This is a genomic window from Shewanella sp. MBTL60-007 (assembly GCF_019654915.1).
GTDB lineage: Bacteria > Pseudomonadota > Gammaproteobacteria > Enterobacterales > Shewanellaceae > Shewanella.
Map to the genome: position 1 here is coordinate 1 of NZ_BPET01000030.1, position 57,671 is coordinate 57,671.

The 57,671-nt window shown below is 45.7% G+C and carries 55 protein-coding genes and 1 riboswitch (1 of these 56 running past the window's edge); of the genes, 30 read left to right on the forward strand and 25 right to left on the reverse strand.

Annotation, left to right across the window (positions count from 1 at the left end; all coding sequences use genetic code 11):
- Positions 1–311 precede the first annotated feature (311 nt).
- Positions 312–395: riboswitch (cyclic di-GMP riboswitch) on the forward strand.
- Positions 396–465: 70 nt separating this feature from the next.
- The 7 genes from K5Q92_RS24455 (at position 466) to K5Q92_RS12705 (ending at position 12,050) form a co-directional block, all read left to right on the forward strand.
- A complete protein-coding gene (locus tag K5Q92_RS24455) occupies positions 466–2,649 on the forward strand; it encodes an immunoglobulin-like domain-containing protein (RefSeq protein WP_220769366.1) in 2,184 nt (727 codons plus the stop codon).
- A 223-nt stretch (positions 2,650–2,872) separates the two neighbouring features.
- Positions 2,873–4,033 (forward strand): histidinol-phosphate transaminase, encoded by a 1,161-nt coding sequence (locus K5Q92_RS12680; RefSeq protein ID WP_220769367.1) that lies wholly within the window; start codon positions 2,873–2,875, stop codon positions 4,031–4,033.
- A gap of 212 nt (positions 4,034–4,245) precedes the next feature.
- Positions 4,246–5,343: a cysteine synthase A gene (locus K5Q92_RS12685; protein ID WP_220769368.1), complete on the forward strand. Its 1,098-nt coding sequence runs from the start codon at positions 4,246–4,248 to the stop codon at positions 5,341–5,343.
- Positions 5,344–5,514: 171 nt separating this feature from the next.
- On the forward strand, positions 5,515–6,396 hold the full coding sequence (locus K5Q92_RS12690) for a helix-turn-helix domain-containing protein (protein WP_220769369.1): 882 nt from the start codon (positions 5,515–5,517) through the stop codon (positions 6,394–6,396).
- Positions 6,397–6,782: 386 nt separating this feature from the next.
- Positions 6,783–8,333, forward strand: a complete 1,551-nt coding sequence (locus K5Q92_RS12695; RefSeq protein WP_220769370.1) for an Ig-like domain-containing protein — start codon at positions 6,783–6,785, stop codon at positions 8,331–8,333.
- Between the two features lie 419 nt (positions 8,334–8,752).
- Positions 8,753–9,694 (forward strand): transporter substrate-binding domain-containing protein, encoded by a 942-nt coding sequence (locus tag K5Q92_RS12700; protein WP_259649567.1) that lies wholly within the window; start codon positions 8,753–8,755, stop codon positions 9,692–9,694.
- Entirely contained in the window at positions 9,681–12,050 is a 2,370-nt protein-coding gene (locus tag K5Q92_RS12705; RefSeq protein WP_259649568.1) for a bifunctional diguanylate cyclase/phosphodiesterase, read from the forward strand. The genes K5Q92_RS12700 and K5Q92_RS12705 overlap by 14 nt, the downstream gene beginning before the upstream one ends.
- A gap of 112 nt (positions 12,051–12,162) precedes the next feature.
- On the opposite strand, the gene K5Q92_RS12710 is transcribed toward K5Q92_RS12705, so the two are convergent.
- Positions 12,163–13,548, reverse strand: coding sequence for an aminotransferase class V-fold PLP-dependent enzyme (locus K5Q92_RS12710; RefSeq protein ID WP_220769371.1), 1,386 nt, complete (start codon positions 13,546–13,548; stop codon positions 12,163–12,165).
- 374 nt (positions 13,549–13,922) lie between these two features.
- Here K5Q92_RS12710 and K5Q92_RS12715 point away from each other — a divergent pair, with 374 nt between their 5' ends.
- Positions 13,923–14,417: a peptidylprolyl isomerase gene (locus K5Q92_RS12715; RefSeq protein ID WP_220769372.1), complete on the forward strand. Its 495-nt coding sequence runs from the start codon at positions 13,923–13,925 to the stop codon at positions 14,415–14,417.
- A 61-nt stretch (positions 14,418–14,478) separates the two neighbouring features.
- Here K5Q92_RS12715 and K5Q92_RS12720 read toward each other — a convergent pair whose 3' ends face one another.
- Entirely contained in the window at positions 14,479–15,147 is a 669-nt protein-coding gene (locus K5Q92_RS12720; protein WP_220769373.1) for a YoaK family protein, read from the reverse strand.
- A gap of 350 nt (positions 15,148–15,497) precedes the next feature.
- Positions 15,498–16,619, reverse strand: a complete 1,122-nt coding sequence (locus tag K5Q92_RS12725) for a multidrug effflux MFS transporter (protein WP_220769374.1) — start codon at positions 16,617–16,619, stop codon at positions 15,498–15,500.
- A gap of 117 nt (positions 16,620–16,736) precedes the next feature.
- Here K5Q92_RS12725 and K5Q92_RS12730 point away from each other — a divergent pair, with 117 nt between their 5' ends.
- A complete protein-coding gene (locus K5Q92_RS12730) occupies positions 16,737–17,537 on the forward strand; it encodes a helix-turn-helix transcriptional regulator (RefSeq protein WP_220769375.1) in 801 nt (266 codons plus the stop codon).
- A 14-nt stretch (positions 17,538–17,551) separates the two neighbouring features.
- On the opposite strand, the gene nikR is transcribed toward K5Q92_RS12730, so the two are convergent.
- Entirely contained in the window at positions 17,552–17,962 is a 411-nt protein-coding gene (nikR, locus tag K5Q92_RS12735) for a nickel-responsive transcriptional regulator NikR (RefSeq protein ID WP_220769376.1), read from the reverse strand.
- 185 nt (positions 17,963–18,147) lie between these two features.
- On the opposite strand from nikR, the gene K5Q92_RS12740 reads away from it, so the two are divergent.
- The 8 genes from K5Q92_RS12740 to K5Q92_RS12775 all read left to right on the forward strand — a co-directional run bounded on the left by K5Q92_RS12740 (position 18,148) and on the right by K5Q92_RS12775 (position 24,290).
- Complete coding sequence (locus K5Q92_RS12740) at positions 18,148–19,674, forward strand: ABC transporter substrate-binding protein (protein WP_220769377.1); 1,527 nt, start codon at positions 18,148–18,150, stop codon at positions 19,672–19,674.
- On the forward strand, positions 19,671–20,648 hold the full coding sequence (locus tag K5Q92_RS12745) for an ABC transporter permease (protein WP_220769378.1): 978 nt from the start codon (positions 19,671–19,673) through the stop codon (positions 20,646–20,648). The genes K5Q92_RS12740 and K5Q92_RS12745 overlap by 4 nt, the downstream gene beginning before the upstream one ends.
- Positions 20,641–21,471: an ABC transporter permease gene (locus K5Q92_RS12750; protein WP_220769379.1), complete on the forward strand. Its 831-nt coding sequence runs from the start codon at positions 20,641–20,643 to the stop codon at positions 21,469–21,471. Before K5Q92_RS12745 ends, K5Q92_RS12750 begins: the two co-directional genes overlap by 8 nt.
- A complete protein-coding gene (locus K5Q92_RS12755) occupies positions 21,465–22,172 on the forward strand; it encodes an ATP-binding cassette domain-containing protein (protein WP_220769380.1) in 708 nt (235 codons plus the stop codon). Before K5Q92_RS12750 ends, K5Q92_RS12755 begins: the two co-directional genes overlap by 7 nt.
- Positions 22,156–22,749 carry an ATP-binding cassette domain-containing protein gene (locus tag K5Q92_RS12760; protein WP_220769381.1) on the forward strand — a complete coding sequence of 198 codons (594 nt, stop codon included), beginning with the start codon at positions 22,156–22,158 and terminating at the stop codon, positions 22,747–22,749. The genes K5Q92_RS12755 and K5Q92_RS12760 overlap by 17 nt, the downstream gene beginning before the upstream one ends.
- Positions 22,750–23,018: 269 nt before the next feature.
- Positions 23,019–23,315, forward strand: coding sequence for a DUF134 domain-containing protein (locus K5Q92_RS12765; protein ID WP_220769382.1), 297 nt, complete (start codon positions 23,019–23,021; stop codon positions 23,313–23,315).
- Positions 23,312–23,845 carry a NifB/NifX family molybdenum-iron cluster-binding protein gene (locus K5Q92_RS12770; RefSeq protein WP_220769383.1) on the forward strand — a complete coding sequence of 178 codons (534 nt, stop codon included), beginning with the start codon at positions 23,312–23,314 and terminating at the stop codon, positions 23,843–23,845. The genes K5Q92_RS12765 and K5Q92_RS12770 overlap by 4 nt, the downstream gene beginning before the upstream one ends.
- Positions 23,846–23,966: 121 nt before the next feature.
- A complete protein-coding gene (locus K5Q92_RS12775; protein ID WP_220769384.1) occupies positions 23,967–24,290 on the forward strand; it encodes a hypothetical protein in 324 nt (107 codons plus the stop codon).
- Between the two features lie 97 nt (positions 24,291–24,387).
- On the opposite strand, the gene K5Q92_RS12780 is transcribed toward K5Q92_RS12775, so the two are convergent.
- The 6 genes from K5Q92_RS12780 to K5Q92_RS12805 all read right to left on the reverse strand — a co-directional run bounded on the left by K5Q92_RS12780 (position 24,388) and on the right by K5Q92_RS12805 (position 33,271).
- Positions 24,388–24,597 carry a molybdopterin-binding protein gene (locus K5Q92_RS12780; protein ID WP_012278778.1) on the reverse strand — a complete coding sequence of 70 codons (210 nt, stop codon included), beginning with the start codon at positions 24,595–24,597 and terminating at the stop codon, positions 24,388–24,390.
- 282 nt (positions 24,598–24,879) lie between these two features.
- The gene (rlmC, locus tag K5Q92_RS12785) at positions 24,880–26,016 is read right to left on the reverse strand and encodes a 23S rRNA (uracil(747)-C(5))-methyltransferase RlmC (RefSeq protein WP_220769385.1); all 1,137 of its coding nucleotides are present in this window, start codon (positions 26,014–26,016) and stop codon (positions 24,880–24,882) included.
- 191 nt (positions 26,017–26,207) lie between these two features.
- Positions 26,208–27,377, reverse strand: a complete 1,170-nt coding sequence (locus K5Q92_RS12790; RefSeq protein WP_220769386.1) for an MFS transporter — start codon at positions 27,375–27,377, stop codon at positions 26,208–26,210.
- Positions 27,378–27,773: 396 nt separating this feature from the next.
- Positions 27,774–28,811, reverse strand: a complete 1,038-nt coding sequence (locus K5Q92_RS12795) for a class I SAM-dependent rRNA methyltransferase (RefSeq protein ID WP_220769387.1) — start codon at positions 28,809–28,811, stop codon at positions 27,774–27,776.
- 213 nt (positions 28,812–29,024) lie between these two features.
- Positions 29,025–32,156 carry an efflux RND transporter permease subunit gene (locus K5Q92_RS12800; protein WP_220769388.1) on the reverse strand — a complete coding sequence of 1,044 codons (3,132 nt, stop codon included), beginning with the start codon at positions 32,154–32,156 and terminating at the stop codon, positions 29,025–29,027.
- Positions 32,156–33,271, reverse strand: coding sequence for an efflux RND transporter periplasmic adaptor subunit (locus K5Q92_RS12805; RefSeq protein WP_220769389.1), 1,116 nt, complete (start codon positions 33,269–33,271; stop codon positions 32,156–32,158). Before K5Q92_RS12805 ends, K5Q92_RS12800 begins: the two co-directional genes overlap by 1 nt.
- 237 nt (positions 33,272–33,508) lie before the next feature.
- Here K5Q92_RS12805 and K5Q92_RS12810 point away from each other — a divergent pair, with 237 nt between their 5' ends.
- Positions 33,509–34,090 (forward strand): triacylglycerol lipase, encoded by a 582-nt coding sequence (locus K5Q92_RS12810; RefSeq protein WP_220769390.1) that lies wholly within the window; start codon positions 33,509–33,511, stop codon positions 34,088–34,090.
- Positions 34,091–34,130: 40 nt separating this feature from the next.
- Here the strand turns inward: K5Q92_RS12810 and K5Q92_RS12815 are convergent, their stop codons facing one another.
- Together K5Q92_RS12815 and K5Q92_RS12820 are read right to left on the reverse strand one after the other, a co-directional pair.
- Complete coding sequence (locus tag K5Q92_RS12815) at positions 34,131–35,480, reverse strand: HAMP domain-containing sensor histidine kinase (protein WP_259649569.1); 1,350 nt, start codon at positions 35,478–35,480, stop codon at positions 34,131–34,133.
- Positions 35,474–36,163: a response regulator transcription factor gene (locus tag K5Q92_RS12820; protein WP_220769391.1), complete on the reverse strand. Its 690-nt coding sequence runs from the start codon at positions 36,161–36,163 to the stop codon at positions 35,474–35,476. Before K5Q92_RS12820 ends, K5Q92_RS12815 begins: the two co-directional genes overlap by 7 nt.
- Positions 36,164–36,293: 130 nt before the next feature.
- Here K5Q92_RS12820 and K5Q92_RS12825 point away from each other — a divergent pair, with 130 nt between their 5' ends.
- The 5 genes from K5Q92_RS12825 to K5Q92_RS12845 all read left to right on the forward strand — a co-directional run bounded on the left by K5Q92_RS12825 (position 36,294) and on the right by K5Q92_RS12845 (position 42,465).
- Positions 36,294–37,331 (forward strand): glycosyltransferase family 2 protein, encoded by a 1,038-nt coding sequence (locus tag K5Q92_RS12825; RefSeq protein WP_220769392.1) that lies wholly within the window; start codon positions 36,294–36,296, stop codon positions 37,329–37,331.
- Positions 37,331–38,800: a glycosyltransferase family 39 protein gene (locus K5Q92_RS12830; RefSeq protein WP_220769393.1), complete on the forward strand. Its 1,470-nt coding sequence runs from the start codon at positions 37,331–37,333 to the stop codon at positions 38,798–38,800. Before K5Q92_RS12825 ends, K5Q92_RS12830 begins: the two co-directional genes overlap by 1 nt.
- Positions 38,785–39,237 (forward strand): GtrA family protein, encoded by a 453-nt coding sequence (locus tag K5Q92_RS12835; RefSeq protein WP_220769394.1) that lies wholly within the window; start codon positions 38,785–38,787, stop codon positions 39,235–39,237. The genes K5Q92_RS12830 and K5Q92_RS12835 overlap by 16 nt, the downstream gene beginning before the upstream one ends.
- 102 nt (positions 39,238–39,339) lie before the next feature.
- On the forward strand, positions 39,340–40,887 hold the full coding sequence (locus K5Q92_RS12840; protein WP_308443589.1) for a VCBS repeat-containing protein: 1,548 nt from the start codon (positions 39,340–39,342) through the stop codon (positions 40,885–40,887).
- 210 nt (positions 40,888–41,097) lie between these two features.
- Positions 41,098–42,465, forward strand: a complete 1,368-nt coding sequence (locus K5Q92_RS12845) for a hypothetical protein (RefSeq protein ID WP_220769395.1) — start codon at positions 41,098–41,100, stop codon at positions 42,463–42,465.
- Positions 42,466–42,610: 145 nt separating this feature from the next.
- Here K5Q92_RS12845 and K5Q92_RS12850 read toward each other — a convergent pair whose 3' ends face one another.
- A complete protein-coding gene (locus K5Q92_RS12850; RefSeq protein WP_220769396.1) occupies positions 42,611–42,826 on the reverse strand; it encodes a transposase in 216 nt (71 codons plus the stop codon).
- 455 nt (positions 42,827–43,281) lie between these two features.
- Between K5Q92_RS12850 and K5Q92_RS12855 the strand changes: the two genes are divergently transcribed.
- Together K5Q92_RS12855 and K5Q92_RS12860 are read left to right on the forward strand one after the other, a co-directional pair.
- Complete coding sequence (locus tag K5Q92_RS12855; RefSeq protein WP_220769397.1) at positions 43,282–43,956, forward strand: OmpA family protein; 675 nt, start codon at positions 43,282–43,284, stop codon at positions 43,954–43,956.
- Positions 43,957–44,191: 235 nt separating this feature from the next.
- Positions 44,192–44,995 (forward strand): molybdate ABC transporter substrate-binding protein, encoded by an 804-nt coding sequence (locus K5Q92_RS12860; protein ID WP_220769398.1) that lies wholly within the window; start codon positions 44,192–44,194, stop codon positions 44,993–44,995.
- Positions 44,996–45,064: 69 nt separating this feature from the next.
- Here the strand turns inward: K5Q92_RS12860 and mgtE are convergent, their stop codons facing one another.
- From mgtE to K5Q92_RS12920, 12 genes are all read right to left on the reverse strand, one after another.
- Positions 45,065–46,429: a magnesium transporter gene (gene mgtE, locus K5Q92_RS12865; RefSeq protein WP_220769399.1), complete on the reverse strand. Its 1,365-nt coding sequence runs from the start codon at positions 46,427–46,429 to the stop codon at positions 45,065–45,067.
- A 111-nt stretch (positions 46,430–46,540) separates the two neighbouring features.
- A complete protein-coding gene (locus K5Q92_RS12870; RefSeq protein ID WP_220769400.1) occupies positions 46,541–46,816 on the reverse strand; it encodes an HPr family phosphocarrier protein in 276 nt (91 codons plus the stop codon).
- Complete coding sequence (gene rapZ / locus K5Q92_RS12875) at positions 46,803–47,657, reverse strand: RNase adapter RapZ (RefSeq protein ID WP_220769401.1); 855 nt, start codon at positions 47,655–47,657, stop codon at positions 46,803–46,805. Before rapZ ends, K5Q92_RS12870 begins: the two co-directional genes overlap by 14 nt.
- 207 nt (positions 47,658–47,864) lie before the next feature.
- Complete coding sequence (gene ptsN / locus K5Q92_RS12880) at positions 47,865–48,308, reverse strand: PTS IIA-like nitrogen regulatory protein PtsN (RefSeq protein ID WP_220769402.1); 444 nt, start codon at positions 48,306–48,308, stop codon at positions 47,865–47,867.
- A 2-nt stretch (positions 48,309–48,310) separates the two neighbouring features.
- A complete protein-coding gene (gene hpf / locus K5Q92_RS12885; RefSeq protein WP_220769403.1) occupies positions 48,311–48,598 on the reverse strand; it encodes a ribosome hibernation promoting factor in 288 nt (95 codons plus the stop codon).
- 30 nt (positions 48,599–48,628) lie between these two features.
- Positions 48,629–50,092 (reverse strand): RNA polymerase factor sigma-54, encoded by a 1,464-nt coding sequence (locus K5Q92_RS12890; RefSeq protein WP_220769404.1) that lies wholly within the window; start codon positions 50,090–50,092, stop codon positions 48,629–48,631.
- A gap of 137 nt (positions 50,093–50,229) precedes the next feature.
- A complete protein-coding gene (gene lptB, locus K5Q92_RS12895) occupies positions 50,230–50,961 on the reverse strand; it encodes an LPS export ABC transporter ATP-binding protein (RefSeq protein ID WP_220769405.1) in 732 nt (243 codons plus the stop codon).
- Positions 50,958–51,497 carry a lipopolysaccharide transport periplasmic protein LptA gene (gene lptA, locus K5Q92_RS12900; RefSeq protein ID WP_220769406.1) on the reverse strand — a complete coding sequence of 180 codons (540 nt, stop codon included), beginning with the start codon at positions 51,495–51,497 and terminating at the stop codon, positions 50,958–50,960. The genes lptB and lptA overlap by 4 nt, the downstream gene beginning before the upstream one ends.
- A gap of 72 nt (positions 51,498–51,569) precedes the next feature.
- Positions 51,570–52,127 carry an LPS export ABC transporter periplasmic protein LptC gene (lptC, locus tag K5Q92_RS12905; protein ID WP_220769407.1) on the reverse strand — a complete coding sequence of 186 codons (558 nt, stop codon included), beginning with the start codon at positions 52,125–52,127 and terminating at the stop codon, positions 51,570–51,572.
- The gene (kdsC, locus tag K5Q92_RS12910; protein ID WP_220769408.1) at positions 52,124–52,675 is read right to left on the reverse strand and encodes a 3-deoxy-manno-octulosonate-8-phosphatase KdsC; all 552 of its coding nucleotides are present in this window, start codon (positions 52,673–52,675) and stop codon (positions 52,124–52,126) included. Before kdsC ends, lptC begins: the two co-directional genes overlap by 4 nt.
- 1 nt (position 52,676) lies before the next feature.
- Entirely contained in the window at positions 52,677–53,654 is a 978-nt protein-coding gene (locus K5Q92_RS12915; RefSeq protein WP_220769409.1) for a KpsF/GutQ family sugar-phosphate isomerase, read from the reverse strand.
- Between the two features lie 46 nt (positions 53,655–53,700).
- The gene (locus K5Q92_RS12920) at positions 53,701–54,660 is read right to left on the reverse strand and encodes a calcium/sodium antiporter (RefSeq protein ID WP_220769410.1); all 960 of its coding nucleotides are present in this window, start codon (positions 54,658–54,660) and stop codon (positions 53,701–53,703) included.
- A gap of 176 nt (positions 54,661–54,836) precedes the next feature.
- On the opposite strand from K5Q92_RS12920, the gene mlaF reads away from it, so the two are divergent.
- From mlaF to K5Q92_RS12945, 5 genes are all read left to right on the forward strand, one after another.
- A complete protein-coding gene (gene mlaF, locus K5Q92_RS12925) occupies positions 54,837–55,649 on the forward strand; it encodes a phospholipid ABC transporter ATP-binding protein MlaF (protein WP_220769411.1) in 813 nt (270 codons plus the stop codon).
- Entirely contained in the window at positions 55,636–56,421 is a 786-nt protein-coding gene (gene mlaE / locus K5Q92_RS12930) for a lipid asymmetry maintenance ABC transporter permease subunit MlaE (RefSeq protein WP_220769412.1), read from the forward strand. The genes mlaF and mlaE overlap by 14 nt, the downstream gene beginning before the upstream one ends.
- A 75-nt stretch (positions 56,422–56,496) precedes the next feature.
- Entirely contained in the window at positions 56,497–56,967 is a 471-nt protein-coding gene (mlaD, locus tag K5Q92_RS12935; RefSeq protein ID WP_220769413.1) for an outer membrane lipid asymmetry maintenance protein MlaD, read from the forward strand.
- A 31-nt stretch (positions 56,968–56,998) separates the two neighbouring features.
- Complete coding sequence (locus tag K5Q92_RS12940; RefSeq protein ID WP_220769414.1) at positions 56,999–57,658, forward strand: phospholipid-binding protein MlaC; 660 nt, start codon at positions 56,999–57,001, stop codon at positions 57,656–57,658.
- On the forward strand, positions 57,658–57,671 hold the start of the coding sequence (locus K5Q92_RS12945; RefSeq protein WP_220769415.1) for a lipid asymmetry maintenance protein MlaB. Its footprint extends 280 nt past the window's final position; the window shows 14 of its 294 coding nt (coding positions 1–14); the start codon lies at positions 57,658–57,660; its stop codon lies beyond the right edge, outside the window. Before K5Q92_RS12940 ends, K5Q92_RS12945 begins: the two co-directional genes overlap by 1 nt.

A 57,671-nucleotide genomic window follows, 5' to 3' on the forward strand; every position in this document is an offset into this window, starting at 1 on the left:
TTATTATTCACACCAATAAAATGACATTTTTAATGAAAGTGATGTTTTATTGGCATTGCTCAATGGGGTGGGGTTAATTGCGGTTTATTAAACTCCTTAATCATGTTTTACCGGCTTTTTTCGGGGTGTTAATGTGGTTTTTTGTTTTATTAATTTTATTATTAATCAGAAATTTACCCGTCAAAAAATCGTCTTTTTATGATTATTATATATTTTAATTTCTAATGTGTTGATTGTGTGTATGTTTGCCTCTACAAGATTAGTGCTGCAGATAATAATCTGTGCAATTTTGTAGGTGCACTGGCTGCACTTGATGATAAAGGCAAAGCCTGTGAAAGCGGGTGACGCAAAGCTTCCAGCCTAAAGGCAATGCCTATGGCAGTGGCGCTACCACAAGTGACACAGGCTGCACATTCTGTTCGCCTGTTTGTTACTTTTCGATAGCTAATGAAAAGGGATAAATTGATGAAATTATTAAAACGAAACATGCTCGGCGCAAGCATAGCGTTGGCAATAGGCATGACCTCTGCTTCAGCAGTCGCCAATGGTAACGAGATGGTAAATCCACAAGCAGGTGTGGTTGTGGGTTACTGGCACAATTGGTGTGACGGTACCGGTTATAAGGGAGGAATTGCTCCTTGTGTAACCTTAACCGATGTTGATCCACAATATAATGTAATTGATGTGTCGTTTATGAAAGTCTATGGCGCAGTAGGCAGTATTCCGACGTTTCAGCTTGCCCCAGAAGTTGGATTGTCCGAGGCGCAGTTTATTGAGCAGATCAGTGAGTTGAACAGTCAAGGGCGCTCCGTATTAATTGCATTAGGTGGTGCGGATGCTCATATCGAGTTGAGTAACGGTCAAGAGCAAGCTCTTGCCGATGAAATTATTCGCTTAGTTGAGCAGTATGGTTTTGATGGTTTAGATATCGATTTGGAACAAGCTGCCATTACTGCTGCTGACAACCAAACTGTGATCCCTGCGGCACTGCGTATTGTTAAAGATTATTATCGTGAACAAGGTAAAAACTTTCTGATCACTATGGCGCCTGAGTTTCCATATTTAACGTCAAGTGGTAAATATGTGCCTTATATCACCGCGCTTGAGGGTTATTACGACTGGATTAACCCGCAGTTTTATAACCAAGGTGGAGATGGGATCTATATTGATGGTATAGGTTGGATTGCTCAAAACAACGATAGCCTTAAGCAAGAGTTTATCTACCATATTGCTGATGCGCTAGCGAATGGCAGTAACGGCTTTACTAAGATCCCCCATGACAAATTGGTGTTTGGTCTTCCTACAAATATTGACGCCGCAGCAACTGGCTATGTTAAAGAGCCTCAAAAATTATACTCGGCATTTGAACAGCTAAAAGCGCAAGGTCAGCCACTGCGTGGCGTGATGACTTGGTCTGTTAACTGGGATATGGGGCGAAATGCGGCGGGTCAAGCGTATAACGAATCGTTCATTAAAGCCTATGGTCCATTTATCCATGGCCAAGACATTTTGCCACCTGAGCCTGATAACGGTAAGCCAATTTTTTCTGGCCTTACTAACGCTCGCGTAAAGTTAGGCGATCAGTTTGATGCCTTAGCAGGCGTGAGAGCGAATGACATGGAAGATGGCGACTTAAGCCGTGATATCCAAGTAACAGGTTCAGTTGATACTCATACTTTGGGTTTGTATGCGCTGACTTATCGAGTCGCCGATAGCGATGGCAATTTGACTGAGCAGCTTCGTAGTGTAGAAGTGTATAACACTAGACCTGAAATTAGAGGCGTTACTAATACTACGATAGTACTTGGAACTGCGTTTAACCCTATGTCTGGTGTTAGCGCGATAGATGCAGAAGATGGTGATTTAACATCGCAAATAAGTGTTGAAGGTGAAGTGAATACTAACCTTGTTGGTGAGTACTTGTTGACTTATTCCGTTACGGATAGTGCCGCTGTACGTACTGAGGTTGTACGTAAGGTTAGCGTGAATGAGGTCGGGGCAGAATGTGAAAATACTTGGGATAGCACCCGTGTTTATCGCTATGGCGATATCGTTAATCATGTGGGTAAAATCTGGTTAGCTGGCTGGGAAACTCGAGGTGATGAACCGGGGACGACTGGCAAGTGGGGGGTATGGAGAGCGCAAGGAGATAGCGACTGTGATGGTGGCCTACCTCCAGTGGTTAAGCCAACTCTTGATGTAAGCGGGATCTCACCACGCTATGTGCTTGATCAAGGTAGTGTGACTATCGAATTTAGCGCAAGCGTTAACCAAGCTATGGTGATTGAAGCTAGCTTAGTGCAAGGTAATAGCGTATTTGCAAACACTGAGGTTAATACTGCAAACACTGCAGCATTAACCTTGTCTGCAACTGGTTTAACGGCCGGTAGCTATGAAGTTGTGGTTAATGCAACTGAGCAAGAACTGACTCGTCGCACGAGCGTTAGCTTGGTTGAGGAAGATGGCGAGGGTGGTGACTATCCAGCTTATGCAGCAGGAACCCAATACCAAGCTGGTGATGTAGTGACTAATGCTGGTGGCGTGTATGAGTGTCTACCTTGGCCAAACAGCGGTTGGTGTAGCGGCGCTGCGAGTTACTATGCACCTGGTACAGGTAGTGCTTGGCAAGATGCCTGGTTCGCACGTTAATCGTGAATGCTATGCTTGCATAGCATGAATATCTTAAAGCCTCGTCGATGTGATGGGGCTTTTTTACACAATAAATACACTGCTAATTTATTCTTTATTTATATAGGGTTAGCTTTGTGGGAAAGTGTGATCTTGGCAGCAAATCATGACAGATGGACTAGCGAAAGAGGACAGTTAATAAGAATATCTGCTGCATATATTAATTCAATAATAATAACTAAGTATGCAAGGTTCTTCTTTCAAATTAAGTCGTCGTCAATTCCTATATGCAGGTGCCGCCGCATCAAGCTTGGCCACCTTAGGGTGTAGCTCAACCTCAATCTCTACAGCGACGACCTCGGCAGCATCGACAGGGGTGATTGTTGATGACGCGATACCGTTAAACTTTAATGAAAACCCTCTTGGTCTTGCGCCAAAAGCGCAGCAAGCTGTGGCAGAGGCACTACCTAATGCCTGGCGCTATCCTGATGCCGCGCGCAGTCAATTGATGACGGCGATTGCAGAGAATATATCAGTGGCAGAGTCGCAACTTATCTATGGCAATGGCTCATCAGAAGTCTTAAAGATGGCACTGGATGCGTTGGTGCAAACTAACACTCAATTGGTGATGCCAGATCCAAGTTACGGGGTGATCATCGATTACGCCATGGCGCGTGGTGTCCCCGTCGTGAAGGTAAAGCTAGATGACAATTGGCAAACGAATATTGCCACCATGAAGGCGAAGGTCGCGGCTCACAATGGTCCTTCAATCGTGTACCTGTGTAACCCTAATAACCCGACGGGGTTGCTACTGCCTCAAAGCGAGCTTAATCAGTGGTTAGATAAGGCATCAAGCCAGCTAAGTTTTATCGTCGATGAAGCCTATGTGGAGTATGTGCAGCAAGCTGGGTTTGTGTCTGCGATTGAAAGAATCAAGCAAGGTCAGCAGCATATCGTCGTGTGCAGAACGTTTTCCAAAATCTACGCTCTTGCAGGGCTGCGTGTTGGCTATGGTGTCGCTCATAGTGAGTTAATTAAGCAGATGCAGGCTCAGGCGAGTATCGACAATGCTAATTTAATTGGCTGTGTAGCCGCTAAGGCCAGTCTTGAGAGCCCTAAATGGCTAGAGTTAAGCTTACAATCTAATAGTCAGGCTAAGGCCTTGGTGTATCAACAGTTAACTGAGCTAGGTTTAGATTATCTACCAAGCGAGACCAACTTTATCTTCCATAAGGTGAACGGTGACAGTGAGCTGTATATGCAGCGTATGGCAAAAGCTGGTATTTTGGTCGGTCGTCCATTTAACCATGGCGAAGGTTGGAACCGCCTCTCTATCGGCACCCTCGCGCAAATGCAATATTTCAGCAAGACCCTAGTAAAGTTTCGCGAATTGGGCTGGGTGTAGGTTAGGTTAGGTTACTTTTACTCTGCCAGTATTGAGCCCAGCATTACTGGCAGAGGTTTGATAAAAAACGGCTCTTCTTTAAGAGCTGCCCCTTTGGAGTTAAAGGTCAGTGAGTGATTTAAATTAAGCTATTTGTTTTACATCCAGTGACTTGGCTTAAATCAAATCTGTGCCTAATATTGAATGAGTATCTGCAACAGAGATTGTTATCTATGTCAGTTTCCTCATCCTCCTCAAGTTTTGACCATCAGTTATTTGCCCCCCATGGCATTGCCAGTAATATCACTGAGCTTATCGGCAATACCGATCTACTTAGGATTAACAGCCTGAGTGAGCTAAGCGGTTGTGAGATCTTACTTAAGTGTGAACAGCAAAACCCCGGTGGCTCGATTAAAGATCGTGCCGCCCTGCAGATGGTTCAAGATGCCATTGCGAGTGGCAAGTTAACTCCTGGTATGACAATCGTCGAAGGCACAGCAGGTAACACGGGGATTGGTCTAGCTCTGGTGGCTAAGGCTATGGGGTTCAAGATGTTAGTTGTGATGCCAAGGGGGCAGGCGCGTGAGAAAGAACAGATGGTCTTGCTTTATGATGCCGAGCTTAAGCTGGTGGACGCCTGCCCGTTTGCCAACCCAGATCATTTTTATCATACGGCTAAGCGCCTCGGTGCAGAGAATGAGAATTACTGGTGGGCCGATCAATTTGAAAATACCAGTAACAGCAAGGCCCACTTTAGCCATACAGGGCCAGAGATCTGGCGTCAGACTCAAGGTAAAATCGATGCATTGGTGTCGGTTGCTGGCACTGGTGGCACCATCGCGGGTAACTCCCGCTTTCTATCGACTAAGAATAGACAATTGCAAACTTGGCTGGTGGATCCCGATGGTTCAGGGATTTATAACTACTTAAAAACTGGCGAATATGTTGCTAGTGGAAGTTCCTTTACCGAAGGGATAGGTATTATGCGAAGCGTCGAAAACTTTCGCCAGGCGAAGATCGATAAAGCCATTACCTTGCCCGATGTCGATTTAGTGGCCATCGCACGTCATGTAAGAGAGCATGATGGAATAGTGCTCGGAAGCAGTGCGGCGCTCAACGTTGCTGGCGCCCTTTATGCGGCGGCTAAGATGGGCAGAAGAAAAACCATAGTGACCTTTTATTGCGATCTTCCTGAGCGTTCTTCATCGAAGCTTTATAATGAGCAATTTCTCAGCGAGAAAGGTTTCAGTGGTGAGAGCGAATCAGCTCTAGCCATGTTTACTCGTTATCAAGAGCAGTCGTTATCCGCCGTAGTGGAGGTGCGAGGCTAATCGGATATACTCGTAATCGGTTTAGATTGAGAGCTGAGTTTTATTTTCATTGCCTCTTTATTGATTATTAGCCTATGGCATTAGATAGTTCACTAAAGTAGTTTTTAGCGTTTTACCCTTAAGCGAGCAATGTTTGGCTTTTGCGGATCTTGAACTGTAGGCATAAAGTCGATGAAGAGTGTTCCATGTGTTGAGTTTAGAGCGCCTAACATTCAAAAAGCTGGTGTAGAGATCTTAGATTTAGAGGATTTCTATACCAAGTTATCTAAGTGTAATTTTTGTCCATCAAAGCCTCATCGGATTAATTACTTCTGCTTTATTTATATTACAGAAGGGGAAGGCGGTCACTTTGTGGATTTTAAATATCATCCTTTTAAACGGGGAAGCTTTATTTTTGTCAACAAACACCAAGTGCATGCTTTTGATCTGAAGAGTCGCCCTAAAGGTAAGATGATCAATATTACCGAAGACTTCTTAAATGCTATTTTAACCAATATTCGCATCCCTTTTTTTACTCCTACCCACTTGGTGAGTTCACAGCAGCCACTTTTGAGCCTAAGCTCCGCCTTGGTTGATACTTGTGACAGTTTGCTGCTTGAGATCAATAAGGCTCAGGAAAGGGAAGTGGAATCACAGTTACTCGTGCAGCTGTTGTTTTCGTCACTGTTGGTGGCCTTGGCAGCTGAGCGCAAAACGGACGCTCAGCATCTTAGCGAAACTCAGGCGTTACGTTTTCAACAGTTCTTATTGCTTATTGAGAGTAATGCTGCGCATACCCGTGAGGCGTCAGACTATGCCGAGATGCTGCATATCTCTTATAAATCGTTGAACCAAATGTGTAAGCAAGCCAGTGGTCAAACTGCCAAGCAGTTAATTGATGCCCATGCCATTCTTGAGATAAAGCGTCGGCTAATGATTGGCAGCGCTAAAATTCAAGAAATTGCTTATGAGTTAGGTTTCGATGATGTGACCTATTTCGTGAAGTTTTTTAAGCGTCACACCCAACTGACGCCTTCTCAATTCAAAGACAGTTCAGTCACCCCTGTCCCTTAACTCTTATCCTTACTTAGTTTGGGCATATAGTGAACTTGAAGTGCTAAGCGATAAATAGCTGTTGAGTTCACATTGTCGTTACTAGGTACGAAAAACACCATTTTTGGGATGAAAAATCCATTACGCCAGTGTCGTTAATTGACTATTTTCTGTTTTGTAAAATTTAGATAAAAGAAACTTAAGTTTGTAATCAATTTTGTTCATGTCTTCAATTTGGCATGAGGGCCTTTTGCGACTTTTTGAAATGTAAGGTGTTGGTTTTAAGTTTATTTTTATCTTTATTTTTAGAAGAGTTATTTCTGCTTCCGGAAGCTGTGATGACTTTTGAACAGTGAAAAACATAACAAATTAAATAAAAGTGCAATGATAGTTTTGCAGGGAATATCATGATGAACAATTTAACCGCTTGCTATAAAAGAGTGTTACTCGCGAGTATGGCCACCTTATTGGTCGCCTGTGGCTCTGACAATGATGATGCCGTGACGCCTCCAACAAGTGATAATAATCCGCCAGTTGCCCAACCAACAACGGCAACAGCCATTGTTGGCACTCCGGTAATGGTCGATGCCATTGCTAACGATACCGATCCTGATGGCGATGCGCTAACGCTAACAGTTGTGGAGTTAACCGAAGGTTCAGGCACTGGGGTCATTAAAGACAACCAATTGCTGTTTACTCCAGAACAGCCTGGCACTGTTGTGTTTAGTTACACGGTTGCCGACCCGCAAGGTGCGACTGATGATTCAACCGTGACAATTAAGGTCTCTGCAGCAACTGAGACGGGTCACTTTGTGGGAACACAAACCTGTTTAACCTGCCATACAGATAAAGCGACCTTCTTAGAAACAGGCCATAACTTTAAGCTAAGCAAGATTGAAAACGGTGAGGCACCACAGTTCCCGTTCTCATCGTTAGAGGGTTCGGTCGAGTTGCTGTATGGCGCAGACAATAGCGCAGGCACGCCGAATAGTTGGGATGAAGTGAGCTATGTGATCGGTGGTTATTACCGCACCGCCATGTATCTTGATAGTAATGGTTATATTCTGTCGGGGACTGGAGTGCGTGCGATATTACCTGAAAATGGTGAGGACTTTACCATCGACCATATCTCTGGTTATGCGCCTGGTGGTGAGCCTGATTCACATCCATTTGATTGTGGCCACTGCCATACAACGGGTTGGAAAGATTACACTCCAGACTCGCCTTTGAACCCAAATCACCAAGATGGTCTTGAAGGTATCGAAGGTACATTTGAGATGACGGGGATTCAGTGTGAAGCCTGTCATGGCGCTGGAAGTAAGCATATTCAGAGCCAGTCGGCTGATGATATTGACCGCATTGCAAAGGGCCGTTATACCTCTGACTTACTGCAAGCGGATATGGCTTTTGGCAAAGCGATTACCTGTGCTGAGTGCCACAGTAAAAAGACCAATCGTAAGTTCCCAACCTTTATCAGCGAGCACAACCAAGACTTTGGCGGAGACAGCATCGGTGGCAGAACTATCCCTTATGATATTGGTGGTCGAGTGGCGGGGGATGCGCTCTTAGGAATGGATGCAAATACGGGCGAGATCACGGGTAAGAAGCATGATATGGCCTGTCATACCTGTCATAACCCACATCAATCTAAGATCAACGATGATCAACCTGGTCATGAAAATGCCATGGTCAAGCAGTGCGTCGATTGTCACTATGATAAGCCGTTCACGCCAGAGCTAGAGGTTCACAGCTTTGTCGCTAAGTGTGAGACTTGCCATATGCCAAAGGATAAGCATTTCTTTAGAATTAACTTAGACTACCCAGCTTCTAGTCCTGAAAACTTCTCTAAAGATGGCAAATATGTTCAGCCTTGGAATACCTCTAAAGACAGTTGCTCAGGCTGTCATAAAGTAGATTATGACGAACGTGCCGCTCTAATTAAAAAGATGCATCAGTAATTTAGTCATTAAACAAGAAAGCCCCGTTAAGGGGCTTTCTTGTTTTCATTCCTAGCCTCTCGATTCCGATAGGGGCTTACCTTCATGTTTGCACAGTCTCCAATATCTTCAATGAGCATTCAGCAGATTGAGCTTTTTGTGTTTACCATTGGATTCTCAGGGGGAGCCATCCATTTAGGTGTAACCAGCATCGTAATAAGTTTGCATCTCTTGTTGCTGACAGGTTGTGGATTTGTGTTGTATGCGATTGTTTTATCTTATCTATTCTCTTTTTCACCAGCTATTTAGTGATATTCAATCATGATTTTTAAAAGTGTAGCTTGTGTCGTAGATTTTACATCGACTAACGGTATACTCCACGCTCTAAAACCCTGCCTAAACGGCTCTAAAGTCGTGAGATTTTTTTGATGAGGTTGTAAGTGAAATTAAAGTTCGCTTCTATTTTGAGCAAAGGCCCACTGGTGGTGCTTTTCTTTTTCTGGGTGTTCGCATCTCAAGTCATGGCAAGGGATTTAGCCGAGGTAAAAGCTGAAGGGGTGTTGCGCCACCTAGGAGTACCCTATGCAAACTTCGTTTCTCAGTACTCAGAAGGCAATAAGGTCACTCATAGCGGTCTCGATATTGAGCTAATGCAAGACTTCGCTCGTCACCTCGGAGTTGAATATCAGTTTATTCCCGCCACATGGACAACCGTTTTTGGCATGCTGACCGGGCGTAATGGCCAGTTCATTAATAATAGAGTCGTTTATGGCGAACCTGAGCCGATAATCGGCGATGTGATTGCTAATGGTTTTACGGTTTTAGATTGGCGTGAGGAGATTGTAGCTTTCTCCGATGATTACTTTCCCTCTGCGGTTTGGCTAGTTGCGCGCACTGAATCGGAGCTGAACCCAATTAACCCCAGTGGTTCTGAATTGGATGATGTTTTAACCGTGAAGGAGATGCTGAGCCAGCGCGATATTATCGCTATGAAGCAATCTTGTCTCGATCCCGATCTGTATGAGCTGTACGAAACCCAAGCCAATGTTATTTTACCCGCTAAGCAGTTGCAGTTGAACGAAATGGTGCCATTTCTACTTAGTGTTGAAGCCGAAGCAACATTACTAGATGTTGCTGATTCACTGATAGCGATAGATAAATGGCCAAATGAGATTAAGATTATTGGTCCCATCTCCGAAGAGCAGAGAATGGCGGTTGGTTTTCGCAAAGATTCGCCACAGCTTCGACAAGCCTTCAACCAGTATTTGAAACAGATCCGCGCAGACGGCAGCTATAACGAGTTAGTGAAGAAGCATTACCCTACAGTATTTCATTACTATCAAGACTATTTTGATAAAGCGGCATTAGATGCCAAAAAGTAACATGAAACAGTTCAAATGGTTTAACAGCAAAACCGCTATCATCATTGCCGGTATCTTACTGAGTGCCTATTTAATTCTTATTTTGACTGTCACCAATTTGGGCCAGAGTCGATTAAAAGAGTCACAAAATAGTGCGCTTAATCTAAGAGTTAGTAATTACACTGAAAACTTAAGTTTTTTCATCAGTGCCAGTGAAAAGAATATTACTAACCTGAGCATGAAACGGGACGTTAGTACCTATTTCTCTAATTTAGCCGCTGGTATGTCGTTGCAGTATGGCTTAGGTTCTAGCCTATTTAACCTAACTCGAACCATAGATAACTTTACTCAGTCGAATAAGATGGATGGTCAGCTTATTTACTCTCGGGTGATGATAGTGGGGGTAGGCCAAAGTGTCATTGTCGATACTCAGCCAGATAGTGCTTTTGATATCAACCAACTACCTTTTAAGGAGATGGAGACCCTTAGTCATAAGATCTTGGTCGTTTCTGGTGAGGATGGGCCTGAAATTCATTTGCTGCAGACTATTTATCATCAGAATAAGCCCGTAGCGATTTTAGTGGCGAGCCTAAATACAGATCTGCTGATCCGTATGTTGTCGACACAAGAACACCACGATAGCGGCAGTTGCTTAACCTTAGTGACGCCAGTTGGAGACATTGTTGTGTGGAACTCACTCAACGGTTGTGTCTCAGACCGCGAACTTGGCACCACGAGCTACTATAGTGAAACCTCAAGGATCATCTACTTTGAGAAGCAGGTTGTTTCGACACCTTTTTTCTTAGAGAGTTGGTTTGAGCCTGTCAGTGAGCAAGATATTTTTACATCGGCTTGGTTTATTGCCGCAATCTCCCTTTTGGCACTGCCAGTATTTATGGGGTTGATCTACTTGATGCGGATCAATAATGCTAACCTAGTGCTGCAAACCCAAGTTGAGCTATCTTCTGAGCAACAGCAGAAGTTGGCAATGCAAAACACCCAACTCCATGAAGAGATCACTAAGCGTAAGGCGTCGGAAAGCAAGCTTGCTTATCAAGCGACCCATGATGAATTGACCAATCTGGCTAATCGTACCCATGGTATGGCTCGTTTGCAGGAAGCGATTCGTGCGGCGCATGCGACACAGACACAAATTCTGTTGTTGTTTATCGATTTAGACAACTTTAAGCAAGTTAATGATACAGAAGGACACCACGCAGGGGATCTGTTATTAAAGCAAACTAGCGAGCGCCTGCTTAGGTCTGTACGGAGTACAGATATCGTGGCACGTTTAGGTGGTGATGAGTTCTTGGTTATCGTGCCCGATATTCAACACCAAGACTCAGCCAAGCTGGTCGCTAGTAGTATTCTATCTGTGTTTGAAAAACCGTTTCATATTGAACAACAAGAGTTTTTTGTTTCGACCAGTATTGGTATGTCTATTTATCCTAAAGATGGCAACAATGCTGCGACGCTGCTAAAGCGTGCCGATACCGCACTATATAGCGTCAAGGATATGGGCCGAAATGGATTTAGTTTTTATGATGAGAGTATGAACCTTGATGTGCAGCGAAACTTTGCTCTCAATGTTCGTTTGCATCAGGCCATTCAGCAAGGTGATATCGAGATCTACTATCAACCGATACTGGATTTGAACAGTCGTAAAATTGTCGCAGCCGAAGCCTTAATGCGCTGGACAGATAGTGAGCTTGGTTTTGTCTCGCCTGAGGACTTTATTCCGCTTGCGGAGAAAAATGGCCTTATCCATCGACTCGGTGACATAGTATTGCTTGAGGCGTGCACCCAGGCTGCAGCATGGCAGGCAATTAGTCCTATTAAGATTGCAATTAACTTCTCTAGTGTTCAGTTTAGATATTGCGAGCAGTTGCAGTCGCGTATCGTTGATATATTGCTACAGACTGGTCTGCCTGCGAGTCAGCTGGATATGGAGGTGACCGAGAGCTTGTTGATAGAGCAAGATAACGCCCTGATGAAGATGCTTTCTTATCTTAAGCAGCTAGGTATTGGTTTATCTATCGATGATTTCGGCACTGGTTATTCGGCGCTCAGTTACTTACAGAAGTTTTCATTTACTAAGCTAAAAATTGATCGGGCATTTATTAATAATATGACTACCTGTTCATCGGATGCATCCTTGGTATCGGCGATATTGGCGATGGCGAAGTCGTTACAGCTTAAAGTGGTTGCCGAGGGGATCGAAACTGAGCAGCAAGCGACTTTTTTACAGCAGCGTAGTTGTGAGTATGGTCAAGGCTACCTCTTTAGTCGCCCAGTCCCAGCGGCTGAGTTTACTCGTCTGCTATTGCGGCAGCAGCATAATATTGGCTTGGTTGAAAGAGTAGAGCGGGCCGGCTAAGTCATGGGCGATAGGTATCGCTCCTCTCCTTGTAGGCTCAATTTTGTGATAAAAAAAACGGCCCGATTTGTTATTTTTAACAATAACAAACGGGCCGTTTTCTATATATGGGTTATCTCATTTCGCGATGCAGTTGCTTCATCGCCTTAACCAAGCCTTTAACGTCATCGTTATCGTGGAAAAGGTGAGTCGAAATACGCAGAGAGTAGGTCTTAACTGTGTCATATGGATCTAAATTAAAAGAGGTGGTTCTAACGATATAGCCATACTCTTCGTGTAAACGGTCACGGAACTCGGTGAGTAGTTCACCATCATTTAGATCATCGAATGGGTTGAAGGAGGTTAGGCCACTCGATAGCTCGCGAATATTAGGGGCGAAGATCATCGCATCTGGGAACTTCTTGGCAAGCTCCTTCTTACAAAGGGCGCTTAAGTCTAGAATGCGCTCTTCAATTGCATCACGTCCAATCTGATCCCAAAGCGCACAACAATCAGCTAATGCACGCTTAGCTGGGTAGTTATCTTGACCAATCGATTGTAATCTCGCTTGCACTGCTGTAGCTGTTGATGAGCTATTGATAAACCATAGTGGTGTTTCGCGATCGCTCCAGAACTCGAATAGACGGTTAGCGTTGTCACGTACATAAAGGAAGCCTGTAGCACCTGGGCCACATTGCCACTTATGGCCAGCTCCTGAGTAGAAGTCACAGTCGATATCATGGAAATCAAGGTTGAACATACCTGGTGTATGTGCGCCATCAACCATAGTGACGATACCATTTGGAATAGCGACCTCTTGGCAGATGCGCTTAGCAGGCAAGGTGGTGCCAGTGGTGAAAGTCACGTGCGAGAAAACCATCAAACGTACGCGGTTGCCATATAGGTTGACTGCATCATTAAAGACTTGCACGAAGTCATCTGCACTTACTTCACTGTTTGGCGTATATACAGGTAGCGCCAACTCGATCACTTCGGCGCCATAGCGCTGTGCGACATGCTTTAGTGGTGTTGTAACACCTGGGTGCTCATGGTTAGTGGTTAAGATAACATCGCCATATTCAAACTGCAGGCCGTTGATAATGGTACATAAACCATCGGTAGTATTACGGCTTAGCACGAGTTCATGCTCATCGGCACCAAAGCTTGGTGCGATCTGCTTAGCATAATTTATGGTTGGAACATTGCTATTCCAAGGGTTGATCGAGATCTGCTCGTTGGTGCGGTTATAGTCTTTTAATACGCGTTTTGGCATGGTGCCAGAGGTACCGATGTTCATGTAAGTGGTGCGCTTATTTAGAATAAATTCATTACGGACTTTATTCCAAAAACCATGCTCAGACCCATGACCATGGAAAGGTTCAATATGATTATCACTGCTCGCGTGTGCAGTGGCTGGGAGTAAGCTTGTTCCGACTGCTGCAAGGGCAACGCCTGTTGTCGTTTTTAAAAAACCTCGACGTCCTGCGTTGGCTAAGCTTGCTTCAGAGATTTTGGTCATGGGGTTTTCCTTGTTATATTTTCTAATAAAAATAAATGCTTATATATTTTGTTTATCTTTATTGCTTGTTAGTGTTTAAGGCGTGTTGTTTATGGGGGATTATATAGGCTTAGACTGGTTAAAGATGTGATTTTACCCACACTTGCTGTTAGCGTTTAGTGATAAAAACCCTTATTTATCAATGGTAAAGTCATTATTTTGACGCTTTGTGTTGCATTTTTGTTGTTTTGGTTTTTTATTGGGCAAAAGTTACTCTTTTATGTTTTTACTCCCAAAGAAGCTGGAAATATATTTTTAAACACAACTCATTTTTGCCCACAACTAAGAGTAAAATAGTGAGCAGGCGCATAAGCGCATAATGAGAGAGTGAGACCATGATTATTTTTACCACCAACTTAGGTGATATCGAGATAGAGTTGGATTTGGAAAAGGCGCCTGTTAGCGCTAAGAACTTTATCAAGTACTGCCAAGAAGGCTTTTATGAAGGCACGATTTTTCACCGAGTCATAAAAGGCTTTATGATCCAAGGTGGTGGTTTTACTGTCGAGATGGAAGAGAAGCCGACTCGAGCTGCAATTGTCAATGAGGCTAACCGTGGCCTTAAGAATGTTCGTGGCAGCATTGCTATGGCGCGTACCGATGCACCGCATTCGGCAACAGGGCAGTTCTTTATTAACTTGGCCGATAATAGCTTTTTAGATCATACCGCAACGACCAACGCTGGTTGGGGTTACGCCGTATTCGGTCAAGTGACTAAAGGTATGGACGTGGTGACAAAGATAGGCCGTGCTAAAACGACTTCTAAAGGTGACCATGATGATGTGCCAAGAGAGGCGATTATCATTGAGAAAGTGACCATCAATCAGTAATCGATTGTGTACTCTGAGATAATAAAAAGCGCCTTAAGGCGCTTTTTTATTATCAGTTTATTTAGCGTTTCACTGCCGTCTGGATCTTATAGATACGGTAGCTTATCGCCAGCGCAATACAGATGGCGGCGGGGGCCAGCAGGGCAAAGAATTGCAGCTTAGCAAAAAGGTAAGCCCCCAGTGCGCCGCCAGAGATAAAGCCCGCGATGATCAAGATAAACAGTATGGCTTTACGCTTATCAAATTTCTCGCCTTTAAACACGCCGCCTAGCATGATGCCGAGGTCGGTGAAAATTCCCGTAACATGAGTGGTACGTACAATCGCTCCGCTATAGGTGGTTGCCAGTGCGTTTTGTAGGCCGCAAGCCGCCGATGCCATGTAGTGACCGTAATAGGTGCCATCTTGCAGTAGATAGATAGCAAACAGCAGAAAGCCCGCCTCGATAAGTAGCAAGGTGTCGTAATGACGTCCCAGTTTGACACTGCTGCCGGAGAGAAATGCGCCCGAAAGTGCCGCGCCTAGCATAAAGCTGACTAAGATCCCTAGTAGATGGAACAAGACTGTGGGCGATGAGCTTAATAGCTGAGTGCCGACCAAGGTTGCCGTGCCAGATAAGTGGGAGACCGATTGGTGCTCGAAACCCAGCAGGCCGATGGCATTCACGCTACCCGCGGTAAAAGCCAGAATAAACGCGCCATACTCAACCCATTTAGGAAGTCTAGAAATCACGGTATTGCCTTAGTTGCCCTCCAATCAACCGCGCAATTTGAGAGCAGTAAAGTAGGTGGACTATTGAGTCTTGAAATTAGGGAAATGTGGACGTTAAATCCGCAAGACGTACGCTTTTGGACTAAGGTTCATATTTTGCCAATTATCAACATACTAAACTGCAGTATAGATCGCAAAAGTACTGTGAATGCTAGGCAAAACAGAGGTTGTTCGTATTAGAAACAGCATGAGCTCCCCAGTTTATACTGATGGAGCCTAAGACTGGTTTTGTGAGCGGTTGGCAATGCTGCTATTGAGTCTAAAGCGTCAAGCATCACTAAGAAAATTAGTGATGCTTGATCTTTGCTAGCTTAACTTTTTTTAAGGCTTAACAGCACACTGGTTAGTGCGCAACAAAGTAGAACTTGCGCTAAGTTGTGATTTAATGCCGCTAGAGATAATCCTCCACCTAATATCAGGTAATAGATCAAACCAAATAATGCGCCAGCAGTGCCCGCCGCATCTTTATAATTGACCAATGCCTGACTGAGAATATTGGGGATGGCGATACCAAAGCCGATGACGACAAGCATCATTGGCAGCAAAAATAACAGATTAGATTGGCTCAGGTACACGCCGATAGCGCCAATTAGAGCGGCAATACAAGCCAATGAGAGTAATGCCTCCCCTTGCCAACCTTTGCTGATTAAATGCTTATTTGTGGCACTACCTATTAGCACTCCAATGGCGAGTACAATACCGCTTGCTCCAAACTGGTTCTGGTTTAGGCCAAGCTGAGTAAACATAAATGGTGCCAGCGAGTAATAGCCAAAAAGCATCAGGTTAAAGCTGGCAACCAAGATAGCGTTACGCCATATCATAGTGTCTTTTCCCATCTTTATCGCGAGTACTCTCAAGGAGGTGGGCTTACCTCTTTTACTTTGGGTTTCCGGTAGTCGCCAAACACATAACAACAGTAGAGTAATAGCCAGTAATCCTAGGGCTAGAAATACACCACTATGGCCCGATAGACTGGCAAGCAAGCCACCTAAGATAAGACCTAGCGCTGGGCTAATCCCAATTCCCATGCCCATAATTGAAAATACCTTGCCAAGCTCAGGCCCTTGAAAGCAATCGCGTAGCATCGTTTGGGTCACAATTGAGCCTACTGCAGCGCCAAATGCACTCAAGCTTCGCGCCAGTAGTAGATATTCAAACTCTTGGCTGTTGATAGCGATAATTGAGCCCACGGCGTAGCTCATCAAACCCAGTAACATACTGGGCTTACGGCCAATAATATCGGCTAAACGTCCCCAAATGATGACCCCTAGAGCAAATGCAATAAAGTAGATCGATAGCGTTTGTGAGGCTGCCTGCTGACTGACATTAAAGGCGGTCGCAATATCGGGTAGTACTGGGCTGTAGATGGTCTCGACGATTTGTGGAAACATCATCAAGCTGGTGATTAACCAGATCTCGGGTCTTTTATTCATGGTAATTCCGTAATGTTTAATGCTGTAGCTAAATTGCGGGAAGGAGTATAGCGACCCGAGAAAAGGTCGATTACAATAATAAAGACTAAAAACATCTGAAATCGGACAAGGTGAGCTATGGCTATTATCGATCATAACCAGCGCTTTAATGCTGATAAGATCACTGCCGCTGTCGTCGGGATCGCTGCCGATGTGGGGCAGCATGATTCGGGGATGCACCAACATAAAAAAGCACAGCTTTTGTATGCGCCGCGGGGATGTATGTCGATAACCTTATGCCAATCGGAGGGGGACAAACGTCAATGTGTACTGCCGCCCACTAAGGCCGCGTGGATCCCTGCTGGCGTAGAGCACTGCGCCAAGATGCGAAATGTGGTGGCATACCGTTCAATCTATTTTGATATTGAGGCTTTTCCCGAGCTGCCTCACTCAGTGAAGTTACTTGGGGTTAACCCGCTACTTGCTGCCTTGATTGAGCGAATGGCAATGTGGCCATGGGATATGCCGAGTCAGCAGCAGGCGGCGCTTATAGCCCTATTTTCCGAGGAGCTTAATTCGGCGGAAGAGCTCAAGCTATCGCTTCCTATACCTATAGATAAACGCTTACAAGGCTGGCTTAATCTGCTGCAGATTGGGCAGCGTCAAGCTGAGCAACTTAAGCTGATGGCGGCTGAGATTGGTGCCAGTGAGAAGACGATTTCGCGGATTTTTACTAAAGAAACGGGAATGAGCTATCAAGCTTGGCGGCAGCAGTGGCGATTGCAGGCCGCAATAGAGCGTTTAGCCGAGGGGAGTAGCGTATCTAGGGTGGCATTTTCATTGGGCTTTGCGAGCGACAGTGCCTTTATTAGCTTTTTTAAGCAGCATCTTGGTAATACGCCAAGTCAGTACTTTAGGGCGGGTTCAGCAGCACTGTAGGCAGTTGCGCTAGGTTAAACCACACCTGCGCGACTCAAACGTGCCACCTTAACCCCTTTTAATGCGGCGATTCGATTCACAATGGCATTAAGCTCAGCCGCTTGTCCCTTGATGATAATCGTCTCTAGGCAGTTGTGATGATCCACATGCACATGTGTGCTACACATTACATGCACTAAATGGTTATGTTGGATATCGATTAGTTTCTCACTCAGGCCCCGTTGGTGGTGATCAAAAATCAGTGTCAGTACCCCAACGACATCCTCCTTACTCTCGTTCCATTGCTTATCGACGAGACGATCGCGAAACAGGTCGCGAATGTATTCGGAGCGAGACTGGTAGCCTCGCTGCAATAGGTCTTGTTCTATCTCATCAAACTGAGATTGTGGCATCGAAACAGTGAAGCGAATGGTGTCGTTAGACATAGCTAAATTCCTAAAAACTTAATTACTTTGAGTATCTTATAGATGTAAACAAGATGCACCCTTATAAAAGTGATCTAGGTCAATGATGCAGTATTTAGTCTTTGGAATAAGCTGTTTTACTGAACAATTGGGTGTAGTGTTACGATTCGAAAAATAGTATTACTCAATGGATTGTGGATGTTATTGTGAAGCCGTTAATTCTATTAGTTCTCTCTCTTTTGCCCTTTGCTAGTCTCGCAAACACAGACAGGGTGTTAACCCTTGCCTTGGGAGCCGAGCCGGAAACGGGGTTTGATCCTATCTATGGCTGGGGGAAGTACAATCGTCCGCTATTTCAATCGACCCTGATTAAACGCGATAATGCCCTTGAACTGGTGAGTGATCTCGCCCTGCAGTGGCGCCTTAGCGAGGATCGCTTGAGCTGGCTAGTGGATTTACGCGATGGGGTGAAGTTTAGTGATGGCAGCGCGTTAACTGCAGCGGATGTGAAGTTTAGCTTCGATACCGCGAAGAACAGCGCCTCGCTACATGACTTAACCAATTTGGAGCGGGTTGAGATCTTAGATGACCACAGCTTACGATTCTATCTTAAGCAGGCCGATATCACCTTTATCGATAACCTAGTCAACCTCGCTATCGTGCCTAAGGCTAGTTATAACGCAGCCTACGGCCTCAATCCTATCGGTTCAGGTCCACTGGCCTTCGTGCGTTGGGATCGAAATCAGCAGCTTATCATGCAGCCCAATCCATACTATTACGGCCAAAAACCGGCTTTTTCTAAGATAGTAGTGACCTTTAGCGATGAAGATAGTCGCTATGCAAGACTGCGTTCTGGCCAGTTAGATCTTGCTGCTATCGCGCCTCGTTACGCCAAGATATTACCGCCGGGCTACAAGCTATGGAGCATAGATAGCGTGGATAACCGCGGTATCGCCTGGCCCATGGTTCCTGTTCAAGGTAGCGGCATAGGTAATGATGTCACTTCGGATTCTGTCATTCGCCAAGCTATTGATATGGCAGTTGAACGCCAGATTTTAGTACAGCAGTTATTAGACGGTTTCGCGACTCCAGCCTATTCGATAGCCGATGGCTTACCTTGGGGGCCTCAGCAGATCTCGTCAAATAAGCCCGATCTTGATGCCGCCAAGCGTTTACTCGAACAAAATGGCTGGCAGCTTAAAGCTGGGCTACGCCATAAGGGGGACACTGTGGCTAGCATGACGCTCTATTATTTAGCGGGTGATACGGTTCGCCAACAGCTGGCATTGGCCGTCGCGCAGATGGTTAAGCCATTAGGCATAGAGATTAAGCCCGTAGGCAAAAGCTGGGAGGCGATCTATCTGCAGATGCATAGTCAGCCAGTGCTGCTAGGCTTTGGTAGTCATAGTGCCACGGAAGTGAGGGCGGTTTATCACAGTGCCAGTCGTGGCAAAGGTTATTTCAATTCCGGCTACTATAGCAACCCGCAGGTCGATAAGGCGCTAGACAATGCGCAGGCCGCGGCATCATGGTCTGAGTCATTGCCATTCTGGCAGCAGGCGCAAACCTTGATCGCGGCAGATCGCCCCTGGACTTGGTTAGTTAACTTACAGCATCTCTATGCGGCTAATGAATGCTTAGATCTTAGTGAACCAGGCATAGAGGCTCATGGGCATGGTTGGCCTCTTGCAAACAATATTGAGCAGTGGCGTTGGCAGTGTCCTGATCGATGAAAAAGCTATCGCATTCGGTATTACAGGTTAGCCTAAGACTGGTGCTACTGCTGATCTTAGTTATTGTGTTCGCCTATCTACTGCTTAGTTGGTCGCCACTGGATCCGATCAATGCCTATCTTGGTGGCAATGTTTTTGCGGTCTCAGAGGCTCAAAAGTCCCTACTAGAGAGTCAGTTGGCGCTGGATCAAGGTGTTGGTCAGCGTTTGCTGCACTGGCTTGGTGGCTTGATGCAGGGGGACTTAGGCTACTCTAGTCTCTATCAACAACCTGTATCGAAGGTGATTGCCGAGCGCTTGCCGATCTCGCTGCTACTGATTGCGCTTAGCTGGATCTGCTCGTTAGTTTTCGGTTACCTGCTGGGACTAACTGCGGCTGTTTATCGTGGCGGTTGGTTAGATCGCATCATTCAAAAGTTCGCTTGGCTAATGGTCTGCATGCCATCGTTCTGGCTGGCTATGCTGTTAATTAGCCTGTTCTCTATCGCGCTAAGCCTAACACCGGTGTGCTGTGCGGCACCGATAGGCATGACGTTTACCGAGCAGTCGTTAGCTAGCATGTTGCAACACCTGTTACTGCCGGTTGTGACACTAACGGCGGTGAGTATGGCACCGATCATGCTGCATACCCGCGAGAAGGTGATTGATGTATTGCTGTCAGATTATGTGCAGTACTCATTAGCCCATGGTGATGGCCTATCTAAAGTGGTGCTGTTTCATGTGATCCGTAATAGCCTGTTGCCGGCGATTATTCTGCAATTTGCCACCGTTGCCGAGCTGTTTGGCGGCTCGCTGATCGCTGAAAGCGTGTTTAGCTTTCCTGGGGTTGGGGCGAGCATCGTTAAGGCCGGTTTGGCCAGTGATATGGGGTTGCTGATGGGCTGTACCCTTATCTCGGCGCTACTCGTCTTTGGTGGTAACTTGATAGCCAGCTTGCTGTCGCGCCGCTTCATGCTCGAGGCGAAAGATGCATAGCACATTACGTAAGCCAAGCTTTATTTTCGCATCCGCCAGTCTATTGCTGTTGGTGCTGTTCGCTTTTTTATGGCCATTTCAGGGGGCAGAGCTCAACCTGCTGCATAAGTATCAAGCTCCCTCAATGGCGTATCTGTTTGGCACCGACTGGTTAGGGCGAGATCTGTTTAGCCGCAGCATACAAGCGCTGGCACAGAGCATCTATGTGGGGGGGCTCGCGGTGCTGATGAGTAGTGTGTTAGCGCTGACGATGGCGATGTTCGCCATGTTGCATCCATGCTGCCGTTGGCTGGTGGACTTGCTGGTGGATCTGTTTATGTCACTGCCTCACCTGCTGCTACTGATCCTGCTTTCTTTGGCCTTTGGCGGGGCCGAATGGGGCTTAGTGATTGCCATCGCACTGAGCCACTGGCCTAAGCTTACGCGGTTATTGCGGTTTGAGATGCAGCAAGTGCAGTCGACCCCCTATTATCGGCTGGCGGAGCAGTTTGGCTGTTCTCCATGGCAACGGCTTAAAACCCATATGTTGCCGCATATTTTGCCTCAGTGGTGGGTTGGTGGGTTACTCCTGTTTCCCCATGCCTTAACCCATATGGCGGCTCTCACTTTTTTAGGGTTTGGCTTAAATCCTGATAGCCCCTCTATGGGGGCCCTGCTGGCTCAAGCGAGCCAATATGTACTTACCGGACATTGGTGGCTAGGTGTGTGCCCCGGGCTGTTACTGCTTATCTGCTTACTGCTGATGTCTTATATTGCTCAGCAGTTGTTGGTGGCGCTGCGTCAGGGGCCGCAGACCCATCTAAAAGGAGTCGTGTCATGTTGAGTGTCGATAAACTCAGTATTCAATCGAACGATATCAGTCTGTTATCCCCCTTAAGTTTCTCGATTGCGAAGGGCGAAGTATTCGCAGTGGTTGGAGCCAGTGGCAGTGGCAAGAGTCTATTGGCACAAGCATTACTCGGTCAGGTACCGAGTGGCTTTAGCTTAAGCGGTCAGGTGCTCCATAGCTGTGGTGATAGGCGAGTATTGGCGGCGCAGTCTGCTTCGGTACTCGATCCTTTAAGGCGCATTTCATCGCAATTAAGCTATGCCTTGAGTCGAGTGCCTAAGGGTGCTAAACGCAAGAGGCCTTTTCCACTGGCGGCTGATATTACCCGTTGTTATCGTCATCAGCTGTCGGGTGGCATGGCTAAACGAGCATTACTGGCACAGGCCTGTTGGCAGGCGAGTGAGATCATGATTGCCGATGAGCCATGTTGTGGCTTAGATAGTCAGGCAGCAGAATCCATCTATCAGCATCTGGCTTATTTGGCTCGTAGTGAGAATGTGGCAGTGATGGTGATAAGTCATAATTTAAGGCAGCTGCTTACTGTGGCAGACCGCATCTTGGTGTTGCGTGACGGTAAGCTGGTTGAGATCACCACCAGTGCCAATATTCGTAGCGGTGCCTGCGACAGCTATACACAAAGTCTTTGGGCTGCGTTACCGGAGCATTGGGGGGTAATAAATGCTAATGCTGCGTAATGGCAGTCTTCGGCGGCATAATCAAAGCATTCAGTTTCCCGATCTCAGTTTGCAGCATGGTGAGGTTGTGGGGATCTCAGGTCCTAGCGGTGTCGGGAAGTCATCGTTAGCGAGTGTGCTTGCGGGAATGGTTACTGCCGATGTCGAGCTGCTTGAACTGCCTGCAAAGCAAGTTAATCAAGCCAACCCTGTGCAGTGGCTTATCCAGCAGAGTGAGTTCGCCTTTAACCCTCGACTGACATTAGCGGCCTCGTTAAATGAGAGCTGGAAAGGCGATGGTTATCTGCCTATGTTGCAGGAATATGGTTTACAGGCATCTTGGTTAGCGAGGCGACCAAGTCAGTTATCTGGCGGCCAGCTGCAGCGCTTTAATTTGATCCGTGCGCTGGTGCCGACCACTGAGTATTTGATCTGTGATGAAGTAACTGCACATCTGGATATGGTGACCCAAGCCGAATTTTGGCAACAGCTGCTAGCTTGTGCGAATCGCCGCAATATAGGCTTGTTAGTGATCTCCCATGATGAGTATCTGCTCAAGGCTATCTGTCAGCGGGTAATTAACTGGCCGCAGGCTTAATTAAGTTCACATTCCTTCCTAATCGTTAGCATTACCGAGCAATACGCTTACAACTTTGGCTGGCACTTATGTAGTCGGCGCTTTTTTAACTAACAGTTATTTAGGCACGGTGAATATTTTTGAGTGTGATTCTCACCTCAGTTTGCTCGCAAAATATCACCAATAATAGCAGTTATTGGCCTACGCCAATAACTGCGTAACAAGGTAGAAGTGCAGCCAATTCAATCCAATGAATTAATTCCAACAAGATTGTCAGAGGGCAGTTTGTTATGTCTAGACCTAAGAAATGCCGCCACCTAAGTAGCTGTGTACCATGTAGCTTATTTAAACCCAATGGCATTCCATCGAGTGAGCTTGAGAAAATTCAGTTAGAAGCTGATGAATTTGAGGCACTCAACCTAGGAGATGTTCAAAAGCTGAGTCAGCTCGATGCCGCGGCATCAATGGGGATCTCTCGGCAAACCTTTGGTTATCTGTTGGCGAGTGCACGCAAAAAAGTGGCAACAGCAGTCACTCAAGGAAAGGCGCTTTTACTCCCTCAGAACCCTAAGAAGGATTTACCATGATTATTGCTATTCCTATGAGTCGAGACCGTTTGGCGACTCACTTTACCAAAGCGCCAGAGATAGCTTTTTACGATGAACAACTGCAATTAATCGCACGTTTTGAGAACCCAGCGGTGGGCGGTGGCTGCAGCGCTAAAAAGGCGATGCTAAACCTTATCATCGATCACAAAGCAGATATTGTGGTGGTGCAGCATATAGGAGAGCGCATGTTAGGCAAGTTACTGGATGCGGGAATGAGTGTGAGCCAGGCGGATAATGCTTTAGCGCTGCCAGAGCTTATCTCTAGGGCGAAAGATCTAAATCACCGTTTGCTGGATGCCTCCCAAGGGCGAGCCTCATTGAATCATGAGAAGAAGGGCGGTTGTTGTGGAGGTTCATCGGGTGGTTGCGGCTGTAGCGGTGGTTCATCAGGTGGCTGTGGTTGTAGCGGAAAAACCGCACCGACTAATAGCTTAGATCCAAGGCTGCTTAAGATACCATCGCCTCAGCAAGCTGGGGTGCAATACGCTGGTTTTAGAATTATTAAATAATATAAGCAGCTTAGGTATTAAACTTACTAATTGATTGCTTTAGCCCTTGGCGACTTTACATCTTGACGGAAATATCCGATGTTAGTAACTGGTGTGGGTGTTTTTTAACCAGGAGGGCGAGATGGCTGTATTGGTTATGGGGTTTATCATTCTATTTGTGGGTTTGGCCTTTATGGGCTTGCCGGAACTGAACCGCGTACTAAAACAACATGATAGGGCACTCTGGGAGCGTCTACTTGGGTCCCAAGGTTCATTTGTCTCCTCTTTCGATCGCACTACGCTGTTTATTTGGACGCTGGGCCGCGAATTTGAAAACTGCGAGAATATCGATATTCAGTATCAAGGCTTGTTGGCATATAAGCGGGCTATACGGGTGAAATATACGATTTTGACGGGAGTGTCTTTGATTATTATTGGCGCCGTCATCTCCTTGATAGGAGCCTAGCTAGTCACAGATAATTGAAATAAAAAAGCCGCAAACACCAAGGTGCTTGCGGCTTTTTTAGTAAACAGTAGCTTACAGTAACCCTTGGGTCGCTTGCTTAGTCTACAGCAACCATTACGTTGCTTGCCTTGATGATCGCATATGCTTGACCACCAACAACTAGACCTAGTTGCTCACAAGATTTCTTAGTCACAACTGAAGTGATTTCAACACCCGGTGCTAGTTCGATAACAACTTCGTTGTTAACAGAACCTTCGTCGATTGATTTGATAGTACCGTTTAGTGTGTTGCGTGCGCTGATTTTCATAAGTATATCCTTAATAATAAAGGCTTTATTATAAAGATCTTATTGCCAGATAGATATTGATTACGGACAATATGTCGCATTTACTTGAATCTAGTCGCATTTGCTTATCCCAAATCTTTTTTTTTGAGAACTAGATCGTATCTAGTTAATTTTTAATGATTATTTCCTAGCCTGTTTTAGCTAGCCCTTATGTTGTGTAAGAGAGGAAATAGAATGAAGAATGACTTAGTAAGTACATCAAGGCTTAGGATTAAGCCTTGATGTTGGGAAGCATTGCGGCGATCAAGCGTCTTTAAGCAGCAGGACCAAGACTTCGAAATGGTCTGTATGGGGGAACATGTCGAATAGTTGCACTTTCTGAACTCGGTAGCCTTGAATAGTGGCTAAATCTTTGGCCAAAGTGTGTGGATTACAGCTTGAGTATAGGATGGCTTTAGGGGCGAATGCAGACAGTGACTGACACAAGCTTTCACCAATGCCACGTCTCGGTGGGTTGACGATGACCACATCGGGCTTATCTTTGGCATCACAGCCTTGAGCAAAGCCAGTAGAGTCCAGCGCGGTAAAGCTAACTTGCGTTAAGCCCATTGCTTCTGCCGATAGCTTGGCGCAAGTGATAGCTTCAGCCGAGATCTCGATCCCGGTTAATGCGCTATGTTTCGATGCACAGTGCAGACCGAAACCACCGACGCCGCAGAATAGATCCCAAAGCGTATCGGGTTTAAGCTCTGCCACCCACTCCCGAGCCGTTTGATAGAGCTTGGCGGCGATCTCTGGGTGAGTCTGAAAGAAGCTCTTTGGTCGAATGAACAGAGGCACATCGTTAAACTGTTCTGATAAGCGCGTCTGTTCGGTGAGGAAAAGCTCCTCTTCCCCTTCGAGAATGGCCATATGTACCGGCTGAATATTTACCGATACCACTTTAATCTGTGGGTATTCCCTTAATAGCTTTGGTAGTTCTCGCTCTATACGCTCGATAGATTTGTGAGATCTGAGCACAAACCGTAGTAGGTATTCACCCTTGATCTGACTACGGGTGAGTAAGATGAACTTAAGCTCGCCTTTGACTTTATCGACATTATAAGGCGGTATACCTGCTTGGCGCACAAATAGCTCTAGTCGGTGCAGTAGCTGTTGCATATCAGCAGGATATAAGTTGCAGTCACATAGGCTGACGGGCTCGCCCGTTGGGGTAACAATGCCTAAGATGGGTTGATGTGCCGCGCCAAGCACTACCATTTTAGCCTTATTACGAAAACCACTATCAGGACCAAACACAGGCTGGTGCCACTGTTCAACCTCGAAGTCGCTCAGTAGCTGGCTTAGTACTTGCGACTTAGCTGCAACTTGTTCTGGCATGGGTTGGTTTATATGGCGGCAAGAAAGACACTGCTGCTGATCAAAGTGGGCACATTTCACTAATTGGGTACTCTAAAGCGTTGGAACGATAATATTGGTGACTACTTTTACTAGCCTGAAGTGCACTATTTTAGTGTTTTTTTACTCAAAAATCGCCCTTTGTGAGAAAGAAGTCAGTGTTATTTTTTGCTGTTGAGCCGAAAGCAAAAGCGCAGCTTACGCTGCGCTCTTTGTATAACACTAAATGGCGGTTAACCGATTGCTGGTGTGTGGCCACTGCGTGTGTTTTGCAGACTCTTAATCAACATATAAATCGATGTCGTCAGCAATACTACAGCGAGATAAGTAATCAGCGAATGCGCCGAGGTACTGCTGTGCTCTGCAATGACTGGCCCAAATACAGATCCAACACTGTAGCTCAGTAGCATTAGCTCTGTCGCGGCAACGATCTTCTCCAATGCCATCGTCTCACAGGCCAGTGAGATAGCAATAGGGTAGAGCGCAAAGCAGCTCGCGCCGAGTAAGAAGTAACTTACGGTAATTATCGCAATGGAGGTGCCATCGGCAATACCAACGATACCGATAGTACCGAGTAGGCAAAATAGCGCCATCAACAGGCTTTTACTGACTCTCGTCGATAGATAGCTCACTAAAGGTTGTACTAACATACCACCTAAGATAATCACAGCCATTAAAAATGCGGTACGTTCGGTGCTGGCAAACTGACCATTGATATAGCTCGGCATTAGGCCATAAATAGGGCCTAGCAACAGTCCTGAGACTAAGCAGCCGATCACCGCCGGTAAGCTGATCTTTCTCACTTCACGTAAACTGATCTTCTCATGCTCGAGACTTTCTGGCTGGCCTCTTTTAATTAAAAGTGGTGGCAAGATCGCTAGCATAAGTAAGCCAATAACCCAGAGGAAGGGGGTGACACCATTAATACCTAATGGCCCAATCGCCAGCTGACCCAGTGCAGTACCACCGTAGAGGGATGTCATGTATAGGCCTAAGCGCTTAGCTCTTTGCTTTGCGCTATCAGCCATCAGTAGCCAAGACTCAACGACCACAAAGACACCCGCAACGGCAAAGCCGGCAAGAAAACGGGCGGCGAGCCAGACTGATGCAGTCGGTATAGCCAGCATCGCGACGATTGTCAGGGTCAACATGGCAAGAAAAAGCATCAGTGAGATTCTGTGGCCAATTTTAGCCACGATTGTTTGAATGCAGGTTGTACCAACTAAGATACCTAGATAGAAGATGCTAGCTAACCATGCAACCAACGAGTTATCCATGCCAAATGATGCTAGTGACAATGGAATAAGACTCATTAGAAAGCCTGATGCGATAGCAAAAAACGATAAACCAGCAACAGGTACGAATGTACTGTTTTTGTGTGGTTTGCAGGCAGAAATGTCCACCTTTATCTCCTATAGATTGATACTTTTAAAAGTTTAAATGTTGGTTTTGAGGAGGCGGATTTTATGCTTTTAATATGGAAAGTAAAGTTTAATTTATGTACTAAGAAATAAAAAAACATTTTTTAGATTTATTTGCTTCTATGTGACTGATTTTTATTCGTTAAACTTTTATTCGCACTTGCTTAATTGATGCGGGGTTTTATGCTGGGCTTGATATAAGATTGTAAGTTATTTTTTCGCAAGGGATTTAGGTTTTTGGCGGCTTGTAACTGTTCTTTATGCTGCTTTGAGTGTTAGATGGTTAATAGATGGTTAAAAAGGCGGGTTTGATGGCCGCCTTTTTACTGTTTGAAGTATTTTATCGCAGCAGATTTCTAATCCACTGTCTGAAGCTGATTAGCTTAATTGCAGCGCCACAATCTTTAGTGGGTGATTACCATCAAATGATGGGAAATCGTTATGGCAGTCTAACCAAGTCGCTTGCGTGACAGAGCGCCCCTGTTTCTCAACGCAGCGCACTAAACTGTCAAACCAGGCATTGCGATCGACTTTGGCGACATTGTTACAGCAGACAATTGTGCCACCGGATTTAGTGGTCAGTAGTGCTGGCTTAAATAGGCTCTGATAGTCATTGATTAGATCAACGATGCCAAAAGGGCTCTTGGCGTATCTCGGTGGGTCTAGAAAGACCAAGTCAAATTGAGTAGCACTAAGCTTTGGGTAGGAGGGAAGCTTTTGATTGCGACGACCACCGACTTTGAGGCCTGCCAACTGTCTTAAGGCTGGAAAGGCATCACTTTGGATAAATTCACAGACATCTTCAGCTTGGTTTAACGCCGCATTCTTACGACCCGCCGCTAGGGCAAATGAGGAGAAGTCGACGTTGACGACACGCTTAGCACCACCGACAGCCGCAGCGGTACCTATGCCACAGGTGTAGGAGAAGAGGTTTAATACGCTCTTGTCTGCGCTGTTGGCGGCAACATATTCACGGCCGACACGCATATCTAGAAATAGCAGCGGATCTTGGCCTTCATGGCGTAACTTACTGGTAAACTGGATGCCATTTTCTTGCATCTGCTGTTCGCTCGTGGCGAAGCTCTGTAGATCTTCTGGTAAGCGGTTTAATACTCGAGAGTTCTTGTCAGAGCGATCGTTGTAGATCACGGGAAGATCGGCGAGTTGAGTCAGTTGCTCTGTCACATAGGTTAGTTCATCATCGCTCAGCGATTGGTGGAAGGTTTGGATGAGCCAAGCATTGCCGTAACGATCGATATTGAGTCCATTACAACCTTCTACGGTACCGTGAAATACGCGGTAACAATCGGTATCTTGTGTCTCTGCTTGCTTTAGAAATGCAGCACGTTTAGCAATGGCTTGGGTCAATGCTTGAGAAAGAGGTATAGCTGCTGGGTCCGATGTTGTGATCGACATAAATATTAGGCTCATTTGAAATAGTGTCAGAGGTGACGGCGCTAATGATAGCAAAAATGCACCAATAAATACCCTGAATCAGTCATTATGGCATTCTATTGAACTCCTTATAGATTAAAAAAGTAGATACCATGGGATTCCGTATATCTTTAATGGTATGCCCGCAAAAGTGCGAAAGGAATACTACTTGGAGGACAATATACAGGTTTCGCTTTAGACTAATAATGCCGCCTTTGTGTTTAACCTCGCTTTATCGTGCCAGTGCTCAGAAATAAGAAATAGTGTTGGGGCAAACAGTAAAATGGTGGCTATGGAGAAAAGCGTACCAAAGCTTAGACTTATCACCATTGGAATAAGATATTGGGCTTGGGTTGATGTTTCAAATAGCATAGGTGTCAGCCCAACAGTGGTAGTCATCGCGGTGATGACCACAGGCCTGAAACGGCTTAAGCTGCTGTTCATAATTGCGGTTTCAATATCGACTCCGCTGCGTAAACCTTGCTTTATCTCTATTAGAAGGACAAACGCGCCGTTTAACACTAAACCCGATAAAGCGATCATGCCAAACAGGCTCATCACACTAAAGCTTTGATTTAATATGATGTGCCCAAGCATGGCTGCCCCTAAACACAGAGGGATAACGCTTAGTATTAATAGTGCGTCTAGGCTGCTTTTGAAATAGATCGCCAAGAATGAAAACACCATAAATAAGGCGAGTATGATGCCTGTCATTAGCTGAGAATTTACTTTTCTCTCTGTGCGGGCTCCGCCGCCTAACTCAGCATCTATATCTGGATATTTTTCCATTAAAGCGGGTAATATTTCGTCAGCAATTTGGCTAGTGATCAGCGCTACATTTGCCTTGCTGCGAATAAAGCTGGCGCTCACTTCAACTTGCTCGATGCCATCGGTTCTATCTATTTGGGTTGTTGATAAAATAGGCTTAATATCGGCAATTTGTTTGAGTAATACTTGCTCCCCGGTTGGGGAGACGATGAGTAGTTCGCCTAAGCTGTTGGCTTTAAACTGCTCATTGCGGTGGCGCATTACGCGGATCTTCAGTTCCTCGCCATTTTGAATCTGTCTTTTTATTTCCTGACCATAAAAACTATTGCGAACCAGCTCACCAAGGCTGTCACTGTCAAAGCCCATCATGCTGCCCCTAGGGGTAAGGGTTAAGGTATATTCAAGCAAGGCGTCGCTCAGGCTACTGTCTAAGTCGGTCACGCCTTCAATTTGCCGCAGTTTTTTCATCAGTTCAAATGTGGCTTGTTTTAATATATCACTGTCATTGGCAGCGAGCTCTATGGATAATTCTTTACCACCACCTGGGCCAACCTCATAGTCAAAGAACAGAGATTTAACACCAGCCAGTGAGCCTATTTCACTGCGCCAGACATCAACAAATTCTCTGGCGGTATAGTTGCGCTTATGATCTTCAACAATTTGGAATGTCGTTGATGCTGCGCTGGCTTCAATTTCCACCATTATGTGTTTATAGCTATCACTCTGGCCCAATCGAGCGAAAGCACGAATACCAGCCGCTTCGATCTGCTCCATAATTGCCTGTTTATCCTTAAGTGCAGTGCCAGCGGGGAACTCGACTTCGGCATCGATGCGTTGGGATTCAACTTTAGGAACAAAGCCTGAGTCCACCCGGCCAGAGTTAACCCAACTAAAGATCACTAAGGTTAGCGAGATAAAAATAGCGAGTACACTCCACGGATTGTGCAAGCTGATTGTGAGTAGTTTTTTATAATGCTTGTCCCGCAGCGATTCAAACCCATGGAAGCTTTTTACCTGTATACGCCCCAAACGTCCGGGCTTTTGTGGTTTATCCAGATGCTTGAGATGGTAAGGTAAGATAAACAAGGCCTCGATTAAGGATACAGAGAAAATGGCGAATATCAGTAATGCCATTGGTTTATACATCACACCTAACTCCCCCGGGACAAAAAGCAGCGGCACAAAGGCTATGATGTTCGTGATAACAGAAAAACACACGGGCACGGCCATCTCGGTGGCACCTTGTTTTAGCGCTGTATCGATAGCGTCACCCTGCTTAACTTTTTGATAGATGTTTTCGGCTACGATCACAGCGTCATCAACCAGGATCCCTAAGGTAATAATAAAGGCAAATAGGGTGATCATGTTAAGTGGGATGCTAAGCACGGGCATAACTGCGAAGGAGCCTATGATGGCGATAGGGATCCCCATACAAACCCAAAAGGACAAGCGCGTATCTAAAAACAAAGACAGGGCAATAATCACCAGCAACATGCCGATTAATCCGTTATTTAAAAGCAGATCAATGCGTGTTTGAAAGGATTGTGCTTGATCATCAAGGACTGTGATCTCGGCTCCAGTTGGCAGTGAAGTTTGATATTGTGTTACAAATTCTTGTATTTGCGCACTCAGTTCAATAGGTTTGGCGGTTTCACTCTGGTAGATAACCAGCATGATCCCCGGTTGGCTATTGACCCAAAAAGGCACTGTTTGATGAGAAAATCCATAGCTGATATTGGCGATTTGCCCTAATGTGATCTCACCGCCATCAGGTAGGGACTGTATATTGATATGACGAAACTGATCAATTTGATCTTTTCGCCCTAAGGTACGGATAAGAATATCACCGGCATTGGTACTGATGCTGCCAGCTGATATATCGGTCACTTCTGCGGCAATTTTCTCGGTTACTTGCGGTAAAGTCAGTTGATATTGATATAGTTTAGCCTGGGTTATTTCTATAATTACTTCGGTTTCTCTTACCCCAAACAATTTAATTTTTGCGACATCAAACTGATTTAACAGTGCCGTTTTTAGGCGTGTTGCCTCTTGCCTTAGTTCGGTTTCGGGTAAGTTACCATAAAGTCCGAACTCGATTAATGAGTCCAGCTCCTCAACTAAGGAAACTTGTAGTGGCTCCATACTCGCAGGAAAGCTGTTAATTGAATCGAGATCGTTTTTTATATCTGCAAGAACACTATTAGCATCGACCCCATCGTTGAGGGTGATAACTACCTCTGCCGAGCCCTCGGCGGCAGTGGCAGCTAGCCGATCTATATTAGTATTTTCTGCAAGACGGTGTTCTATAGGCATTATTATGCCTTGTTCAATCTCTTTGGGTGTGGCACCGGGAAAACTGGCACTAATTGCTATTTCATCGACTTTGAATGATGGTGAGGTTTCCTGTTTTATGCTTCCAAAGGAATAGAAACCCGACACCACAATGGCAAGGGTAAGTAAATTGACCGCAATAGGATTATCGATCATCCAGGCAATAAGCTGGTTGAAAATCGAGTTTGATTTTATTCGAGCATTAGTAGGGGAGGTAAACGTCTTCATTACAGGGCTCCCACAAGTTCTACATTTTGATTAACCTGAGGTGAATGCATTCTGTTGGTTATAATTTGCTCGCCATTAGCGACAACATTAAGGATCACTGCGCTTGTTTTATCCTTAGATAATAGGGTTACCTGTCTTTTTAAGAGAGTGTTGTTGGCACTGACCACCCAGATATGATCGTTATCAATGGCAGACAGAGGCACCCTAAGCGTGTTGTCAATTGGGGCAAACTCAAACAGGGCTTCTACAAAGTCCCCGATAATGAGCGGAGCAACTTCACTATCGGACAAACTATATTCTGTAAATACTTTTTGCAGTTGTATTTTGTTATCTAGCATTGGAAAAATATGGCTAACATAGGCGCTGATGGTACGTTTAGTATCAGGTTGATAGAGAGACACGCTTTGGCCGACTGTTACACCAGAGGCCAGCTCTCTTGGCAGGTAAATTGGCACTCTAAGCTGATTCACTTCAACCAATTTTGCGATTACATCACCTTTAGCTAAGTAGTCTCCCTGCGAAGCTTGTTTTGATTCAACGAAATAGTTTTTATCACTAATCCACTCGCTGCGATTGAGAGCCCTCTGAGCTGTATTAAGCGCGTTCTGAGCAATAGTCAGCTGAGCTTTAGCCTGACTCAATTGAGGTCTTCGCAACAGCAAAGCCAAATCTAATTGCCACTCACTTTCATTGAAATCTTTAAGCATCATTTGGTAGTCTTTTTCTGCCATACGCTGCTCGCCTGATTCTAATGTTAGCTGGGCAGCTGCGATTTCAACTTCTGCTTGTCGTTGTAATAGTATGGCCTGCAAATCTGACTGGTCTTGTTTAAAAATCTGATCACCGATATTGAGCCTCCCGCCTTCAATAACATTATTTGCAAGGTAGGTGAGCTGCCCATCAACCTGAGCGGTGAGGGTTAATGTATTTTTGGCTAAGACCGTGCCGTATGCTCGATAGCTTGGGGTAAATACCTGTTCATCGATTTGCATCGTATTGACTTTAATTGTTTGCTCGGTATTAGGCTTTACTGCAGGGATTGGTGCTGTAGCCTGAATAACGAAAGAGAGCAATACTGCAGTGAGGATAAATAAAACAGGCAGTACTTTTTGCATCACTATTCGGTTTGTTAGTTGTTGATTTCCGTTCGTACTGCAATGATTTTTCATTTTTAACTACCTGATTACGAGTCGGTTAACCGTTTTTATCGTTGTATAACGGATGTGTTAGTTGCTGTCTGGAGGATAACTAGGTATTTGTGAAACTAATGTAGAATTGAGAATGATTAGGGTTTAAAAAATTATAAACGTAGCTTTTGAGTTTCATTTTGAGTCTAGTCGAGGAGCTAAAACGTGAAAGTGGTGTTAGTGCATGGAATTTTTAATACGGGTCACGTGATGCGCTTGCTGCAAAAGCGACTACAGCAAGCGGGCCACGAATGTTTTGCCCCAACGATTAGCCCCTTTGATGGTCGCTATGGTATAGAACATGCTGCCGAAAATTTACGTCTGCAGATCGACAGCGCTTTCGGTTGTGATGAAAAGATAGTACTGGTTGGCTTTAGTATGGGCGGTATTATCGGCCGTTATTACTTACAGTCGCTAGATGGGGCTAGACGAGTGAGTCAATTCTTCTGTCTGTCGACTCCCCATAACGGCAGTTATTTAGCCTATCTGCCTTATCCGTCAAAAGGCATTAGACAGCTAAGGCCTAACAGTGACTTACTTGTTGAGCTTGCTGAGTCTGAAACCGTATTAGAGGGAATAAAACTCTACTCTTATTGGACACCCATCGATTTTACGATTGTACCTAGCTCTAGCTCGTTCTGGCACATAGCCGAGAATCAGAGGTTTGTGATTATTCTGCATCTGTCGGTCATTTTTAGCCGCCGCATTGCAAAAGCCATCTGTCATAATATTGTGGAAGCGCCATAAGCTACAGCTTGGCTCCTCTGTTTGTTGGAGTGGGAAAAGCTTAGTGCGCTTCAGCCTCTGGGAAACTCAGCCGCGCCCGACAGCCAGTTGGTGCAATATCTTCTAGGCTAAATTGCCACTGGTAACGTTGACACAGGCTATCGACGATGAGAAGGCCAAGCCCATGGCCATTATTAGTATCGTTTTCTGATGAATTGAGCCCGCGGCCAGTATCGGTGATCTCTATTGCACTTTTATCTATGCTAATGGATATTTTGCCGGAGTCGCTGGCATTGATAGCATTGCTAATCAAATTAGTCAGTAGCATTCGTAGCACTGCAGGACTGGGCTTGAGCTGTGGCGGCTCTCTAAAGTCTAACTCGAGTGCAATCTGCTTTGAGTTGGCCAAGTGTGAAAGGGGCGCGATAATCTGCTCCACTTCGTTTTTTTCTAATGTTCTGAACTTCTGGTTTTCTGTGCCTTTCTCTTGTTTCACTAAGCCTAACAGGGCATCGACTGTATGCTGCATATCATGGGCGGCTCGCATAATACGGTCACGCTGGCGCGCTTGAAATGCGGGGGTGGCATTTTGCTCTTGTAGCTTTGCAGCTCCGCTTATTACCGTGATTGGGGTGCGTAACTCATGGCTGGCATAGCGGGCAAATGCCTGCTCTTGCTTAATCATCAGCTCATTTTGTTGGCGATAATCATTGAGGCTATTGGCTAGTTCACTAAATTCGCCTGCCGATTGGGACGGCACACTAAAGGTTTTGTGTGCTAGTGGGGACTTTAGTTGCTTGCATAGCTGCTCTACAGGCTCGACTAATCTGCGGCTTAGCTTGTGAATCGCGAAGCCAAATAGCAGAAATAGTAAACCAATAAAGCTGAGTACAAATAGGTTGATCCGTTGCCATTCACTATCGCTTAGCTCCACGTTTTCTGATGGCATGATGAGATATAGAGGCTGCATTTCGCCATCGAGAAGAAAGTCACTACGATATAAGAAGATCTCTTTCTTTTCGCTGAAATTATCATTCTCAAATAGCTTAAAATTAATGACTTCATGTAGCCAACCTGATTCATCACGATCGACAACCTCCCCCGAAAAACCGTTTGGAAATTGGCTTAAGTCGCCATATTTCTCGGGAATAAGATCATGGCCGTAAAAGGCTTGAACATGCAGGCCTATCTGTAAAGGCTGTTTTGCACCTTGTTGAAATAGACTGATAGCGAAGGGGGCGCTGGACTCAAGTTCATGTTGGTTAACTTCATCTTCAATCCACTGCATTAGACTTAGCATAGAGATATAGAGAGTCAGGCCTATCATTAAGGCTATGCTGCTGAAATAGATCAGCAGTTTTTGCGGTAATTTGGATGCCGATGGTACGCGGTTGAGCAAGCGCTTTAACACGTCTCTTCTCCCAGCTGTAGCCTAAAGCCGATTTTAGGAACTGTTGCTAACATAGGTTGCTTAAAGGGTTTATCGAGTTGATTGCGTAGCTGATACATATGGCTGCGTAAAATATCGCTACTTGGCGGCGACATCCCCCAGATCTCATCGATGATCTGTTCGCGTTTAACCACATTGGGGGCATTTTTCATTAATAGCAGCAAGATCTGATAGGTGATAGGTGTCAGTGCAAGTTGCATATTCTGTCTTGATGCTTGGTGTTTGGCGATATTGATTTCGATATCGCCAAACCTCAGGACTCCTTGAGCCACTTGGCCACGATGTCGTTTTACGAGTGCTTGTACTCGGGCATCGACGACATCGAGATCGAAAGGTTTACCGAGATAATCATCTGCACCACAATCAAACCCGCTAAGTAGGTCGCTTTTATTATCTAGCGCGGTCAGCATTAAGATGGGGGTGCTGCAACCAAGGGAACGCAGCGCCTTACATAGGCTTAAGCCATCAAGTTTAGGCAGCATCAGGTCGAGGATAATGGCATCGAAATCGAAAGCCTGCGCGAGCGAAAGACCAAGCTCACCATTGTCGGCGAAGTCCAGTTCCATGCCTTTGGCTTCGAAATAGTCGCCAAGGATCCCTGCTACATCGCTGTTATCTTCAATAATCAGTAGTTTAATTGTCATTGTGCATGCTGTGATTAACTCGGTATATGGCGATTATTTTAGCACTTTTTTTGTCGAAAAAATGTCAACGACATTTCGTTCACTCAAGTCTAGGCATGCTAACGGCAAATTAGCCTTTGCAGGATAAAACATGCCGTATTCCTCATCTTCTCAAACTCGCGAACATGCTGAGATTTGTCTGTCTGTTGTGGTGCCCCTATTCAATGAATCGCAAATGATAAAGCCCTTGATTGAGCGCTTAACCGCGGTGCTTTCAAGGCTTGATGATAGCAGTGAAATTGTATTTGTTGATGACGGAAGTTGTGATGATTCTTGGCAGCAGGTGAGCCGGTTACCTCTGGTAGATAATGAGTATCAGTGCATCAAGTTAAGTCGTAACTTTGGTAAAGAGGCGGCGATGTCAGCAGGCATTGACCACGCCAGAGGCTTAGTGGTGATCATGCTGGACGCAGATCTGCAAGACCCACCAGAATTGATCCCAGAGATGTTGGCTCAGTGGAGAGCCGGCTACGATATCGTCAATATGAAGCGCAGAAAACGGTTAGGGGAGACCTGGTTTAAACGCTTCTCTGCAAGCTGCTTCTACCGTTTGATGAACTGGATGTCAGACTCGCCAGTGCCTGAGAATGTCGGTGATTTTCGCCTGATGAGCCGTCAGGTTATCGATAGTATTAAGGCCTTGCCTGAGCGTAACCGTTTTATGAAAGGGTTATTTAGTTGGCCGGGATTTTCTCAAAAGACCTTAGAGTTTGACCGCGATCCTCGTTTTACCGGTGAAACTAAGTGGAATTATGGCAAGTTGTTTGGCTTAGCGATGGATGGCATCACCTCCTTTAGCTTTAAACCTCTGAGGCTTGCCACTTGGTGTGGTGTGCTGACGGCATTGTGCGCCTTTGGCTATGGCGGTTGGATAGTCATTCAGACTTTGATATTTGGCGGTAGCGTTGCCGGTTACCCGTCACTAATGGTGGTGCAGTTGGCGCTAGCAGGGATCCAGTTGTTGGCACTTGGGCTGATTGGAGAGTATCTGGGGCGAGTGTTTGTAGAGGTGAAGCAAAGGCCTCTATACCTGATTGAAGAGGTAGCTTATCGAGAGTCGTTGGCGCAAGTGAAGGCTCGGACTCGTAATACAAAACAGGATAATGTTAGCTACCTGGGGGCTAAATAATGTTGATCACTCGCGACACTCACAGGGGAGTGGCTGTGCTCTTGCTGGTGGTTCTTACACGACTGTTACTCCTGCCTTGGTATCCGCTGATGGATACCACCGAGGCGAGATACGGTGAGATGGCACGCCTGATGGTAGAGACGGGAAATTGGGTAACGCCTCTATTTGATTACAATGTGCCGTTTTGGGGCAAGCCGCCTTTGCATACTTGGATGAGCGCGAGCTCTTTGGCGCTATTTGGTACTAACGAATTTGCGGTGCGCTTTCCTCACTGGTTGGCGGCTATGTTGACCCTTGCCGTTGTGGGATATTTTGCTAAGCGTCTACGACTCCCAATCATTTCGGTGTTAATCATTCTTGCCTCTACCGTAGTGTTTACTATCAGTGCTGGCGCCGTGATGACCGATATGGCGCTAACACTGGGTCTGACGCTGGCGATGGTCGGTTTTTACCTGTGTTGGCAAGGTGACAGACTTTGGGGATATATAGGTTTTAGCGGCCTAGCAATCGGCTTGCTGGCGAAAGGTCCGGTGGCATTAGTCCTGTTCGCTATTGGTACTGGGCTTTGGTTGCTGTGGCGCTATGGCTTGCAAAAGAATGGCTTGCAAAAGAATGGTTTGCAAAAGAGTGGTCTATTAAAGATGTGGCGACACTTATGGCAGCGTACACCTCTTGTGACGGGCACTCTGCTGATGCTCGCTATCGCGCTGCCATGGTATGTGATGGCGGAGCGAGCGACTCCAGGCTTTTTACATTACTTTATTATTGGGGAGCATTGGTCGCGCTTTGTCGATAGTGGCTGGCAAGGGGATCTTTATGGCACGGCCCATGACGAGATCAGAGGTACTATCTGGCTGTATTTCGTTGTTGCTGCTATGCCATGGTCACTTTTTCTGCCGAGGGCAATTTACAAGATAGTGACTGAAACTAGAAGGTCAGCGTCAGACGTTGCAGCTAGGGGAGAGAAACAGGCTGCAGAGCAATCTAAGGGGCTGGCTAGCTATCTTCTATGCTGGATGCTTGCACCTATGGTGCTGTTTACGTTCGCGGGCAATATTCTGCCCGCCTATGTCTTGCCAGGTATTCCAGGCCTAGCGCTGTTGCTCGGCTATGCGTGGCGCAATAGTCGCCTACCAGGGCTCAATGCTATCGCTTTATCTATTCCAGTCTTGTTACTCATCACCGTTGTCGTGCTGAATTTTGGGCCTGCAAAAGATAAGAGCGAGCGCTGGTTACTCTCACAGCGTAGTGAAGCATTACCGACCTACTACTGGCTGAGGCAGCCATTTTCGGCACGTTTCTACAGTGCTGGTCAAGCAGACAAAATCGATGCTTTAGACAAGGTGGGCTCGAAGAGTGACTTTTACTTAGTGGTTGAGAATAGCAAGCTTGAAGAGCCTAGCTTCTCTCACTGCAGTGAAGTGGCGCACAATAAGTATCGGGGGCTACTGCGTTGTCGTCGCAGCTAACGGCCTCCCCTATGGGGGCGCTGGGGCATTTATGGCTCAAGCACAGACAAGCTTTGCGCTTCTTGGCGGTTGGCGGCGCGGTATTTGTGTTTGATGCTGCGCTGTTTTATGGGTTGCAGATTGGGTTTGAGCTGTCTTTAATGCTAGCCCGTTGTAGTGCTTTTGTCTGTGCGCTTATTGTTTCTTGGTTGGCGAATCGCTACTGGACCTTTGGTGAGCGCAAGCAAGTCCCCAAGGCTAGGCAGTTATTGATGTCTGTGGCAGTTTCAACTCTCGCAGCATTGGTCAATCTATCGGTATTTTATCTATGCTCCACGGCATTAATCAGTGGACCACTGAATGCTTTAATCAGTTTTAGCTTAGGCATATTAGCTGGGCTCATTATTAACTGGTTTGGTGCCAATCGTTGGATATATCGAGCCGTTGCTCTTGAATAATGCTCAAAATACTCAGGCTTATGTTACAAACTGTTAACTAGTGGTTTTACTCCGGCTAGAAAACCGCTAGTTTCACTCTCTATAGTATTTATGGATGAGGTAATGGTTAACATGAAGTTCTTCAATATGAGATCGCTTTTAATTGGAGGCGGCGTTTCTTCTCTGCTGGCTGCGTCGACATTACCACTATCCGCTTTAGCGGCCTCCGAGCCATCGTTAAGCTTTACTGAAATGGCAATCGATGCCCCTTTTGAGCTAACTCATCCCATCATCGCTGCCGATCTGCTGCCTGAAGCGGGTAAAGAGTTAGTGGTATTCGGTGTCGATGGTTTGAGTCAGCGCTGGATGGCTATCTATGGGATTGAAAAGGGGCGATATCAACTCACAATGAAGCGAGTGCTCCCCCAAGAGCTACATAGTTTTGACATCACAGCGTTTGTGCCCGGCAAATTGCAACAGTTGTACTTCTTATCCCAAGATGAGCTAAAGCTTCTAGTGAGTAAAGAGAATAGCTCTGAACTATATATTGAAACGGTGGCCAAGATTAGTTCACTATCTTTTAAAGAGCGGCCAGACTTCATCAGTCGTGGTGAGTTTATTCAGGATCTCAACGGTGATCTCTTAGACGATATTTTGATCCATGATTTTAATCAGTTGCACCTTTTTTTAGCTAAAGAGCAAGGCTTTGAGCGACAGACTCTGCCGATAAAGCCGCAGTCTCGTCTATTTGACGATGGGGCTACTTATACTCAATCTAAGCTCTATATCAGTGATGTTAACCTCGATGGCTTGACGGATATCGTTAAGATTGGTGAGGGAGAGTTGGAAGTTTATAAGCAGACCCAGACTAAAGACTTCGATCCGGTTGCCGAATACATTTCGGTACGCCAGCCTATCAGTGGTATCGATTGGTGGAACAAGCGCGATGCCTACGGTGAGCAGTTAGATCAGAGTGAGTTGGTTTATCGAAAGGTGGAGCAGCTTAAAGATCTTAATGCCGATGGCGTGACCGATATGGTGATCCGCTACACCAAAAGCAGTGGTGTTTTCGACAGAGTAAATGATTATGAGATCTACCTTGGTGAGAGTCAGAAAGGCACCTTGGTTTTTCCCAAGACGGCGAGCAGTGTGATTAAAGCCGAAGGGACACTCACTGGCTTGGAGTTTATCGATATCGATAGCGATGAGCGGGATGAAGTGATGGTGGCGGGGTTTGATATTGGGGTATCGCAAATTATCGGCGCGTTACTATCGGGCAGTATCGATCAAGATGTGCATCTGTTTAAGATGGACTCTAGCGGTCGATTTAGTGATGACTCCAATGTGACCAAAGAAGTTGAGTTAAGCTTTAGCTTCAGTTCGGGGCAAGCGGGCACACCTGTGGTCAAGCTTGCGGATCTGAATGGCGACGGCCTTAAGGATCTCTTACTGTCGGAAGATGAGTCGACGCTAAAGATCTATTTGGGTCAAACGGGCAAGCGCCTATTTGGTTCCGCTCCCGAGAAGCATCGCTTGAAGCTGCCTGTGGATGGCAAGATGCTGATCAGCGATGATCTCAATGGTGATGGGCGAGAGGATTTGCTGATCAAGTATGGTCGTCAAGACGATAAAAAACTCTCTAGGCAATTCATAGTGCTATTAGCGAGCTAGCCTCAGCCCTCAGCTTAGATAAGTGATAAGCGACCCGAATAGGGTCGCTTTTTTATTGAAGTCAGCATGCTTAAAGTGAGGCTTTCTTAAGTTCACACTAATTTACAAAGCTATTCATATACTTGCTGTTTATTTCACTATCTGACAGTTCTTGACGCAAACCTTAGGTCATAAGAGGTGCACATATTGCGATTTAATTAAGGAAGATAGATGAAACAAACACCATGGCGTTATATCGGTTTATCAGTAGTAATGGCGACGGCTGTCGCTTGCAGCTCAGATGACAGCGGATCAACCAGCAGCGGTAGCTATATCCAATATTACAATGGATCGCCAAACAGCACCTCGACTGCGCTGGTACTAGATGCATATGCATACTCATCGGTGAGCTTTGCCGATTCCTTACCTAGGTATGAGTATGGGACGGGAATGACCGAACTTGAGATCACAGGTTTCGATGCCCAAGGCGAAGAGCTGAATATCTATCAATCGACGATAGAGCTGAGGGATGCTGATAACCATCTTTTTATGTTAGTGGGTGATTATAGTGAGCCTGAGTTAGTCGATATCGTCTACAGCCGCAGCGAGATGGATGAACTCAATAGTGATGAAAGTGGCGACTATAACAAGATGCAGGTGTTAATCGCCCATGCCGCGATGGGCGAGCCTAGTTTTGACCTCTATTTGGGCAAACAGGGGGAAGGGTTTAGTTCGGCGATCATGCTGGACGCCATTAGCTATAAAGGTCACAGCGATGGTCTGATATTCGATACTGGTGAGTATGTACTGTATCTCACCGAAAGTGGCAAAGCCGAACCTGCGTTTACCACCTCCGTACTGGAACTGACCGATAATACGGTATACAAGTTCATTATTCGCAATAGCTTTGGTCCTGGGATGCCTAAGATCATAATCGATAATGTGGACTCTTCTGGCACGCCTGATCCCTATGTCAATATTGATGCCAATGCAGAGTATCGTGTTTTTAATGGACTCAATAATACCGACACGATCGATGCTGAGCTTGTCAGTAATCAGGAGTCCCAGTACCTATACGAGCTGAAGCAGAATCAACTCACTGAGTTTAAAGATATAGGCTATAACGACTATGGCGTTACTATTACTAACAGTGCAAGCAACCAAGTATTAGCCAATAACCTATTGATCACCTTTAACCAAGATGAGAGTAAAACCATTGTGGTTTATGAGGATGAGTTAGGTGAAGCAAAGGGCATGACCATCACCCACGATCATCGGCCAAGAGCATTTGAGCATCAGATCAGCTTGGCCAATCTTGTTCCGGAGTTTGAGGAACTGATGATCTATTTTGTGCGCTCGAGCGAGACTATTGAGTCGGCAGAATATAAGTTAACAGGGGTTGAGTTTACTGAGCTGAGTAGCATTAGTTTGCCGTCGGATGACTATGAGATAAGCGTGGTATTTAAAGATGAAAACGATACCTTAACTCTTCTATATCAGTCAGATCTCGTACAGTTCAATCAAGCCGGTAACTACACCATGGTGTTGAACCCAGACGATACCGAGCCACTAGGTTACCGACTAACCACTTTCCAGTAGTCAGTGTTGAATCAAGATGGGGTGCAGAGGCGAAATTCACATTAAGCGTATTTTATTTATATAGAGTTAGCGCGTTAATTTTTGATTTCGTTGAGGCGAAAGTTGTGTTTCCCGCCTCTGCTTAACAGGGTACAGCCTGTTAAATCTAGCGACGACTGAGCAGCTGTTTAATACGTAAACTTAGCTGCTTAGTCTGTTTCAGAATTGGCAGCGAACCTTGACTGGTTCTTTGCTCACTTTCCTGAACAATCTGGTAAACGGTTTTAGTCGATAGGCCATAGTCTTTGGCAACGTCCGATAATAAACGGCCGTTATTTTTGACTTCGTTAATTACTTTGAGGTTAAGGTTGATAGCATCCATCGTATTTTCTCTCATTCTAATGTTTAGACATCAGTGGTTTGTTACGTCTTTGAGTGTGGTGACGGAATTCCATCGACAAAGCGTTTTAGCTTGCTCCTGTCGTTATTCGCTGAGCATTGTTATTAATTATTTTTTTTAGCCAGAGAATACTCAATAATGAGTATGCTTAAGGTGTGCCAAGTTAACTCGGTATTTTAATTCATTACATTTCATATGGTTAAAGCTAGTGAGTCAGCTTTGGTGCAATAAGTTGTATTTTTAATGCCCTAAAAAGGTGCGTACGCGCACCATGATGGTGCAATGGTGGCTTAGGGAAACTGGCTGATTTGTTTGTTTTTAAACCAGTTAACGGCGTGACCATTGTCTAATTCGCCGTGCTTTATATACTGCTTTAAAAATACAACTTAATCGTGGTCGCTTTTGCCGAAAGCAAGGGCAGTTAGGGGTAGTAAAAAATGAGTGTAAAACGCAGTTCTTTTCTGATTGGCGGCTTAATTGCCACCATGTTGGTCTCTGGTTGTCAGACAACCAATCCTTATACTAACGAATCTCAAAATGCCAAAGCGACTAACGGTGCCTTAATTGGTGCTATCGCTGGTGCAGCAATCGGTGTAGCTTCTTCGAGTAAGAGTGATCGAGGTAAAGGTGCGTTGATCGGGGCTGCATCGGGTGCTGCACTTGGTGGCGGGATCGGCTATTACATGGATGTACAGGAAGCGGAGCTGCGTAAGCAGTTACAATCATCGGGTGTTAGCGTTACTCGTAGTGGCGACAATATTATTTTGAACATGCCAAATGATGTGACTTTTGGTGTGGATCAAACGGACTTGAGTCAACGTGCTCAACAGGTGCTTAACAGTGTGGTGCTGGTGGCGCTTGAGTATGATGAGACTAAGCTGAATGTCATGGGGCATACCGATAGTTCTGGCGCCGAGTCTTATAACCTAAGACTGTCTCAAGTACGTGCTAGCGAGGTGGCAAATTACCTAACTAATCATAAGGTGCCTGCTCAACGCGTAGCTTCCCATGGTATGGGGGAGTCAAAGCCAATCGCCTCTAACCAAACTAAAGAGGGCCGTGCTGAAAACCGCCGTGTAGAGATTATCTTAAGCCCGATGCCACAGGCATAGCCTGCGGTCACTTTCTTATGAATTGAAGCCACTCTTGAGTGGCTTTTTTTATGCCTAGCTTTATTGATAAGTGGGACTTTTTGTCTTGGCACTCTGGGTTGCAGGTGACTGAGCTCTCGGTGTTAAACAAAGGGATTATGTAAGTAGGCAGAGTCATTGTTATTTAGCGTTAGATGTTTTTTCATTGGTATAAATACTTGTAATTGATAATTAACTTTCTAACGGTGGAAAAATAATGAAGAAATGGATCTTAGTGTCGCTGTTGGCTTTGCCTGTTGTTGCCAACGCAGATCCTATTGAGCTAAGAGCTGCTGGTAGTTTAAAAAATGCGATGAATGACATTGTTGCGGCATATCAACAGGAGAGTGAGCAACAGGTTCACGCCGATTACGGACCATCGGGTCTACTACGTAAACGTATTGAGTCTGGCGAACAGGTTGGTGTATTCGCGTCTGCGAACATGAAGCACCCTCAAACATTAAAGGCTGCAGGTAAAGGTGACAGTGTGGTGATGTTTGCCCGCAATCAGATGTGCGCCATCGCTCAGCCAAACGTTAAACTCGACAGTGAAGGGCTACTCGCTGTTATGTTAGACCCAAACGTGCGTGTGGGGACCTCTACACCAAAGGCCGATCCGTCGGGAGACTATGCTTGGAAGATTTTCGCCAAAGCTGACGCATTAAAGCCTGGCGCTAAGGCGCAGCTTGAACAAAAAGCGCTGCAGCTCACAGGTGGTGAGAAAAGTGCTAAAGCACCCAATGGCCGTAACACCTATGGCTGGGTGATGGAAAATAAGCGTGCCGATCTGTTTCTCACTTATTGCACCAATGCAGTACTGGCGCAAAAAGAGGTGAAAGATCTGCAGATAGTGCAGATGCCCGCCCCTTTATCCGTTGGGGCAAACTATGGTTTGATCGTATTAGATGATGCTGAGGGCAAGGGGAAAGGTGAGGGCTGGAAATTGGCCATGTATATTCTGTCAGAACCTGGGCAAGCTATTCTTGCTGACTACGGCTTCGATGCACCGCTTAAGCAGTAGTGGCTCTGATACATGAGTTAAAAAGAAAAAGGCCGCGATTGCGGCCTTTTATCTACTTGATACTAATGGTTAATGCATTAAGAAAACGGTTGCTAGCCCTAGGAAGGCGAATAGACCGATAACATCGGTTACCGTTGTTAGCACCATACCGCCAGCAAGAGCAGGATCGATATTCATCTTCTTTAATATGAGTGGAATGCTAGCACCAGCAAGGCCTGCCACAGTCATATTGATAAGCATAGCCCCACCAATAAGTGCACCAAGCGCCATATCGCCTTTCCAAGCCCAGACAGCACCAAAGACGAGAACGGACCACAGAAGCCCATTAAGGAAGCCAATAGCGAGCTCCTTACCTATCAACCAACGGGAGTTACTTTGACCAATCTGGCCAAGGGCGATACCACGAATAACCAGTGCTAAGGTTTGGTTACCGGCCACGCCGCCCATGCTAGGTACGATTGTCATCAAAATCGCGATGGTGGCGAACTGCTCTAGTGTGCCTTCAAACATGTTACTGACAGAGGCAGCCAAGAGTGCGGCGAATAAGTTAACCGTTAGCCAAAGTGAACGGCGAAAGGTACTCTTTAACACAGGACCAAAGGTATCGGTATCGTCATCCATACCCGCCATACCCATCATCGAGTGTTCGGCGTCTTCACGGATCACATCGACCACGTCATCGATGGTGATACGCCCTAGTAGCTTATTGTTATCGTCGATAACAGGAGCCGAAACCCAGTCGTGACGTTCGAACAGCTGCGCGACTTCGCTGTCAGACATACCAACCGGGATCCCTTCAAGATCCGAGATCATGATTTCCCGTACCGAGGCATCGGGATTACAGGTCAGCAGATCGGCGATACGTACACCGCCAAGCACTCTGTCGTGCTTGTCTACCACATACAGCATATCTGTCGCATCTGGCAGCTCTCCGCGTATTCTTAAGTAACGCAAAATTACATCGATATTGACGTCGGGTCTTAAGGTGACCGTATCGGTATTCATCAAGCTGCCCGCTGTATCATCGGGATAAGACAGCGCCTGCTCTACGCGAACCCTGTCTTGCTTGGTCATCGATTGCAGCACTTGTTTGTAGACGCTGTCAGGCAGGCTACGAAGAATATACGCCAGATCATCTGTGTCCATGTTTGCGGCTGCTTTAGCTACGCGCTCAGGACTCATCTGGGTGATCAGGCTATCTTTGAGCTCTTCACCAAGTTCATCGAGGATTTCACCTGTGTGTTCCTGGTCAATCAGCTGCCATAACACTTGACGGGTGCGAGGTGGCGATGATTCGAGAATAAAAGCAATGTCCGATGCTGCCATGTCCTGCAACATATTGCGGACATGGACAAACATACCGTTGCCTAATGCTTGAGTCAGCTGATTGAGACGTTGGTCCGTTGTTTCATTGTCTAAGACTTCAATCGGCATAGCTCCCTCACTGGGTATTTTAAAAGGCGCTTATCATAACTTAAGTGCTGGATATTTGTGTGTGATAACTTGCGTGATAATTAACTTAGTCGTTAAGTAAATGATGAATGATTAGCTATCTTCATCAAACTTGGCATCAATCAATTGGCAGATGGCGTCGAGTGCCGTTTGGGCATCGACTCCTGTAGCCACTAACTGAACCGTTTTGCCCATTCCCGTCTCTAGCATTAATAAGCCTAATACACTTGTCGCTGAGGCTTGTTTTTCGCCCTGAATAATCGTGATTTCCGCATCAAATTCAGAGGCGAGCACCACAAGTTTTGTGGCTGCTCGTGCGTGAAGACCTAATTTATTACAGATAGTGACTTCACGTTTAATGGTCGGCATTTTTTAGCTCGCGATGACGGGCTTTGACTTTATGCTTGCCCCCTTGGAAGTGTGCGGCAAGGCGCTCGGTGATATACACAGAGCGATGTTGGCCGCCAGTACAGCCGATGGCTATGGTGAGATAGCTGCGATTATTACGCTCTAAATCGGGTAGCCAATCTTCGAGCATCTGCTCAATCTGTTTAATGAACTGATTGACTCTTGGTCGTTCGTTCAAGAAGTCTTGGACAGGTTTGTCGAGGCCTGTCATTGGGCGTAGATCGGGCTCCCAATGTGGATTAGGTAAAAAACGTACGTCAAACATGAAGTCTGCCTCAGTCGGCATACCATGTTTAAAACCGAATGACTCAAAGTTGATCATCAGTTCTTTATCGACATTCCCGAGCAAAATCTCACGCACCTGATCGTTAAGATCGTAGATATTCAGGTTTGAGGTATCGATATAGTGATCGACGATATTAGCTAACGGCTTGAGTAAGCGTCCCTCAAGCTCAATCGCCTCTTTTAATGAGACATTATCATGAGACAAGGGGTGAAGACGGCGAGTTTCGTTATAGCGTTTAAGCAGCACTTCATCACTGGAATTGAGGAAGAAGCTGAGCAACTCGACCCCTTCAGGCAGAAAGGTCAGGTGCTTGGTCAGCTCACTCTCTTTCTCTGGTAGGTTACGAATATCGACACTGATCGCAACCAGTTGAGTGTTGCCCGAGAGCTCTTTAAGTAGCGTGCCCATCATAGGCAGTGGCAGATTATCGACACAATAATAGCCGAGATCTTCGAGCATTCTTAATAGAACAGATTTACCTGAACCGGAACGTCCTGAGACTAAAACAAGCTTCATCGTATGATTACCTGGTAGAGTTTAAACTGATGTTAGTTTTTATATGATTATATTGCACAATTGTAAGGATCAACTTTTTTAGGGCTGAAAGCAAGAATTTGCGTGGGTAAAAAAGATAATTAATATTGCTGTAATAATTACTTAGGTCTTTAAGCAGTCAGTATTTCATCTGAGTAATACGACTAATTTAAAGACCCGAGTAAGGTGTTACTGGGTAATGACTTGGTACAGCTCAGACTCGTTACTGGTCTTTCTCAACTGCTTCAGAACCGCCTTATCGTTGAGTTTCTCAGCCATCGAGGACAGTGTCGCTAAATGTTGCTCACACTGCTCGGACGGGACTAGCAACGCAAATAGAATATCCACGGGCTGCTTATCGATAGCGTCAAATGCGATGGGATCTTCACATTTTATCAATACTGCAACTGGACGTTCAATATTTGCCAGCCTTCCGTGTGGAATAGCTATACCATTACCTATACCCGTGCTACCCATCTTTTCTCTCGCCAACAGACTTTCAAAAATCTCTTGCGAAGAAAGGGTAGGGTATTGGACAGCGGCAATATCACTGATTAACTCCAATACCTTTTTCTTACTGCCCGGAGTGGCACAGGTGGTGCATTCCGGCTGCAGGATGGTACTTAGTTCCATCGTTAGTGTTTAGTTAACTTCTCTTTGTGTTTAATAACCTGACGATCTAGTTTATCGATCAGGGAGTCAATGGCAGCATACATATCCGCATGTTCCGAAGTGGCAAATACTTCACCTTTTTTTAGGTGAATTTTGGCTTCGGCAATTTGCTGCGTTTTTTCTACGTTCAAAATAACCTGCACATTATTGATCTGATCGAAATGTCGTTCAAGCTTTGTGAATTTGTCTTCCACATAACCCCGAAGTGAATCAGTAATTTCTAGATGATGTCCTGTCACGTTGATTTGCATATAACGATCCTCCAAGTGCCTAATTTTGAGTTATAAACTCTTACGTTGGTTTGAGGGGGGGATCAGCATTGCTTCGCGATATTTCGCGATCGTACGTCTAGCAACTTTAATCCCTTGTTCTGCCAAAAGCTGCGCCATTTTGCTATCACTCAATGGTTTCTTCTGGTTTTCAGCTGCGACTAACTTCTTAATAAACGCTCTGATTGCGGTCGATGAGCACTCCCCACCATCATCTGTGCCAACATGGCTAGAGAAGAAGTACTTGAGCTCAAAGATACCTCTTGGGGTGTGCATATATTTCTGTGTCGTGACTCGTGAAATGGTGGACTCATGCATTTCAACGGCTTCGGCAATATCATTTAACACCATGGGCTTCATGGCTTCTTCACCGTACTCGAAGAACCCTTGCTGGAACTTAACGATACAGTTAGTCACCTTGAGTAAGGTGTCGTTACGGCTTTCTAGGCTCTTGATGAACCATTTAGCTTCCTGAAGATGGCCTCGAATAAACTGCCCATCTGCCTGATTGGTGGTGCTACGTGCCATAGAAGCATAGTGCTGATTAACATTGATCTTAGGCATATAGTCTGGGTTTAGCTCAACCACCCAGCGGCCTTTTTTCTTGCTAACCGAAACGTCGGGAATGACATACTCGTCTTTGCTGCGAGCGATCGCCAGCCCAGGTCTTGGGTTAAGTGTTTGGATCAGAGCAATAGCGTCACGTAGCTCGTCTTCTTTCAGCTTAGTTTTGCGCATTAGCTGCCTAAAGTCGCGTCCAGCGATCAGATCTAAGTAATCTTTGATCAGTAATCTAGCGTTATCAATATGCGGCGTATCGGCTGCGTATTGCGCCAGTTGGATCAGTAGGCATTCGCTTAGGTTGCGCGCTGCAACGCCGATAGGATCAAAATGTTGTACACGCTTTAAAACGGCTTCAACTTCATCCAGCTCGGTCTCTGGGTCGCCCATGGCCTCGAGGATCTCTTCGCAGCTCTGGGTTAAATAACCACGCTCATCAATCGCATCGATAATTGCGGTGGCGATGGCAAGATCGTTGTCAGAGAATGGAGTAAGGTTCTTCTGCCACTCTAAATGTTCATATAGCCCTTCACTGGTTTCACCTTGAAATGGCATATCATCTTCGCGGCTAACACCGGAGCTAGAGTTTGAGGAAACTGTGTAAACTTCATCCCATGTGGTGTCCATAGGGAGGTCGTCTGGCATGGAGTCTTGAGTCAGAGCATCGGAGGTTTCAACGCTGGCGCTATCTTGATTAAGATTGTTATTAGAATCACTCGATGACTGGTCTTCATTGTCGCTAATATCACCGTCTGACTGCTCTTCATCTAATTCCAATAGTGGATTAGATTCTAATGCTTGTTGGATCTCTTGTTGCAGCTCTAAAGAAGACAGTTGTAACAGGCGAATGGCCTGCTGTAACTGAGGAGTCATTGTGAGCTGTTGACCCATTTTGAGCTGGAGTGACGCTTTCATCTTACCGCTATTCCCTACACTGTAGTTAAACGTTAAAGCTCGCTGGTTTGGCGAAGGAAGCCTAAAAACACAACACTATGATTTTATTTAGAAATGAATTCTATGTTTTGGGCTTTGACTTCCACTCTGTTAATTAACTATAGCCTGAATTGCTCACCTAAGTACACTGCTCGAACTTGCTGGTTGTCTAAGATTTCGGCAGGCGTACCTTCGGCAATGAGATTTCCGTGACTCACAATATAAGCATGTTCACACACATCCAATGTTTCACGAACATTGTGATCAGTGATCAGTACGCCCAAGCCACGGCTCTTAAGTTGTTCAATAATTTTTTTAATATCAATAACAGAGATCGGGTCGACACCAGCGAATGGCTCATCTAATAAAATGAACTTTGGATTCGCAGCCAGTGCTCTGGCAATTTCTACTCGGCGTCGTTCTCCGCCTGATAATGCCATACCTTGGCTATCGCGAATGTGAGTGATGTGGAACTCTTCGAGTAAGTGTTCCAGCTGTTCTTCACGTTGCTCGTTATTGATATCCTTGCGGGTTTGTAATACCGCCATGATGTTGTCACGAACCGATAGCTTTCTGAAAATACTGGCTTCTTGTGGTAAATAGCCGATACCTTTACGGGCGCGCAGATGCATAGGATCGAGAGTAAGATCATCGTCATCGATAAAGATCTTGCCCTTATCGCTTTGCACTAGACCCACAACCATGTAGAAAGTAGTGGTTTTACCGGCGCCATTAGGACCGAGCAGGCCCACAATTTGGCCTGTCTTTACGGTTAGGCTGACATCTTGTACTACGGCTCGATTCTTATAGCTTTTAGCAAGGTTCGCCGCTTTTAAGGTAATTTGGGTCATTGCTGTTCCTGCTTCTTAACTGGCGTATCAGGTTTCTCTTCCTGATAAGTTTCAGGCTGAATAATAGTGATAACTCTGTCATCACCCTTGCCAGTACTTTCTGCAATAAGCTGCTGTAAACTAATGTTGTATTTGATGCGATTACCAGTAACTTGGCTGCCGTCTTGCTCTAGGGTTGCACCACCGATTAAGGTTAATGTGCGGGTTGCAAGCTCATAGCGGATCTCCTTCGCACTAGCGGTTGCTGGACGACCATCTTCCATCATCTGAGTGTAAGTTGCTGGGTTGCCAGTGGCGACTAGCGTCTTACCGCTCTTATCTGCTTTGGAGAATACGCGTAGCTCATCGGCATTCATCTTAATTGAGCCCTGAGTAACCTCTACTGGGCCAAAGAAGATAACCTGATTATTTTTGATATCGGCTTCTTGGCTTGCGGCTGCAATTTTAACTTCTTGTAGCAGGTCATCGACTTTAGCTACAGAGCTGAAACTCAACAGGCAAAGTAGGCCTGCAAGGATAGATTGATTGTATTTCATAGTGTCCTTCTACTCAGCTAAAACGCTTTGCTTAATTTAGCGCGAGTGCAAAAGTGTTCATGTAATTGAGCGCTATTTAGCTTCGTAGATACCTTCTACTTGGCTGACTAGTTTAACGCTCTGGGCATTCAGGTCGGCGTATAAGCCTAAACCTTGAATGACAAATTCGTTGCCAGTGACGTGAATGGTTTCGTCAGAGGTCATGATCATCGTATTTAGATCAAGTTCTAAATAGCTGGTACTTAACGTCTGGATCGGCTCTTCTGGACTAATCGAGTCGATAATAACATTGTTTTCTAAAGCTACCTTACCCGTGGCTTTATTCAGGCTGCCTTTTTCACTTCTGAGGCGCCATTGAGCTTGGCCGTCATCTGGGTAAATAAGGTAAACAGGCTCAGTAAAATAGGTCATGTTAACACTATCGAAATGTTCCATGTGCTTAGCCGAAACTTCACTGTTGATTAAGCCTAACTCGTTATATTCGATGCTACGTAAGTCATCGATAATATAGTCGGGTCGCTGACTCATATCGATATCCAGCTCTTGTTCGCTCTTCTTAGACTGCACTTGCCAATAGAGCAGAAGTGCAGTGCCAAAAAAGGCGATAATGGCTAGGGTCACGCGGTTCATATACTCATCCCATGGGCCGAGTCAAACTTGTCTTGGCTTAACAATAGTAGGTCAGTCAACTCGCGCAGGGCACCGTGACCACCTCTAATGTAGGTTGTCATCTTGGCATGTTGTTTTACGTAAGGATGACCATCTGCTACACATACGGACAAGCCCACCTTCTGCATAACCGGCAAGTCGACCATATCATCTCCAATATAGGCGACTTCTTCAGGGCTTACATTATAAAGCGCGAGTAGTTCGTTATAGGGAGCCAGCTTATTGTCGACTCCTTGATAGATATGCGTGACGCCAAGGGCGGTAAACCTGTCTTCAACGATTTGTGATTTGCGGCCAGTAATAATCGCTACATGAATGCCGCTAGTGAGTACCGAACGCACACCATAGCCATCACGAGTATGGAAGGTTTTTAGCTCTTCACCACTGTTGCTCATGTAAACTAGACCATCTGAAAACACGCCGTCGACATCGCAAATCAGTAATTTAATTTTACTCGCCGCTTGCCAAACATCTTGGCTAACCGGGCCGTAGAAACCTTGGTGAGACATGTTAAATCACTCCCGCTTTAACCATATCGAGCATGTTCAATGCGCCAACAGGTTGCTGCTGTTCATTAATGACCACTAGGCCGTTAATGTTTTTGGTGTCCATCACTTTTAGTGCTTCGGCCGCCAATACGTTTTCGGTAATAGTGACACAGCCTTTAGTCATGACCTCGGCAATCGGTGTGGTGCGTAAGTTGACTTCGGCATCGATAACACGGCGCAGATCGCCATCGGTGAAGATACCGACTAAGGTGTTGCTGTTGTCGACCACGGCAGTCATACCTAAGCCTTTCTTAGAGATCTCATATAGCGCCTCTGTGATACAGATATCATCTTGTACTTTAGGTAGCTCAACGCCTTTATGCATCACATCACTAACTTTTAACAGTAACTTACGACCTAAACTGCCGCCAGGGTGAGATAGTGCAAAGTCATCCTGAGTGAAGCCGCGAGCCTGTAGCAGGGCAACGGCTAAGGCATCGCCCATAACTAAGGTTGCCGTTGTGCTTGAAGTTGGGGCTAGCCCTAGTGGGCAGGCTTCCTCTGGCACTTCGATGCAGAGGTGTAGTTGAGCAAGCTTAGCCATATTAGAATCTGGCTTACCCGTTACCGAGATCATAGGCAGTCCCATGCGCTTAATGACGGGCATCAAGGTTAGGATTTCGCTCGACTCGCCTGAGTTAGAGATTGCGAGCACGATATCGTTTTCGCTCAACACGCCTAGGTCGCCGTGGCTGGCTTCGCCGGGGTGCACGAAAAATGCTGGTGTCCCTGTGCTGGCTAATGTGGCTGAAATCTTGTTGCCGATATGGCCAGACTTACCCATGCCCATCACGATGACTTTACCTGTGCATTGCAAGATTAATTGGCAAGCTTGGGCAAATTCTGAAGAGTCGACGTACTGATACAGATTATCGAGCGCTTGTTTCTCGATATCGATGACCTTGGTACCCCATTGGCGTAGTTGATGTTCATCTACCATTTCTTGGTCTCTCTTTAAATTGCTGCTTAACGTATCGCACCTAGGATTAAGATAGGAAAAGTAACGCTTGGTATGCGATAAATGTAATAAGTAGTACTACGCCATGCCAAGGTTTTAGCTGTTTGGCGCGTCCCGTTAATAAGATCAGTATTGCAAGTGCACTGCTTGTTGCTAGCACCATATAAAAGTCACGAGTACTCGCTGCGGCATCTATGGCACCTGGTGCTATGATACCTGGTATAGCAAGTACTGCTAAAATATTGAATAAGTTTGAACCAACTATGTTACCGATAGCAAGATCGTCTTCTTTTTTTAAGACACCGGCAACACAAGCGGCAAGTTCTGGCAAGCTGGTACCCACTGCAATAATGGTTAGGCCGATAACCAGATCCGATAGATGATATGCCTTGGCGATCCCTACCGCTCCTTGCACCATCCAGTCTGCCGACAGAGGTAATAATACCATGCCCACAACCAGCCATAAAATGGCTTTCGGTGTAGGCACATCGGCTGGAATTTCCTCTTCGGCATCTTGAGCCAAGGCATCACGATTCTTATTGGTCAATGCATGCCAAATCAGGTAGCCCATTAAACCGATAAACATCACCAACAAGGTGACACCCTCAATGCGCGTTAAGAAACCATCATGTAGGAAGTAGCCTACAATGACAGTGGCGACCAGCATCATTGGAATTTCGCGTTTGAGGGTTTGCGAACTGACGGAGATCGCTCCGAGTAGCGCGGTAATACCTAAGATCAAGGTTATATTAGCGATGTTAGAGCCCAGAACATTACCAATCGCGGTATTTGTCATGCCATCGAGCGATGCGGTGGCTGCAACAAACATCTCGGGGGCGGAGCTTCCCATGGCGACAATCGTTAAACCAATTAACATCGGCGGTAAGCCAAGGTTACGGGCGAAGGCTGCCGCACCATAAACAAATTTGTCGGCACTCCAGACTAGTGCACCTAAGCCTGCAACTAACAGAAAAATATTAAATAGCATCGATTCTTAGTATGTTGGGATCTAGCCGCTTATTTTCGCTGTAATTGAATTAAAATGAAAGTATTGAGGTGAGATAGTATCGATTTGGTTGTACCTCTTTGGTCAATTACGTACAATTTCTCCCTTTCCTGTGCGGAAAATGGAAGTTTCCACAATTTTAGATGCAGGGCACTTGCATGACTCACACTCCCAAAACATTGGTCGAAACCCAAAATATGGCATTTAGCCGTGGCACGCATGTCATTTTTGAAGACGTGACGCTGTCGATCCCAAAGGGAAAAGTCACTGCTATTATGGGGCCAAGTGGTATTGGAAAAACCACTCTGCTTAAGCTTATTGGTGGGCAGTTAACCCCCGATAGCGGTTCGGTTAAATTCGACGGTGTTGACATACATAAGTGCAGCCGTAGTGAGCTTTTTGCCCTGCGTAAACGCATGAGCATGCTGTTTCAAAGTGGCGCACTGTTCACCGACATGAATGTCTTCGACAATGTAGCCTTTGCCCTTAGGGAGCACTCGGGGCTACCTGAAGCGATTATTCGCCGTATCGTCTTGATGAAGCTCGAAGCCGTAGGCCTCAGAGGTGCGGCGCAATTGATGCCCACGGAGCTATCGGGCGGGATGCAACGCAGGGCAGCCTTAGCCAGAGCAATTGCATTAGAGCCTGAGATGGTACTTTACGATGAGCCATTTGCTGGACAGGACCCTATCTCTATGGGGGTGTTAGTTAAGCTTATTCGTGAACTGTCCGATGCGCTTAATCTGACCTCTGTAGTCGTTTCACACGATGTGGCTGAGGTGTTGGGTATTGCTGATTACGTCTATGTATTAGCCGACAAACGTATCATTGCTCACGGTACGCCAGAAGAGCTGCGTTTGTCTGAAGATCCAAAGTTAAGACAATTTATTGGTGGTGAGCCAGACGGTCCTGTGCCGTTTCATTACCCGGCAGAAGATTATAAGAAGGAACTACTCGGTGAGCTTGATTGATCAAATTGCTCGATTAGGCAGGGCTAGTATTGAACTAGTGATAGGGCTAGGAAAAGCCGGTCTGATGCTATGGGGCGCGATAATGCACCGCCCCCGATTTCGAAAAGGTACGCCGTTGCTACTAAAGCAACTATATGTGGTGGGCGTGCAGTCGATGGTGATTATCTTAGTCTCAGGCTTGTTCATTGGCATGGTACTCGCGCTGCAGGGCTATAATATTTTAGTGGGCTTTGGGACGGAAGAGAGCCTAGGTCCCATGGTCGCGCTAAGCTTGTTACGAGAGCTTGGGCCCGTAGTGACGGCGCTGTTATTCGCTGGTCGAGCAGGTTCTGCGTTAACGGCAGAGCTCGGTCTAATGAAAAGCACTGAGCAGCTATCGAGTCTTGAGATGATGGCTATAGACCCGCTGAGACAGATTATTGCGCCGCGATTTTGGGCTGGAGTCATCAGCTTACCGTTGCTGGCATTGATGTTTACAGCTGTGGGGATCTATGGCGGACACTTAGTCGGCGTAGAGTGGAAAGGCATTGATAGCGGCAGCTTCTGGTCGATACTTCAGGCATCGGTAGAGTGGCGGGAAGATATTGTTAACTGCATGATTAAGAGCTTATTGTTTGCGGTGGTGGTGACATGGATAGCACTTTACCGTGGTTATCATGTTATTCCTAACCCAGAAGGGATTAGTCGAGCGACAACTCAGACCGTCGTCCAGTCTAGCTTAGCGGTTTTAGCGCTTGATTTCCTATTGACGGCGATAATGTTCGGCCAGTAGTTGATATGACGATTGAGAGAGTTTTCTAGTCGTTAATTATTGTTTAGATTTATTGAATAGAGTGGTAAATGAGTTATGTTGACAAGGAAAATTGAGATTCTAGTCGGTCTATTTTTATTGTCCGGATTGGCAGCCTTTCTAGTGCTGGTGTTTAACGTTGCCAATGTTGAGGTTAAATCTGGTGATAGTAGTTATACGCTATATGCCAAGTTTAATAATATCGGCGGGCTCAAGGTGCGATCACCAGTGAAGGTCGGTGGCGTTGTAGTTGGTCGCGTTAGTGCAATTAACCTAGATCCTGAAAAGTTAGTCCCAGTAGTGACACTTTCGATGGACAAGCGTTATCAGGATTTTCCCGAGACCAGCACTCTATCTATTTTAACGTCAGGCTTGTTAGGCGAGCAGTTTTTGGGGCTAACCCCAGGTTTTATGGATGATGATATTGAGCTATTAGCCGATGGCGATCGTATTGAAGATACCCATTCGGCGTTAGTACTAGAAGAGCTGATAGGACAGTTCCTCTATAGCATGGGTAAAAAGGATTAGCCTTTTAAGAAGAGAGTTGGAGAGTTAAAGCATGTTTAAAGGTTTTTATCGAACCGTAATGTTCGCCATGATGGCACTGCTAAGTGTTGGAGTTCAGGCTGCCGAAAGTACCGATATCGATCAAACCAACCCTTTTACCTTGGTTGAGGCTGTCGCTAACAAGACGTTTGCTCGTTTTCATCAAGATGAAAAGCTGATTGCTGCCGATCCCGATCATCTAAAGGTGATCGTGACCGAAGAGTTGATGCCCTACGTTGATTATAAGTATGCCTCTTATAAGGTGTTAGGGCAGTATCTACGGGACACGACTAAAGATCAGCGAGAGCGTTTCGTTGAAGCATTTAAAGGCTATCTGATTTCGACCTATGCTCAGGCATTTACCGAATATACTGATCAAACAGTAGAATATGGCAGAGCCGAAGACTTTGTCGGTGAGAAGTTTGTGAGTGTCAATGTTCAAGTTGTCGAACCGGGCCGCCCAGCGATTAAGTTACAGTTTAAAGCCCGTCGTTTAAAAGATGGTACTTGGAAAGCGTTTGACTTAATCGCCGAAGGCGTTAGCTTGTTATCATCGAAGCAATCAGAGATCACTAACCTTGTGCGCCAGCAGGGGATCGAGTCAGTGATTGATATGTTGAAAGAGAAGACAAATCAGCATATTGATTTGAACGCTAACGAGAAAAAGAGCTAGTGGCAACATTTAA

Coding starts and splice junctions, on each gene's coding strand:
- K5Q92_RS24455 (WP_220769366.1), top strand. CDS start 466: ATGAAATTATTAAAACGAAACATGCTCGGCGCAAGCATAGCGTTGGCA.
- K5Q92_RS12680 (WP_220769367.1), top strand. CDS start 2,873: ATGCAAGGTTCTTCTTTCAAATTAAGTCGTCGTCAATTCCTATATGCA.
- K5Q92_RS12685 (WP_220769368.1), top strand. CDS start 4,246: ATGTCAGTTTCCTCATCCTCCTCAAGTTTTGACCATCAGTTATTTGCC.
- K5Q92_RS12690 (WP_220769369.1), top strand. CDS start 5,515: ATGAAGAGTGTTCCATGTGTTGAGTTTAGAGCGCCTAACATTCAAAAA.
- K5Q92_RS12695 (WP_220769370.1), top strand. CDS start 6,783: ATGATGAACAATTTAACCGCTTGCTATAAAAGAGTGTTACTCGCGAGT.
- K5Q92_RS12705 (WP_259649568.1), top strand. CDS start 9,681: ATGCCAAAAAGTAACATGAAACAGTTCAAATGGTTTAACAGCAAAACC.
- K5Q92_RS12710 (WP_220769371.1), bottom strand. CDS start 13,548: ATGACCAAAATCTCTGAAGCAAGCTTAGCCAACGCAGGACGTCGAGGT.
- K5Q92_RS12715 (WP_220769372.1), top strand. CDS start 13,923: ATGATTATTTTTACCACCAACTTAGGTGATATCGAGATAGAGTTGGAT.
- K5Q92_RS12725 (WP_220769374.1), bottom strand. CDS start 16,619: ATGAATAAAAGACCCGAGATCTGGTTAATCACCAGCTTGATGATGTTT.
- K5Q92_RS12730 (WP_220769375.1), top strand. CDS start 16,737: ATGGCTATTATCGATCATAACCAGCGCTTTAATGCTGATAAGATCACT.
- nikR (WP_220769376.1), bottom strand. CDS start 17,962: ATGTCTAACGACACCATTCGCTTCACTGTTTCGATGCCACAATCTCAG.
- K5Q92_RS12745 (WP_220769378.1), top strand. CDS start 19,671: ATGAAAAAGCTATCGCATTCGGTATTACAGGTTAGCCTAAGACTGGTG.
- K5Q92_RS12750 (WP_220769379.1), top strand. CDS start 20,641: ATGCATAGCACATTACGTAAGCCAAGCTTTATTTTCGCATCCGCCAGT.
- K5Q92_RS12755 (WP_220769380.1), top strand. CDS start 21,465: ATGTTGAGTGTCGATAAACTCAGTATTCAATCGAACGATATCAGTCTG.
- K5Q92_RS12760 (WP_220769381.1), top strand. CDS start 22,156: ATGCTAATGCTGCGTAATGGCAGTCTTCGGCGGCATAATCAAAGCATT.
- K5Q92_RS12765 (WP_220769382.1), top strand. CDS start 23,019: ATGTCTAGACCTAAGAAATGCCGCCACCTAAGTAGCTGTGTACCATGT.
- K5Q92_RS12770 (WP_220769383.1), top strand. CDS start 23,312: ATGATTATTGCTATTCCTATGAGTCGAGACCGTTTGGCGACTCACTTT.
- K5Q92_RS12775 (WP_220769384.1), top strand. CDS start 23,967: ATGGCTGTATTGGTTATGGGGTTTATCATTCTATTTGTGGGTTTGGCC.
- K5Q92_RS12780 (WP_012278778.1), bottom strand. CDS start 24,597: ATGAAAATCAGCGCACGCAACACACTAAACGGTACTATCAAATCAATC.
- K5Q92_RS12795 (WP_220769387.1), bottom strand. CDS start 28,811: ATGTCGATCACAACATCGGACCCAGCAGCTATACCTCTTTCTCAAGCA.
- K5Q92_RS12800 (WP_220769388.1), bottom strand. CDS start 32,156: ATGAAGACGTTTACCTCCCCTACTAATGCTCGAATAAAATCAAACTCG.
- K5Q92_RS12805 (WP_220769389.1), bottom strand. CDS start 33,271: ATGCAAAAAGTACTGCCTGTTTTATTTATCCTCACTGCAGTATTGCTC.
- K5Q92_RS12820 (WP_220769391.1), bottom strand. CDS start 36,163: ATGACAATTAAACTACTGATTATTGAAGATAACAGCGATGTAGCAGGG.
- K5Q92_RS12825 (WP_220769392.1), top strand. CDS start 36,294: ATGCCGTATTCCTCATCTTCTCAAACTCGCGAACATGCTGAGATTTGT.
- K5Q92_RS12830 (WP_220769393.1), top strand. CDS start 37,331: ATGTTGATCACTCGCGACACTCACAGGGGAGTGGCTGTGCTCTTGCTG.
- K5Q92_RS12840 (WP_308443589.1), top strand. CDS start 39,340: ATGGTTAACATGAAGTTCTTCAATATGAGATCGCTTTTAATTGGAGGC.
- K5Q92_RS12845 (WP_220769395.1), top strand. CDS start 41,098: ATGAAACAAACACCATGGCGTTATATCGGTTTATCAGTAGTAATGGCG.
- K5Q92_RS12850 (WP_220769396.1), bottom strand. CDS start 42,826: ATGGATGCTATCAACCTTAACCTCAAAGTAATTAACGAAGTCAAAAAT.
- K5Q92_RS12855 (WP_220769397.1), top strand. CDS start 43,282: ATGAGTGTAAAACGCAGTTCTTTTCTGATTGGCGGCTTAATTGCCACC.
- K5Q92_RS12860 (WP_220769398.1), top strand. CDS start 44,192: ATGAAGAAATGGATCTTAGTGTCGCTGTTGGCTTTGCCTGTTGTTGCC.
- mgtE (WP_220769399.1), bottom strand. CDS start 46,429: ATGCCGATTGAAGTCTTAGACAATGAAACAACGGACCAACGTCTCAAT.
- K5Q92_RS12870 (WP_220769400.1), bottom strand. CDS start 46,816: ATGCCGACCATTAAACGTGAAGTCACTATCTGTAATAAATTAGGTCTT.
- rapZ (WP_220769401.1), bottom strand. CDS start 47,657: ATGAAGCTTGTTTTAGTCTCAGGACGTTCCGGTTCAGGTAAATCTGTT.
- ptsN (WP_220769402.1), bottom strand. CDS start 48,308: ATGGAACTAAGTACCATCCTGCAGCCGGAATGCACCACCTGTGCCACT.
- hpf (WP_220769403.1), bottom strand. CDS start 48,598: ATGCAAATCAACGTGACAGGACATCATCTAGAAATTACTGATTCACTT.
- K5Q92_RS12890 (WP_220769404.1), bottom strand. CDS start 50,092: ATGAAAGCGTCACTCCAGCTCAAAATGGGTCAACAGCTCACAATGACT.
- lptB (WP_220769405.1), bottom strand. CDS start 50,961: ATGACCCAAATTACCTTAAAAGCGGCGAACCTTGCTAAAAGCTATAAG.
- lptA (WP_220769406.1), bottom strand. CDS start 51,497: ATGAAATACAATCAATCTATCCTTGCAGGCCTACTTTGCCTGTTGAGT.
- lptC (WP_220769407.1), bottom strand. CDS start 52,127: ATGAACCGCGTGACCCTAGCCATTATCGCCTTTTTTGGCACTGCACTT.
- kdsC (WP_220769408.1), bottom strand. CDS start 52,675: ATGTCTCACCAAGGTTTCTACGGCCCGGTTAGCCAAGATGTTTGGCAA.
- K5Q92_RS12915 (WP_220769409.1), bottom strand. CDS start 53,654: ATGGTAGATGAACATCAACTACGCCAATGGGGTACCAAGGTCATCGAT.
- K5Q92_RS12920 (WP_220769410.1), bottom strand. CDS start 54,660: ATGCTATTTAATATTTTTCTGTTAGTTGCAGGCTTAGGTGCACTAGTC.
- mlaF (WP_220769411.1), top strand. CDS start 54,837: ATGACTCACACTCCCAAAACATTGGTCGAAACCCAAAATATGGCATTT.
- mlaD (WP_220769413.1), top strand. CDS start 56,497: ATGTTGACAAGGAAAATTGAGATTCTAGTCGGTCTATTTTTATTGTCC.
- K5Q92_RS12940 (WP_220769414.1), top strand. CDS start 56,999: ATGTTTAAAGGTTTTTATCGAACCGTAATGTTCGCCATGATGGCACTG.